Source organism: Roseococcus thiosulfatophilus, from assembly GCF_017311575.1.
Taxonomy (GTDB): Bacteria; Pseudomonadota; Alphaproteobacteria; order Acetobacterales; family Acetobacteraceae; genus Roseococcus; species Roseococcus thiosulfatophilus.
The window spans coordinates 1-56,207 of sequence record NZ_JAFFQY010000001.1 but is presented as its reverse complement, the minus strand read 5'-3'; the positions used below and the strand labels follow the sequence as shown (position 1 = coordinate 56,207).

Genomic DNA, 56,207 nt, shown 5'->3' with positions numbered 1-56,207 from the left:
GCCGCCGCCTCGGCCTGCGCCACGATGCGCGCCAGCGGCACCTCCGGGCAGAGGTCATAGGAAGGGATCGCCACCGCCACCCCCTGCGCCAGCAGCCCCGCCGCCATATGGCTGACCGCCCGCCCGTCCAGCGCCTGCCAGTAGCCGCCGTGGAAGAACAGCGCGACGGGCGGCCGCGCCACACCCGGCGGCAGGAAGAGGTCCATGACCTCCCGCGCGCCTGGTCCATAGGCGAGCGTCTCGGGCGGGTGGGCCAGGCGGAAGGCCTCAGCGGCCTGGATCCAGCGCGCGATGATGGCCCCGCTCTCGGGCACGCGGGCGCGGTTGTTGTATTCGATTTCGAAACCCATGACGCGGATGATAGGGGCAGGCGCGAGGCAGAGGCAAAGAGGAGACCATGCGCATCTACCTGGCCGGGCCGGAGGTGTTCCTGCCGGAGGCACGGGCCATCGGCGCGGCGAAGAAGGCGCTTTGCGCGCGGCATGGATGGGAGGGCGTCTTTCCCATGGACCCGCCCGCTCTCTCCCCGTCGGGCGAGATGGACTGGCGGCGCATCCATGCCGCGAATGAATTGCTGCTGCGGGGCTGCGACGCGTTGGTGGCCAATCTCACCCCCTTCCGCGGCGTCGGCGCCGATCCGGGCACGGTGTTCGAACTGGGCTTCCTGCGCGCCCTGGGCCGGCCCGTGCACGGCTACACCCATGACCCGCGCCCGCACCGTGCGCGCGTGGCCGGGGCCCGGCCGGCGCGGGGCGGTTGGGAGGACGCGCAGGGAATGCGCGTGGAGGACCACGGCCTGTCGGAGAATTTGATGCTGGAGGGCGCCATCCGCGCCGCCGGCGGCGTGATGCTGCGGGCCGAGGCCGCGCTGGACTGGCGTGACCTCTCGCTGTTCGAACGCTGCCTGGAGGCGATCCGCGACGCCTGAGGTTCAGGCCCAGCGCGGCTTGCGCTTCTCCCGGAAGGCGGCCAGCCCCTCGCGCCCCTCCTCCGAGGCGCGCTGCGTCCAGCTTTCATAGGCCAGCTGGTCCATGGTCCGCGCGTCCAGCAGCCAGCCATTGGCGCCCAGCATGCTGCGCTTGGTCATGGCGATGGCGGTGGGCGAGGAGAGCAGCATGGCGGAGATGATCTCCTCCAGCCGCGCCTCGATGGCGTCTGGGGCATGCACCTCATGCACCAGGCCGATCCGCATGGCCTCCTCCGGCCCGAAGCGCTCGCCCGTGATGGCGTAGCGGCGGGTGTGGCGCACGCCCATGGCATGGACCATGTGGGTGGAGATGGGGGTGGGCGCCACGCCTACACGCACCTCGCTGATGCCGAAGCTGGCTTCCGTGGTGGCCAGGGCCACGTCCACGCAGCAGGCGATGCCGGTGCCGCCGCCGAAGCAGGCGCCATGGATCACGGCGAAGGTGGGCTTCGGGAATTCATTCAGCACCTGCATGGCGCGGGTGGTGAGCATGGAGGCGGCGTGGGCGGCCTCGGGGGTGGCGCCCGCGGCCTCGGTCAGCCAGTTGATGTCGGCACCCGCCTGGAAATGCCGCCCGGCGCCACGGATGACCAGGCCCCGCACCGAGGCGTCATGTGCCATGGCCTCCATGCCGGAGATCAGCGCCTCCAGCATCTCGCCATTATAGGCGTTGTTCAGCTTGGGGCGGTTCAGGGTGGCGGTGACGATGCCGCGGGCGTCGCGTTGCGTCAGCAGGACGGGTTCGGTGCTCATGCGGCGAAGCTTCCGCCCGCGCACGTCCCCCGGCAAGGGGGCGCTTGGAGATGGGCGCCCGGGGCCTTAGCCTGCCCTGAAGCGGAGGGTTTCCCCATGACGGTCCAGGGCATCAGCACAAGGTCGGAGACGCCGGACGAGGCGCGGCGGCTGGCCATGCTTCACGCGGTGGAACGCAAGCTGCTCTGGCTCTCGGCCTGGATGATCCATCACGCCAACCATATCCGGCCCAACCGGGATGGGCTGAAGGTGGGCGGACACCAGGCCTCCTGCGCCTCGGCCGTGTCCATCCTGACCGCGCTTTACTTCGACATCCTGAAGCCCGCCGACCGCGTGGCGGTGAAGCCGCATGCCGGCCCGGTCTTCCACGCCATGAACCTGCTGCTGGGGCGGCAGAGCGCCGAGAAGCTGGCCACGCTCCGGCAATTCGGCGGCATCCAGCCCTATCCCTCGCGCATGAAGGATGGGGGCGAGGTGGATTTCTCCACCGGCAGTGTGGGGCTGGGCGTGGCGCTGACCAGCTTCGGCAGCCTCGTGCAGGACTATGTGCGGCTGAAGAAGCTGGTGCCCGAGGGCCTGCCCGCCGGCCGCCACGTCGCCATCGTGGGCGATGCGGAGCTGGACGAGGGCAATATCTATGAGGCCCTGCTGGAGGGCTGGAAGCACGACATCCGCAATGTCTGGTGGGTGGTGGACTACAACCGCCAGAGCCTGGACAGCGTGGTGCAGGACCGCCTCTTTGGCCGCATCGAGGGGCTGTTCCGCGACATGGGCTGGAACGTGGTCACGCTCAAATACGGGCGGCGCCTCTCGGCCGCCTTCGCGCGCCCGGGCGGCGAGGCGCTGCGCCATTGGATTGATGACTGCCCCAACAGCCTCTACGCCGCGCTGACCTTCCAGGGCGGGGCCGCCTGGCGCGCGGCGCTGATGGCGGAGCTGGGGCGCGAGGAGGGGGTGCGGGCCATCATCGACCCCCTCTCGGACGATGAGTTGGCGGCGCTCATGACCAACCTGGGCGGCCATGACATCGAGACGCTGATGGAGGCCTTCCGCGAGGCCGACGCGCTGGGCGACCAGCCCACCTGCTTCATCGCCTACACCATCAAGGGCATGGGCCTCCCCTTCGCCGGGCACAAGGACAATCATGCCGGGCTCATGACCAAGGAGCAGATGGAGGGGTTCCGGGCCGAGATGGGCATCCGCCCCGGCCATGAATGGGATGAGTTCGAGGGGCTGGAATTTTCCTCGGCCGAGATGCGGGCCTTCGTGGACAGCATCCCCTTCGCCCGGAAGCTGACGCCGGAGGGCCGGCGCCTGTCCTCCCCCACCATCCATGTGCCGGCCCGGCTGCCGGTGCCGCGTGTGCCGGCGGGGCGCAAGCTCTCCACCCAGGCGGCCTTCGGCGAGATCCTGGCCGGCATCGGGCGCGGGGAGGGGGAGTTCAAGGAACTGGCCTCCCGCATCGTCACCACCAGCCCGGATGTGACGGTCAGCACCAATCTCGGCCCCTGGGTGAACCGGCGCGGCATCTTCGACCGGCACCTGAAGAACGACGTGTTCCGCGATGCGAAGCTCGCTTCGGCACAGCGCTGGGGCATGTCGCCCGAGGGGCAGCATGTGGAACTCGGCATCGCCGAACAGAATCTCTTTCTCGTCCTGGCCGCGCTGGGGCTGGCCGATCGGCTCTATGGCGCGCGGCTGCTGCCCATCGGGACCGTCTACGACCCCTTCGTGAATCGCGGCCTCGATGCGCTGATCTATGGCTGTTACATGGATGCGCGCTTCCTGCTGGTGAGCACGCCCTCCGGCCTGACCCTGGCGCCCGAGGGCGGCCAGCACCAGAGCGTGAACACCCCCCTGATCGGCATGGCGCAGGACCGGCTGGCAGCCTATGAGCCCGCCTTCGCCGATGAGCTCGCCATCCTGATGCGCCACGCCTTCGCGCATATGCAGGCGGAGAACGGCTCCAGCGTCTGGCTGCGCCTGTCCACGCGGGGGCTGGAGCAGCCGGAGCGGACGCTGGACCCCGCGGCGGTCATCGCCGGCGGCTACTGGGTGACGCCGCCCGCGGAGGGCGCGCGCATCGCCATCGCCTATCAGGGGCCGCTGGCGCCCGAGGCCATGGCCGCCTTCGCCACCCTGCGCGAGGAAGAGCCCGGCGCCGGGCTTCTGGCCGTGACCAGCCCCGACCGGCTGCACCAGGGCTGGATCGAGGCGCGCAAGCGCGCGCGGCAGGGGCCTGGGGGCGCGCCTTCGCATATCGAGACGCTGCTGGCGCCGCTGGCGCGGGATGCCGGCATTGTCACTCTGCTGGACGGGCACCCCGCCGCGCTGGACTGGATGGGCGCGGTGCGCGGGCAGCGGGTGGCGGCCCTCGGCGTGGACCGCTTCGGACAGGCGGGGGACATTCCGGCGCTCTATGCCGAATATGGGCTGGACGAGGCGGCGATCCTGGATGCCTGCGCGGAGGTGCTGGTCGGTCAGTAGGGGATCAGGGCCGCGTCCTTGCGCTGGTAGAGCGGGTGCTTCGGGCTGCCATCGGCATTCCGCCCGAAGCACATCAACCGCACCCCCGCCCCCGCCAGCATCGCGGCCAGCGCCGGCCCCCGGCCTGCCAGCGCCTTGGGCGGCTGCCCCCAGGCCGCCACCACCAGCGGCGCCCCCCGGCTGAGGCGCAGGATGGTGGCGTCGTTCTCTGGCCCCACCGGGTCTTCGACTTCCAGCAGTCGCAGCTTGTCCGTGGCGCGATAGGCGAAGGCATTCAGCATGATGAGGCCGGACAGCCCCCAGAGGTGCCGCGCCCGCCACATGACGCCCGCCACCGTCGGGTCATCGGCCGTCTCATCGGCCACCGAGGGGTTCATCCCGATGACCACGCCAGGCCCCGGGCTGCCCAAGGGCGCGCCGTCCCAGCGCCGCTCCAGCCACCATCGCCAGCGCCGGCAGGGGGAGAATTCGGCCGCCGAGACCACATCCGCCGCCAGCCTGCGGCGCACCTTTCCGCCCGGGTCGTGCAAATCCATCCCCCCAGTATTGGCGGGATGCGGCCTTTCGGCTACACGCGCCCCTTCCTACCGGCAGCGCGGGTCCGCGGGCGTGGTGGAATTGGCAGACACGCTGGATTTAGGTTCCAGTGGCGCAAGCCGTGGGGGTTCAAGTCCCTCCGCCCGCACCACTGAGCCACCGGCAATCACTGGAACGGATTGCGCTGATGCAGGTGACCGAGGTCGCGAACGAGGGGCTCAAGCGGGCCTATACCGTGGTGGTGCCCGCCGCCGCCATCGCCGCGGAGAAGGACAAGCGCCTCGCGGAACTGGCCAAGGACATGAAGATTCCCGGGTTCCGCCCGGGCAAGGTTCCGCAGAAGATCGTCCAGGCCCGCTATGGCCAGGCCGTGATGGGCGAGGTGCTGGAAGCCTCGGTCCAGGACGCCACGGGCAAGGTGGTGGAGGAGCGCGGCCTGCGCCCCGCCGTCCAGCCCAAGATCGAGCTGGTGAAGTTCGATGACGGCGCGGACCTGGAATTCCGCCTCGATGTCGAGGTGATGCCCGAAATCCCCATGCCGGACTTCGCCTCCATCACCCTCACCCGCCTCAAGGCCGAGGTGGGCGAGGAGCAGATCGCGAAGACGCTGGAGACCATCCAGTCCCGCAACGCGACGCTGGAGGACGCCGAGCCCCGCGCGGCCGCCAAGGGCGACGTGCTGGTCTGCGACTTCGTGGGCCGCATGGACGGCACCGAGTTCGAGGGCGGCGCCGCCCAGGACATGCCGATCGAGGTGGCCGGCCAGGGCTTCATCCCCGGCTTCACCGAGCAGCTGGAAGGCATGGCCCCCGGCGAGGAGCGCGTCATCAAGGTGAGCTTCCCCGCCACCTATGGCGCGGCCAACCTGGCCGGCAAGGATGCCGAGTTCACCATCACGGCCAAGGCGCTCAAGACCAGCGTGAAGCCTGCCCTGGACGATGAGTTCGCGAAGAAGCTCGGCCTCGAGGACCTGGCCAAGCTGCGCGAGGCCATCACCGAGAGCCTGCAGCGCGAATATGACGGGCTGAGCCGCCTGGCCATCAAGCGCCGCCTGCTGGATGCGCTCGCCGAGCGCGCCAGCTTCACCGTGCCGGAAGCCATGGTGGAGGGCGAGTTCGCCGAAATCTGGCAGCGCGTGGAGGCCGACATGAAGGCCGGGCGCCTGGACGGCGAGGATGCCGGCAAGGACGAGGACACGCTGAAGGCCGAGTACCGCACCATCGCCGAGCGCCGCATCCGCCTGGGCCTGCTGCTGTCCGAGATCGGCCGCACCAACAACATCCAGGTGGGCCGCGAGGATCTGTCCAAGGCGATGATGGCCGAGGTGCAGCGCTACCCCGGCCAGGAAAAGCAGGTCATCGAGTATTTCCAGAAGAATCCCCAGGCGATGGAGCAGCTTCGCAGCCCGCTCTTCGAGGAGAAGGTGGTGGACTTCATGCTGGAGCTCGCCCAGGTGACAGAAGAGACGGTGACGCCCGAGGCCCTGGCCGAGGCGTCGCAGAAGGCCTGACCCGCAGGCGCGGGCGTGGCGGGGGCTTCCCCCGCCGGGCAGGATGCCCACATGCTGTCACGAACTTGGGGTGAGGGGCGGATTCGCCCCCGCCCCGGACCCCTGCGCCCATTCCGGGGCGGGGCGTCATGATGGGAAGCCGAGCCATGGACCGCGATCCGGTCGAGATCTACAACAATTCCCTCGTGCCCATGGTGGTGGAGCAGTCCTCCCGGGGCGAGCGGGCCTATGACATCTATTCGCGCCTGTTGAAGGAGCGGATCATCTTCCTGACCGGCGCCGTCTACGATCAGGTGTCCAGCCTGATCTGCGCCCAGCTGCTGTTCCTGGAGAGCGAGAACCCCAACAAGGACATCTCGTTCTACATCAACAGCCCCGGCGGCGTGGTGAGCGCCGGCCTCGCGATCTATGACACCATGCAGTACATCCGCAGCCCGGTCAGCACCGTGTGCATCGGCATGGCGGCCTCCATGGGCTCGCTGCTGCTGACGGCCGGCGCCAAGGGCAAGCGCTTCGCGCTGCCGAATGCGCGCGTGATGGTGCACCAGCCCTCGGGCGGCGCGCAGGGCCAGGCGACGGACATTGAAATTCAGGCGCGCGAGATCCTGGAACTCCGCAAGCGCCTGAACCAAATCTATGTCCGCCACACCGGCCAGCCGGTCGAGGCCATCGAGGCCAAGCTCGAGCGCGACAGCTACATGTCGGCCGAGGAAGCGATGAACTGGGGCCTGATCGACCAAGTGGTGACCGAGCGTCCCACCCCGGCCGAGGCCCCGAAGACCTGACGCCCTGCCGCAGCCGTAACAAATCGGCTGCATTGACCGGGCATTAGGTGTTTATGTGGTGCCCTGGCGGCAGCGCCAGGGCAGCGCTTCCCCCGGGAGGACCGGGGGTCTATTCTTTGCCGACGCGCCATCCAGCCCGCCGGGGCTGGACAGGGAGCGAGGAGTGGGCATGAGCAAATCGGGCGACAGCAAGAACACCCTTTACTGCTCCTTCTGCGGGAAGTCGCAGCATGAGGTCCGCAAGCTGATTGCGGGACCGACGGTGTTCATCTGCGATGAATGCGTCGAACTCTGCATGGACATCATCCGTGAGGAGCACAAGACGCATCTCGTCAAGACGCGGGATGGGGTGCCCACGCCGAAGGAAATCTGCAAGGTCCTCGATGACTACGTCATCGGGCAGGATCATGCGAAGAAGGTCCTCTCGGTCGCGGTGCACAATCATTACAAGCGGCTGGCGGCGGGCGCCAAGAACAACGACGTCGAGATCGCCAAAAGCAACATCATGCTGCTGGGCCCGACGGGCTCGGGCAAGACGCTGCTGGCGCAGACGCTCGCGCGCATCCTCGACGTGCCCTTCACCATGGCCGATGCCACCACGCTGACCGAGGCGGGCTATGTGGGCGAGGATGTGGAGAACATCATCCTCAAGCTGCTCCAGGCCGCCGACTACAATGTGGAACGCGCCCAGCGGGGCATCGTCTACATTGACGAGGTGGACAAGATCAGCCGCAAGTCGGACAACCCCTCCATCACCCGCGACGTGAGCGGGGAGGGCGTCCAGCAGGCGCTGCTCAAGATCATGGAGGGCACCGTCGCCTCCGTGCCGCCTCAAGGCGGCCGGAAGCATCCCCAGCAGGAGTTCCTGCAGGTGGACACGACGAACATCCTCTTTATCTGCGGCGGCGCCTTCGCCGGCATCGAGCGCATCATCGGCGCCCGCGGCAAGGGTTCGGGCATCGGCTTCGGCGCGGAAGTCCGCTCGCCCGAGGATCGCCGCACCGGCGCCGTCCTGCGCGAGGTGGAGCCCGAGGATCTGCTGAAGTTCGGCCTGATCCCGGAATTCATCGGCCGCCTGCCGGTGGTCGCGACCCTGGAGGACCTGGATGAGCGCGCGCTCATCGAAATCCTGACGCGGCCAAAGAACGCCCTGCTGAAGCAGTATCAGCGCCTGTTCGAGATGGAGGGCGCCAAGCTCACCTTCACCGAGGACGCGCTGAAGTCGGTGGCGCAGCGGGCGATCCAGCGCAAGACGGGCGCGCGGGGCCTGCGTTCGATCATGGAGAGCATCCTGCTCTCGACCATGTTCGAGCTGCCGGGCCTGACCGATGTCGAGGAGGTGGTGGTGAACCGGGAGGTGGCCGAAAGCCGCGCCCAGCCCCTCTTCATCTACGGCGAGAAGGCCGCGGAACAGAGTTCCGCCTGATGGCTGCGCGGCGGCCCCCCTGCCCCCCGGGCGGGGCCGCCTGTCATCCCGGCGTCTTGTCTGCCGTGGATCCCGACCCACATGCATTGTTTTCCCGTGGTGCCGGCGGGCGTGCCTGTCCAGGGCGCCTGACCCACCGACTGTCCCCCGTGAGGTCCAAATGACGGAAGTTCCCCCAGGCGAGCTGCACCCTGTCCTGCCGCTGCGCGACATCGTCGTCTTCCCCCACATGATCGTGCCCCTCTTCGTGGGCCGTGAGAAATCCGTCCGCGCGCTCGAAGCCGTGATGCGCGAGGACAAGCAGATCCTCCTCGTCGCGCAGAAGAACGCGCAGCAGGATGACCCTGGCGCGGAAGACCTGTTCCAGCTCGGCACCGTCTCCACGGTGCTGCAGCTGCTGAAGCTGCCCGACGGCACGGTGAAGGTGCTGGTGGAGGGGCTGAAGCGCGCCCGCATCCAGGGCTTCAAGGACAACGAGAGCCACTTCGAGGCCTATGTCCAGCCCGTGGAGGAGCCCGCTTCGGAGAAGCGCGAGGTGGAGGCGCTGATGCGCTCCGTCATCTCGCAGTTCGAGAGCTACATCAAGCTCAACAAGAAGATCGCGCCCGAGGTGCTGGTTTCGGTCAACCAGATCGACGACCCGGGCAAGCTCGCCGACACGGTGGCCAGCCACCTCTCCATCAAGATCGCCGAGAAGCAGGAGCTGCTGGAGATCGCCTCCGTGGCCCAGCGGCTGGAACGCGTCTTCGCCCACATGGAGGGCGAGATGAGCGTGCTGCAGGTGGAAAAGCGCATCCGCAACCGCGTGAAGCGGCAGATGGAGAAGACGCAGCGCGAGTACTACCTGAACGAGCAGCTCAAGGCGATCCAGAAGGAGCTGGGCGAGGGCGAGGAGGGCCGCGACGAGCTCGCGGAGCTGGAGGCCAAGATCAAGGCCACCAAGCTCAGCAAGGAAGCCTCGGACAAGGCGATGGCGGAGCTGAAGAAGCTGCGTTCCATGTCGCCCATGTCGGCCGAGGCGACGGTGGTGCGGAACTACCTCGACTGGATTCTCTCCATCCCCTGGAAGAAGCGCAGCCGCGTCCGCAACGACATCACCGCGGCCGAGAAGGTGCTCGACGCCGACCATTACGGCCTGGAGAAGGTGAAGGAGCGGATCATCGAGTATCTCGCGGTCCAGTCGCGCTCGAAGAAGATCCGCGGGCCCATCCTCTGCCTGGTGGGGCCGCCCGGCGTGGGCAAGACCTCGCTCGGCAAGTCCATCGCCAAGGCGACGGGGCGTGCCTTCGTGCGCATGTCGCTGGGCGGCGTGCGCGACGAGGCGGAGGTGCGTGGCCACCGGCGCACCTATATCGGCTCCATGCCCGGGAAGGTGATCCAGGGCATGAAGAAGGCCAAGACCTCCAACCCGCTCTTCCTGCTGGACGAGATCGACAAGCTCGGCGCCGATTGGCGCGGCGACCCGTCGAGCGCGCTGCTGGAGGTGCTGGACCCCGAGCAGAACTCGACCTTCGCGGACCACTACCTGGAGGTGGATTATGACCTCTCGGATGTGATGTTCGTGACCACCGCGAACTCGCTCCGCATGCCCCAGCCTTTGCTGGACCGCATGGAGATCATCCGCATCCCCGGCTACACCGAGGATGAGAAGCTCGAGATCTGCAAGCGGCACCTGATCAAGAAGGTCACCGAGGCCAACGGGCTGAAGCCGGGCGAATGGTCCGTGACCGACGACGCCCTGCGCGACCTGGTGCGCTACTACACGCGCGAGGCGGGCGTCCGCAGCCTGGAGCGCGAGGTGGGCGGCCTCGCCCGCAAGGCCGTGAAGGAGATCGTGGGCGGCAAGGCCAAGAAGGTCGCCATCACCCGCAAGAACCTCGAGAAATATGCCGGCGTGAAGAAGTTCCGCTATGGCGAGACCGAGAGCGAGGACATGGTGGGCGTGGTGACGGGCCTCGCCTGGACCGAGGTGGGCGGCGACATCCTCTCCATCGAGAGCGTGGTCGTGCCGGGCAAGGGCAACATCAAGCCCACCGGGCAGCTGGGCGACGTGATGAAGGAAAGCGTGAGTGCGGCGCTGTCCTATGTCCGCTCCCGCTCGGCGCAGTTCGGCCTCAAGCCCACGCTGTTCGAGAAGCGCGACATCCACGTCCACGTCCCGGAGGGTGCCACGCCCAAGGACGGCCCGAGTGCGGGCGTGGCCATGGCCACGTCCATCATCTCGGTGCTTACGGGCATTCCCGTGCGGCGCGATGTCGCCATGACCGGCGAAATCACGCTGCGCGGCCGGGTGCTGCCCATCGGCGGCCTGAAGGAGAAGCTGCTGGCAGCCCTGCGTTCGGGCATCACCACCGTGTTCATCCCGAAGGACAATGAGAAGGACCTGGTGGATATCCCGGAATCCGTCCGGAAGGCGCTGACCATCATCCCGGTCAGCCATGCCGACCAGGTCATCGGCAAGGCGCTCGTCCGCCCGCCGGAGGCGATCACCTGGGTGGAGCCGGAGGAGGCGCCGGTGGCGCCGCCGGCGGCCGAAAGTGGCGTACGTCCACATTAACGCCAGGACAGGGAGGGGGCTTTCCCCCTCCCGATCCGCGTCAGGACCGGCCGCGATGCCGCGGCGCAGCGGGGTTTCCCCCAGAAAACCGCGGCAATCCGCCAGGAATCCGGTGACGCCGTGATTGACGCGGCGGAAAACCGCCCCCTACTGTCCGTTTCGGTTCGCGGGCGGGGAATCGGTCCCGACGCCGACAGTTTCACGGAAAGGGGATCATCCCATGAACAAGCAGGACCTGGTGGCCGTTGTCGCGGACTCGGGTGAACTCTCCAAGGCCAAGGCTGGCGATGTGCTGGACGCGGTGTTCGAGGCCATCACGAAGGCGCTGAAGAAGAAGCAGGAAGTCCGCCTGGTGGGCTTCGGCACCTTCAGCACCAGCAAGCGCAAGGCGGGCAAGGGCCGTAACCCGCGCACGGGCGAGGAGATCAAGATTCCCGCCTCCACCACCGTGCGCTTCAAGGCCGGCAAGGGCCTCAAGGACGCGGTGAACTGATTGACGCGCCCCGGGCTTGCCCGGGGCGCCACCTCCCGGGCGGGCGCTTAGCTCAGAGGTAGAGCGCCTGCTTTACACGCAGGATGTCGGCGGTTCGACCCCGTCAGCGCCCACCACGAAACATCTGAAAATGCCGGCCCCTTGGTTGACAGGTGCCGGCTCGGGGCCTAAACGCCCCAGCACTGCGCGGGTGTAGCTCAGTCGGTTAGAGCGCCGGCCTGTCACGCCGGAGGTCGCGGGTTCGAGCCCCGTCACTCGCGCCAGTATGCCGCACAGCGGCCAGCCTGTTAGGGCTTCCTTTCCTTTCGCAGCTCGATCCTTCCAGCGGCTGGGGCACGTCCAGGCGCCTCCGTGAACTGGTCCTTGCATCCCGGTCATCCGCATGCGGGCCTATGGCGGAAATGGGCGCGCCTCTGTATGGTGCGCCGCGTCACGCCCCCGGGAACGGGGGTGGGACCAAGCGCGGCTCACGCGTCTCTTGAGGCAAAGTTTACAAAGGCAAGGCCGGACAATGACCCAGCCCCTGCTCGCGCAGTATTTCCCGATCCTGGTCTTCCTGGGAATCGCGGGCGGCATCGCGCTCGCCATGGTGGGCGGCAGCATCCTGCTGGCCCGGCAGAAGCCCGACGCCGAGAAGCTGTCGGCCTATGAGTGCGGCTTCGCCCCCTTCGACGACACGCGCCGGCGCTTCGACGTGCGATTCTACCTGGTCGCCATCCTCTTCATCATCTTCGACCTGGAGGTGGCCTTCCTCTTCCCCTGGGCGGTGACGCTGGGCGACATCGGCTGGCTGGGCTTCTTCTCCATGATGGGCTTCCTCTTCGTGCTGACGGTCGGCTTCATCTATGAATGGCGCAAGGGCGCGCTGGACTGGGAGTGAGCGCCATGAACGAGATCAGCTGGAACAAGGGCGCGACACCCCCTGGGGCCGAGCAGGACGCCGTGATCCGCGCCGTCACCGGCGAGATCGAGGAGAAGGGCTTCGTCGTCGCCAACCTCGACAAGGTGGTGAACTGGGCCCGCACGGGCAGCCTCTGGCCGATGACCTTCGGCCTCGCCTGCTGCGCCGTGCCGATGATCCACGCCTACATGGCGCGCTACGACCTCGACCGCTTCGGCATCATCCCCCGCGGGTCGCCCCGGCAGTCGGATGTGATGATCGTGGCCGGCACGCTGACCAACAAGATGGCCCCCGCGCTGCGCAAGGTCTACGACCAGATGAGCGAGCCGCGCTGGGTCATCTCCATGGGCAGCTGCGCCAATGGCGGCGGCTATTACCATTATTCCTACAGCGTGGTGCGCGGCTGCGACCGCATCGTGCCGGTGGACATCTACGTGCCTGGCTGCCCGCCGACCTCGGAGGCGCTAGTCTACGGCATCCTCCAGCTCCAGAAGAAGATCCGCAGGACGGGGACCATCCTCCGTGGTTGACGCGCTCGAAGAGGCCATCCGCGCCGCCCTGGCCGACCGGGTGCCCGTCACCTATGGCCGCGCCCGCTTCGGGCATGAGCTGGTGCTGCATGTGCACCGCGAGGCGCTGCTGCCGCTGCTGGTGGTGCTGCGCGACACGCCCGAGCTCGACTTCGCGCAGTGCATGGACATCTGCGGCGTGGACTGGCCGGAGCGGCCCGAGCGCTTCGACGTGGTCTACAACTTGCTGAGCCTGACGCGGAATGCGCGCGTCACCGTCATCACCACGACGGATGAGACGCTGCCCGTGCCCAGCGTGTCGCTGCTCTGGCCGAGCGCCACCTGGTTCGAGCGCGAGTGCTGGGACATGTATGGCGTCGTCTTCGCGGGCCTCGACGATCTGCGGCGCCTGCTGACCGACTACGGCTTCGAGGGCCACCCGCTGCGCAAGGACTTCCCGCTGACCGGCCATGTCGAGGTCCGCTACGACGCCGAGGCCGGGCGCGTGGTGCAGGAACCCGTGAAGCTGACCCAGGATTTCCGCAGCTTTGACTTCCTCAGCCCCTGGGAGGCGATGACCACCCTTCCGGGCGACGAGAAGGTGCATCTGAACCGCGTCCCCGGCCTGGCCGTGGACGGGACGAAGGGCGACCAGAAGTGAGCGTCACCACGAACAACGCGGCGACCACCACCGTCGAGGTGGACAGCCACACCATCAATTTCGGCCCCCAGCACCCGGCCGCCCATGGCGTGCTGCGCCTCATCCTCGAGATGAAGGGCGAGGTGGTGGAGCGCGCCGACCCGCATATCGGCCTGCTGCACCGCGGCACCGAGAAGCTGATCGAGCACAAGACCTACCTCCAGGCGCTGCCCTATTTCGACCGGCTGGACTACGTCAGTCCGATGGCGATGGAGCACGGCTTCGCGCTGGCCACCGAGCGCCTGCTGGGCATTGACGCGGACGTGCCGGAGCGCGCGCGCTATATCCGCGTGCTGTTCAGCGAGATCACGCGCATCCTGAACCATCTGCTGAACGTGACCACCTATGCGCTGGATTGCGGCGCCATCACGCCCTCCCTCTGGGGCTTCGAGCAGCGCGAGCACTTGCTCGAGATGTACGAGATGACCTCAGGCAGCCATTACCACGCCAACTACTTCCGGCCCGGCGGCGTGGCGAAGGATATCCCCGCGCAGCTGCCGGAGAAGATCCACAACTGGGCACGTGCCTTCCCCGCCTTCCTGGACGACCTCGAAGGCCTGCTGACCGAGAACCGCATCTTCAAGCAGCGCACCGTGGACATCGGCGTGATGTCGGCCGAGGACGCCATGGCCTGGGGCTTCTCCGGCCCCTGCCTGCGCGCCAGCGGCGTGGCCTGGGACCTCCGCAAGTCGCAGCCCTATGAGGTCTATGACCGCATGGAGTTCGACGTGCCCGTCGGCCGTCATGGCGATTGCTATGACCGCTACCTCGTGCGGATGCAGGAGATGCGGCAGTCGCTGCGGATCATTGACCAGTGCCTGGCGCAGATGAAGCCCGGCCCCATCAAGATCGCCGACAACAAGATCGTGCCGCCCACGCGCGGCGAGATGAAGCGCTCGATGGAGGCGCTCATCCATCACTTCAAGCTCTACACCGAAGGCTATCACGTGCCGCAGGGTTCGACCTATTCCGTGATCGAGGCGCCGAAGGGCGAATTCGGCGTCTATCTCGTGGCGGACGGCACCAACCGCCCCTACCGCTGCAAGATCCGTGCGCCCGGCTATGCCCACCTCCAGGCGATCGAGGCGCTGAGCAAGGGCCACATGCTGGCCGATGCGGTGGCCATCATCGGCAGTCTCGACATCGTCTTCGGGGAGATCGACCGATGAGCGCCCAGGGTCCCGGCGGCGGCTTCCACGCCACCCATGCGGTGGGCAAGGCCGAGGCGGCGCAGCCCACGGAATTCGCCTTCGACGCGGCCAGCGAGGCCGAGATCGAGAAGATCATCGCGCGCTACCCGGCCGGCAAGCAGGCCAGCGCTGTGATCCCGCTGCTCTACATCGTGCAGCGGCAGATGGGGCGCGTGACGGGCAGCGCCTGGGTGCCGCGGGTCGCGATGGACGTGATCGCCCAGCGCCTCTCCATGCCGCCGATGCGCGTCTATGAGGTCGCGACCTTCTACCTGATGTTCAACACCAAGCCGATCGGCCGCTATCACCTGCAGGTCTGCGGCACCACGCCCTGCATGCTGCGCGGCAGCGACGACGTGCTGGCCGCCTGCAAGAGCGCGGGCGGCCTCAAGGGCTATGGCGACACCAGCGCGGACGGGCTCTTCACGCTCACCGAGGTCGAGTGCCTCGGCGCCTGCGTGAACGCGCCCATCCTGCAGGTGGATGACGACTACTACGAGGACCTGGACTACGACAGCACGGTGCGGCTGATCGAGGCGCTGAAGCGCGGCGAACGCCCGCCGCATGGCAGCGCCATCGGCCGGCAGACGAGCGCGCCCGAAGGCGGCCCCATGGTTCTCACCGGTTCGGAGGATTGAGCCATGGCGCTCTCGGACAAGGACCGCATCTTCACCAACCTCTACGGCACGCAGCCCTGGAACCTGTCGGCCGCGCGCATGCGGGGCGATTGGGACGGCACGCGCGAGTATCTCGCGAAGGGCCGTGACTGGCTGATCGAGGAGGTCAAGAATTCCGGCCTGCGCGGCCGTGGTGGTGCGGGTTTCCCCACCGGCATGAAGTGGTCCTTCATGCCCAAGAAAAGCGATGGCCGCCCCAGCTATCTGGTGGTGAATGCCGATGAGTCCGAGCCCGGCACCTGCAAGGACCGCGACATCATCCGCCACGATCCGCACAAGCTGATCGAGGGTTGCCTCATCGCCGGCTTCGCCATGGGCGCGACGGCGGGCTACATCTACATCCGCGGCGAATACTACAATGAGAGCGTGGTGCTCGAAGCCGCCATCGCCGAGGCCTATGAGGCCGGGCTGGTCGGCAAGAACGCCTGCGGCAGCGGTTACGACTTTGACCTCTACGTTCATCGCGGCGCCGGCGCCTATATCTGCGGCGAAGAGACGGCGCTGATCGAGAGCCTGGAGGGCAAGAAGGGCATGCCGCGCCTGAAGCCGCCCTTCCCGGCCGCGGTGGGCCTCTATGGCCTGCCGACCACGGTGAACAATGTCGAGACCATCGCGGTCGTGCCGACCATCCTGCGCCGTGGCCCCGGTTGGTTCTCCTCCTTCGGGCGGGAGCGCAACGCGGGCACCAAGGTGTTCTGCATCTCGGGCCATGTGAACAAGCCCTGCAATGTGGAAGCCGAGATGAGCATCCCGCTGCGGGAGCTCATTGACCGCTACGCCGGCGGCGTGCGCGGCGGCTGGGACAATCTGCTGGCGGTGATCCCGGGCGGGTCCTCGGTGCCGCTGCTGCCCAAGCACATCTGCGACGACGTGCTGATGGATTTCGACGCGCTGCGCGAGCACAAGTCGGGCCTCGGCACCGCGGGCGTGATCGTGATGGACAAGTCCACCGACGTGGTCCGCGCCATCGCGCGCCTCGCCCATTTCTACAAGCATGAGAGCTGCGGCCAATGCACCCCCTGCCGCGAGGGCACGGGCTGGATGAAGCGCGTGATGGACCGGATGGTGCGCGGCGACGCCGAGATCGAGGAGATTGATATCCTCGAACAGGTCACGCGCCAGGTCGAAGGCCACACCATCTGCGCGCTGGGCGATGCCGCGGCCTGGCCCATCCAGGGCCTGATCCGGCATTTCCGCCCCGAGATGGAGCGGCGCATCCGCGAGCGTCACGCCACATCAACCCCCCTGGCGGCGGAGTAAGCACGATGGCCAAGGTCACCGTGGACGGCATCGAGGTCGAGGTCCCGAACGGCGCCTCCGTGCTCCAGGCCTGTGAGGCCGCGGGCAAGGAAGTGCCGCGCTTCTGCTATCATGAGCGGCTGTCGGTCGCCGGCAATTGCCGCATGTGCCTCGTCGAGGTCGAGAAGGCGCCCAAGCCCGTCGCCTCCTGCGCCTATCCGGTCATGGATGGGATGAAGGTGTTCACCGACACGCCCGTGGTCCGCAACGCGCGGCGCGGCGTGATGGAATTCCTGCTGATCAACCACCCTCTGGATTGCCCCATCTGCGACCAGGGCGGCGAGTGCGACCTGCAGGACCAGGCCATGGCCTATGGCCGCGACCTCTCGCGCTATGACGAGGGCAAGCGGGCGGTGAAGGACAAGTATGTCGGGCCGCTGATCAAGACGGTGATGAACCGCTGCATCCATTGCACGCGCTGCGTCCGCTTCGCCGCCGAGGTGGCCGGCGTGCCCGAGATGGGTGCGACGGGCCGCGGCGAGAGCATGGAGATCGGCACCTATGTCGAGAAGGCGCTGTCCAGCGAACTCTCCGGCAATTTGATCGACATCTGCCCCGTGGGCGCGCTGACCAGCCGGCCCTACGCCTTCGTCTCCCGCCCCTGGGAATTGCGGAAGACCGAGAGCGTGGACGTGCTGGACGCCGTGGGTGCGGCCATCCGCGTGGATGTGCGCGGCGGCGAGGTGCTGCGGATCATGCCGCGCGTGCATGACGACGTGAACGAGGAGTGGCTGGGCGATCGTGGTCGCTTCTCCTTCGACGGGCTGAAGCGCAACCGCCTGGACCGCCCCTGGGTGCGGCGCGACGGCAAGCTTCAGCCGGCCAGCTGGGCCGAGGCGCTGGGCGCCATCGCGCGTGCGCTGCCGGGCAAGCGGCTGGGTGCCATCGCGGGCGACACCATGGATGCCGAATCCATGTTCGCCCTGAAGGGGCTGATGGCCGCCCTTGGCAGCCAGAACCTGGATTGCCGCCAGGATGGCGCGAAGCTCGACGCCTCGCGGCCGGACTACTACCTGTTCAACACGGGCATCGCCGGCATCGAGCAGGCGGATGCCATCGTCATTATCGGCAGCAACCCGCGCGTCGAGGCGCCGGTGCTGAACGCGCGCATACGCAAGCGCTGGATGACGGGCGCGCTGCGCGTGGGCGTGGTGGGGCCGGTCGCGGACCTGACCTATCCCACGCAGGCGGTGGCGATGGGTGAGGCGGGCGCCTTCCTCGATGGCGCCAAGAATCCCATGGTCATTCTCGGCCGTGGCGCGCTGGCGCGCGAGGATGGGGCGGCGGTGCTGGCCGCCGCCTGGGACCTGGCCAAGCAGGCCGGCGGGCTGCGCGAGGATTGGCACGGCTTCAATCTTCTGCACCAGTTCGGCGGCCAGGTGGCGGCGCTCGACCTCGGCTTCCTGCCGGGTGAGGGCGGTCTGGACATGGCCGGCATGCTGGCGGGCGGCGTGGATGCGCTATGGCTGCTCGGCGCCGATGGCTTCGATGCGTCGCGCATCGCACCCGGCACCTTCGTCATCTACCAGGGCCATCACGGCGAGGCCGCCGCGGCGCGCGCCGACGTGATCCTGCCCGGTGCGACCTACACCGAGAAGGACGGCACCTACGTCAACACCGAGGGGCGCGTGCAGCGCGGTCGCATGGCCGTGACGCCGCCCGGCGAGGCGCGGGAGGATTGGAAGATCATCCGCGCCGCCTCGCAGATGCTGGGTGTGACGCTGCCCTATGATTCGCTGGAGGCGCTGCGGGCCGAGATGGCCGCGGCGCACCCCGTCTTCGCGCGTCTGGACCAGGGCCCGCTGCCCGGCTGCACCGATGATGCGGGGCCGGTGGCGACGGGCGCGCTCGGCATGGCGCCCTTCCAGCTTCCCATCCAGAACTACTGGCAGGTGGACCCCATCACGCGCGCGAGCCCGACCATGGCCGAGTGCGCGGCGACCTACCTGCAGCCCAAGCCGCTGCTGGCGGCGGAGTGAGGCGATGACCGAGTTCCTCAACACGCCGCTGGGCGTGCTCGCGCTGACGGTGGCGCAGGCGCTGGCCCTGCTGGTGCCGGTGCTGATCGGCGTGGCCTACCTGACCTGGGCGGAGCGCAAGGTGCTGGCCGCGATGCAGCTGCGCCGCGGGCCGAATGTGGTGGGGCCCTTCGGCCTGCTCCAGCCCTTCGCCGACGCCATCAAGATGCTGATGAAGGAGACGATCATCCCGTCGGGGGCCTCGCGGCTGCTCTTCCTGGCGGCGCCGATCCTGACCTTTGTGCTGGCCATGATCGCCTGGGCCGTGATCCCGGTGGCGGATGGCTGGGCCATCGCCGACATCAATGTGGGCATCCTCTACCTCTTCGCCATCAGCTCCCTCGGCGTCTATGGCGTCATCATCGCGGGCTGGGCGTCGAATTCGAAATACGCCTTCCTGGGCGCGCTGCGCTCCGCCGCGCAGATGGTGAGCTACGAGGTCTCGATTGGCTTCGTGATCGTGACCGTGCTGCTCTGCGTGGGGTCGCTGAACCTGACCGAGATCGTCCGCGCGCAGGCGACGGTGTGGTTCGTCATTCCTCTGTTCCCGATGTTCGTCATCTTCTTCATCAGCGCGCTGGCCGAGACCAACCGCGCGCCCTTCGACCTTCCGGAGGGCGAGAGCGAGCTGGTGGCGGGCTTCTTCGTCGAATACAGCTCGATGTCCTTCGCGCTGTTCTTCCTCGGCGAATACGCGAACATGATTTTGATGAGCGCGCTGGCCACCATCCTCTTCCTGGGGGGCTGGCTGCCGCCGCTGGACATCGCGCCCTTCAACTGGGTGCCTTCGCCCATCTGGTTCGCGCTGAAGGTGGCGGCCTGCCTCTTCGTCTTCATCTGGGCGCGCGCCACCTTCCCGCGCTACCGCTATGACCAGCTGATGCGGCTGGGCTGGAAGGTCTTCCTGCCGTTCAGCCTGCTCTGGCTGGTGCTGACGGCCGCGGTTCTCAAGCTGACGGGGTGGCTGCCGGCATGACCACATTGGATCGTTTCGCGCGCTCCTTCCTGCTCACCGAGATCGTGGGCGGCATGGCGTTGACGCTGCGCTACTTCTTCAGCCGCAAGGCGACGCTGAACTACCCCTATGAGAAGACGCCGCTGTCGCCGCGCTTCAAGGGGGAGCACGCCCTGCGCCGTTACCCGAATGGCGAGGAACGCTGCATCGCCTGCAAGCTGTGCGAGGCGGTGTGCCCGGCACTCGCCATCACCATCGAGGCCGAGCCGCGCGAGGATGGCAGCCGTCGTACCACGCGGTACGACATCGACATGACCAAGTGCATCTACTGCGGCATGTGCGAAGAGGCCTGCCCGGTGGATGCCATCGTCGAGGGGCCGAACATGGAGTTCGCGACCGAGACGCGCGAAGAACTGATGTATGACAAGGAGCGACTGCTGGCCAATGGCGACCGCTGGGAAAGCGAGCTCGCCAAGCGGCTGGAACTGGACGCCCCCTACCGCTGATGCAAGACGGCCGCGCCCAAGCGGCCCTGGGAAGGTTTGTTGAGATGGCCAGCTTGACGGAAGGACGGGTGCGATGATCGCAGGGCTCGCCTTCTATTTCTTCGCGTTCATCCTGATCGCGGCGGCGGTGATGGTCGTCACCGCGCGCAACCCCGTGCACTCCGTCATCTGGCTGATCGCGGCCTTCTTCAACGCGGCCGCGCTCTTCCTGATCGCGGGGGCCGAATTCCTCGCGATGATCCTGGTCATCGTCTATGTGGGCGCGGTCGCGGTGCTGTTCCTCTTCGTGGTGATGATGCTGGATGTGGACTTCGCCCAGCTCCGCGAGGGCGTGCAGCGCTATGCGCCGATCGGCGCGGTGGTGGGCGGCATCCTTTTCCTGGAGCTGTTGCTGGTGCTGTCGGTGTGGCGCTTCGCGCCCGATGCCGCCGCGCTGCGCATGGCGCCGATGCCGGAGGGGGTCACGAACACCGAGGCCATCGGACGCATCCTCTACACGGACCATATCTACCTATTCCAGATCTCGGGGCTGATCCTGCTGGTGGCCATGATCGGTGCCATCGTGCTGACCCTGCGCGACCGCCCCGGCACCAAGCGCCAGGATGTCGGCGCGCAGATCGCGCGCAGCAGCGCGGTGGCCATGGCGCGGCCTGAACTGGGCGAGGGCATCCGGCGCGAGGACATCCTGCGCCCGCTGCCGCCGCCGGCGAAGGAAGCGCCCAAGCCCGTCACGCATGAGGGGGGGCACCACTGATGCTCGACATCGGCCTTGCCCACTACCTGGTGGTCAGCGCGATCCTCTTCGTGCTGGGCGTCTTCGGCATCTTCATGAACCGCAAGAACGTCATCGTGATCCTGATGAGCGTGGAGCTGATCCTGCTCTCGGTGAACCTGAACCTGGTGGCCTTCTCGGCGCAGCTCGGCGACCTCACGGGCCAGGTCTTCGCCATGTTCATCCTGACCGTGGCGGCGGCCGAGGCGGCCATCGGGCTCGCCATCGTCGTCATCTACTTCCGCAACCGCGGCAGCATCGAGGTCGAGGACATCTCGACCCTGAAGGGCTAGAACGATGTTCGTTGGGGCGGTCTTCTTCCCGCTGCTGGGCGCCTGCGTCAGCGGCTTCCTGGGGCGCTGGCTCGGCGACCGGGTGGCCATGTGGTCCACGGTCTTCTTCATGGCGCTGGCGGCCATCTGCGGCCTGCTGGCCTTCTGGCAGGTGGCGCTCAGCGGCCAGCCTCAGACGGTCGTGCTCTTCACCTGGATGCAGGTGGGCGAACTCTCCTTCTCCTGGTCGCTGCGCTACGACACGTTGGCCGCGGTCATGGTCGGCATGGTCACGCTGATCTCGACGCTGATCCACCTGTACTCGGTGGGCTACATGTCGCATGACGCGACGCCGTCGCGCTTCTTCGCCTACCTGTCGCTCTTCACCTTCATGATGCTGATGCTGGTGACGGCCGACAACCTCGTGCAGCTCTTCTTCGGCTGGGAGGGGGTGGGTCTCGCGAGCTACCTGCTCATCGGCTACTGGTATGAGAAGGACAGCGCCAACGCCGCCGCGATGAAGGCCTTCATCGTGAACCGCGTGGGCGACCTCTTCTTCATGCTGGGCATGGCGCTGACCTTCTTCACCTTCGGCAGCCTGGAGTTCGACGCCATCTTCGGCGCGGTCCAGGATCATGTGAATGATGTGTTCCTGGGCATTCCCTCGCTCGAACTCATCGGCGTGCTCCTCTTCCTGGGTGCCTGCGGCAAGTCGGCGCAGCTTGGCCTGCACACCTGGCTGCCGGACGCGATGGAGGGCCCGACCCCCGTCTCCGCGCTGATCCATGCGGCCACGATGGTGACGGCGGGCGTCTTCCTCATCTGCCGCATGTCGCCCGTGATGGAATTCGCGCCGGTGGCGCTGGCCATCGTGACCGTGGTGGGCGCCTCCACCGCGCTCTTCGCGGCCACGATCGGCTGCGTGCAGAACGACATCAAGCGCATCATCGCCTACTCCACCTGCTCGCAGCTGGGCTACATGTTCTTCGCGGCGGGTGTCGGCCTCTACCAGGCGGCGATGTTCCACCTCTTCACCCACGCCTTCTTCAAGGCGCTTCTGTTCCTGGGCGCCGGCAGCGTGATCCACGCGATGTCGGACGAGCAGGACATCCGCAAGATGGGCGGCATCTGGAAGAAGATCCCCGTCACCTACGCGGTGATGTGGATCGGCTCGCTGGCCCTGGCCGGCATTCCCTTCTTCGCGGGCTACTACTCCAAGGACGCCATCCTGGAGGGCGCGGTCGCGGCCGGAACCGGCGTGGGCATGTATGCCTTCGTCTGCGGCGCGGTGGCGGCCTTCCTGACCGCCTTCTACTCCTGGCGCCTGCTGATCCTGACCTTCCACGGCAAGCCCCGCGCCGACCACCACACCATGGAGCACGTCCACGAAAGCCCGCTGGTGATGCTGGTGCCGCTGCTGCTGCTCTCGGTCGGCGCCATCACCACGGGCTTCGTCTTCGCTCCCTACTTCATCGGCGATGCGGCGACCGCTTTCTGGAACGGCGCCATCTACAACCTGCCGGCCAAGGACATGATGGAGGCGCTGCACCACGCGCCGCATTGGGTGCCGACGCTGGCGAAGACGGTGGCCATCAGCGGCATCCTCCTGGCCATCCTGATCTATGGCTTCCTGCCGCATATTCCCGGCCGGGTGGCTGCGGCGGCCCCCGGGCCTTACCGCTTCCTGCTGAACAAGTGGTATTTCGACGAGCTGTATGACCGCATCTTCGTCCAACCGGCGCGGCGCCTCGCGGTGCAGCTCTGGCAGGTAGGCGATGCGCGCATCATCGACGGCATGCCCAATGGCGCGGCCGCGCTGGCGGCGGGCGCCTCGCGCGGCACGGTGCGGCTGCAGACGGGCAAGGTCGCGAGCTACGCCTTCGCCATGATCATCGGCCTTGTGGTCTTCGTGACCCTCTTCCTGACGGGGCGCTGAGCCATGAACGCCGCGGGTTTCCCCATCCTTTCCCTGGTCACCTTCCTGCCGCTGCTGGGGGTGCTGGTCATCCTCAGCGTGCGGGGCGAGGAGGCGGTGGTCGCCTCCAACGCCCGCTGGACCGCGCTCTGGACCAGCCTCGTCACCTTCGCGCTGTCACTGGTGCTGTGGTTCCAGTTCGACCGCAACAGCCCGGACTTCCAGTTCGTGGAACGCCTCGACTGGCTGCCGGATTACGGCGTGTCCTACCTCATGGGCGTGGACGGCGTATCGGTGCTGTTCGTCCTGCTCTCCACCGCGCTGACGCCGCTCTGCATCCTCGCCTCCTGGGAGTCGGTGCAGAACCGCGTGCGGGAATACATGATCGCCTTCCTGGTCCTCGAGACCATGATGGTCGGCATGTTCTGCGCGCTGGACTTCATGCTGTTCTACATCTTCTTCGAGGCCGTGCTGATTCCGATGTTCCTCATCATCGGCGTCTGGGGCGGGGCGCGGCGGGTGTACGCGGCCTACAAGTTCTTCCTCTACACCTTCCTCGGCTCGGTGCTGATGCTGCTGGCCATCATCGCCATCTGGTACCAGTCGGGCACGACCAGCATCCCCGAGATCTACGAGTTCGACATTCCCTTCGCGATGCAGGTCTGGATCTTCCTGGCGTTCTTCGCCTCCTTCGCGGTGAAGGTGCCGATGTGGCCCGTCCACACCTGGCTGCCCGACGCGCACGTGGAGGCACCCACCGCGGGCTCCGTCATCCTGGCCGGCGTGCTGCTGAAGATGGGCGCCTATGGCTTCCTGCGCTTCAGCGTGCCGATGCTGCCCGATGCCTCGCAGTATTTCGCGCCGATGATCTATGTGCTGAGCGTGGTGGCGGTGGTCTACACCAGCCTCGTGGCCCTCGCGCAGCAGGACATGAAGAAGCTCATCGCCTACTCCTCGGTGGCCCACATGGGCATCGTGACGCTCGGCATCTTCACCTTCAACCAGCAGGGCATCGAGGGCGCGCTCTTCACCATGCTGGCGCATGGCGTGGTCTCGGGCGCGCTCTTCCTCTGCGTGGGCGTGCTCTATGACCGGGAGCACACGCGCGAGATCGCGCGCTATGGCGGGGTCGCCAAGATCATGCCGGCCTACGCGCTCGTCTTCATGCTCTTCACCATGGCCTCGGTGGCGCTGCCGGGCACGGCCGGCTTCCCGGGTGAGTTCCTGGTCATCGTGGGTGCCTGGGCAGTGAACCCCTGGGTCGCGCTGGGCGCCGCCACGGGAATGGTGCTGGGCGCCTGCTACATGCTGCGCCTCTACCGCGGCGTCGCCTTCGGACGAATCACGCGCGACGACCTCAAGCGCCTGCTGGACCTCAGCCCGCGCGAATACGCGGTGTTCTCACCGCTGATTGTGCTGACGCTCTGGATGGGCGTCTATCCGCAATCCTTCCTCTCCTTCTTCTCCGCGACGGTGGCGCAGTTGGTGGCCCAGCACCAGGCCGCCATTTCCGCCGCGTCGCGCTTCGCGGGGCTGTAAGCCATGAACTGGACCCTCGCCTTGCCGGAGCTCGTGCTGGCGCTCTCCGGCCTCGCCATCCTGGTGGCCGGCGTGCTGCCGCGGCGCGACATGACCTTCCCCTGCACCATGATGGTGCTGGGCGCCTTCCTGCTCTCCGGCGCCTTCGTCCTGACGCAGCCCGACGGCATGGGCTTCGGCGGGCAATACATCTCGGACGCCTTCGCGCGCTTCATGAAGGTGCTGGTGCTGGCGGGTGCGGCGCTCGCCCTGCTGCTGGCGCTGGACTGGAACCGCGCCGAAGGCCTGTCGCGCTTCGAGTACCCCGTGCTCGTGCTCTTCGCGACGCTGGGCATGATGGTCATGATCTCGGCCAATGACCTGATGAGCCTGTATCTGGGGCTCGAGCTGCTCTCGCTGCCGCTCTACGTCATGGCCGCCTTCCACCGCGACAATGCCCGCAGCTCCGAGGCGGGCCTGAAGTATTTCGTGCTTGGGGCGCTGTCATCGGGCCTGATGCTCTACGGCATGTCGCTGGTCTATGGCTTCGCCGGCACCACCAATTTCGCGCAGCTCGCCCAGGTGCTGGGCGGCACCGCGCCCATCTCGGCGGGCGTGGTGGTGGGCATCGTCTTCATCATCACGGGCCTCTGCTTCAAGGTCGCGGCGGTGCCCTTCCACATGTGGACGCCCGATGTCTATGAGGGCGCGCCCACCAGCGTCGTGGCCTATTTCGCGACGGCCACCAAGGTCGGCGCCATCGCGGCCATCGTGCGCGTGCTGGCGGGGCCCTTCGGCGGCGCCGTGGACCAGTGGCAGCAGGTGATCGTGCTGGCCTCGATCGCCTCCATGATCCTGGGCGCCTTCGCCGCCATCGGGCAGACCAACATCAAGCGCCTGATGGCCTATTCCTGGATCAGCCACACGGGCTTCGTGCTGATGGGCCTCGCCGTGGGCACCGAGGCGGGGCTGCGCGGCGTGCTGATCTACACCCCCATCTACCTGATGATGAGCCTGGGCGCCTTCAGCGTGCTGGTGGCCATGCGCCGCAACGGCCATGCGGTCGAGAACATCCAGGATCTCGCGGGGCTCGGCCGCACCGACCCCGCCATGGCGCTCGGCATGGCCATCTTCATGTTCGCCATGGCGGGCATTCCGCCGCTGTCGGGCTTCTTCGCCAAGCTCTACGTGCTGCTGCCGGCGGTGGAGGCGGGCTTCTGGCTGATGGCGGTGGTGGCCGTGCTCTCCTCCGTCGTCTCGGCCTACTACTACCTCCGCGTGGTGAAGGTGATGTATTTCGACGCCTCTACCGGCGCGCTGGACGCGCGCCCGTCCGGCGTGTCCTTCGTGCTCGCCGGCACGGGCCTCTTCACCATGTTCTTCTTCCTGATGCCCGCGCCGCTGCTGGCGGCCGCGCGCCAGGCGGTGGCGGCGCTGATCGGGTGAGCGGGCTGGCCTGGCGGCTCTCCATCGAGGAGAGCCTGCCCAGCACCCAGACCCTCGTCGCCCAGCGTGCCGAGGCGGGGGAACCCGCGGGCCTCGCCATCATGGCCCGCCGACAGACGGCAGGCCGCGGCCGCGCCAGCCGGACGTGGCACGACCAGCCCGGCAACCTCGCCATCTCCATCCTGGTGCGGCCTGAGGCCGAGGCGCGCGCCACCGGGCAGTTCGCCCTGCTGGCCGCCGTGGCCCTGCATCAAGCGGCCGCACCCCACGCGCCTGTCCGGCTGCGCTGGCCCAATGACCTTCTGCTGGGCGAGGCGAAGGTGGCGGGCATCCTCACCGAGGCGTCGCTCCGGCCGGGCGGCGCGCTCGCCCATGTCATCTTCGGCATCGGCGTGAACCTGGCCCATGCCCCGCCCGTCGAGGGCCGTGCCACCGCCTGCCTTGGCCCCATCCCGCCCGAGGGCTTCGCCTGGGCGTTGCTGGAGGCGCTGGACAAGTGGCTGGACCGCCAGGCGCGCGAGGGCTTCGCGCCCATCCGCGCCGCCTGGATGGCCGCCGGCCCCGCGCCGGGCACGCCCCTTTCGGTGCGGCAGGGCGACAGTTTCATCCGGGGGCGCTACGAAGGCCTCACTGAGGCGGGCGCGCTCCGCCTGCTCACGGAAGACGGCCCGCGCAGCTTCCATGCGGGCGAGTTGGGAGAGGTCTGAATGCTTCTGGCCGTGGATGCCGGCAACACGAATGTGGTCTTCGCCGTGCATGACGGGGTGGAATGGCGCGGGCGCTGGCGCATCGCGACCGACCCCAACCGCACCAGCGACGAATACGCCGTGTGGCTGCTGACCCTGATGCAGCACGCCGGGCTGCGCCCCGCGGACATCACGCGCTGTGTCATCGGCACGGTGGTGCCGGCCGCCCTCTACAACCTCCGCCGCCTCAGCCGCGACTGGTTCGGGGCGGAACCGCTGGTGGCGCGCTCCACCCTCGACTGGGGCTTCCATATTGATGTGGAGCGGCCGCAGGAGGTGGGCGCGGACCGTCTGCTGAACGCGTTGGCGGCGCATCACCACTACCAGGGCCCGCTGATCGTGATCGATTTCGGCACGGCCACCACCTTCGACGTGGTGGCGGGCGACGGCGCCTATCTGGGCGGCGTCATCGCGCCGGGCATCAACCTTTCCATCGAGGCGCTGCACCGCGCCGCGGCCCGCCTGCCGCGCATCGGCATCGGCCGGCCGCAATCGGCCATCGGCCGCGACACGGTGGCCGCCATGCAGTCGGGCATCTTCTGGGGCTATGTGGGGTTGATCGAGGGCATCGTGACGCGCATCCGCGCCGAGGCCGAACTGCCGGGCATGAAGGTGATCGCCACCGGCGGCCTCGCCCCCCTCCTGGCCGAAGGCACCACCATGATCACCCGCGTGGACCAGGACATCACCCTTGAGGGGCTTCGCCTGTTGGCAGGCCGCAATCCCGCCCCCATCTCACAAAAAGACATGATGTGACGAATTTCCCGGACATGGACGATCTTGCCTTCATCCCCCTCGGTGGCACCGGGGAAATCGGGATGAACCTCAATGTGTATCGCTGCGACGGCCAGTTGCTGGCCGTGGATTGCGGCATCGGTTTCGGCGGCCCGGACAACCCGGCCGTGGACATCATGGTGCCCGACCCGGCCTGGCTGGCCGAGCGGCGGGATGTGCTGCAGGCCCTGGTCATCACCCACGCGCATGAGGACCATGTGGGGGCGGTGGCGCATCTCTGGCCCTCGCTGCGCTGCCCGGTGGTGGCCGGCCCCTTCGTCTCGGCGGTGCTGCGGCGCAAGCTGGCCGAGGCCGGCCTGTCGCAGGAGGTGCAGATCATCACCATCCCGGCCCCCGGCCGGCGCAGCTTCGGGGCCTTCGACCTCGAATTCCTGCGCGTGGCGCATTCGGTGCCGGAGGCCAGCGCCGTCGCCATCCGCACGCGCCATGGCATGGTGGTTCATACCGGTGACTGGAAGCTCGACCCCTATCCGCTGATCGGCCCGCCCACGGACGAGGCCGGCTTCGCCCGCCTGGGCGAGGAGGGCGTGCTGGCCATGGTCTGCGACAGCACCAATGCGATGGTGGAGGGGCATTCGGGCAGCGAGGCCGATGTGCGGCGCAACTTCGCGGCCCTGATCCGCGGCATGACGGGGCGTGTGGCCGTCAGCTGCTTCTCGACCAACCTCGCCCGCATCGAGTCCATCGCTTTGGCCGGTATCGCCGCAGGGCGGGATGTGGCGCTGTTCGGGCGCAGCTTGCGCAACGCCGTGCAGGCGGCGCGCGAGTGCGGCTACCTGCAGGCCGTGCCCGACTTCCTCTCCGAGGAGGAGGCGGATGCGCTGCCCGACAACAACCTGCTGCTCATCTGCACCGGCAGCCAGGGGGAGGAGCGCAGCGCGCTGGCCAAGATCGCGGCCGACACGCATCCGAACATCTCGCTCGGGCAGGGCGACACGGTCATCTTTTCCTCGCGCATGATCCCGGGGAATGAGCGCGCCATCCTGCGTGTCCAGGACGAGCTGTCGCGCCGGGGCGTGCGGATCATGACGGCCGATGACCATGCGGTGCATGTCTCCGGCCACCCGGCGCGCGATGAGCTGAAGCGCCTCTACGCCCTGGTGAAGCCACGCTTCGCCATTCCTGTGCATGGCGAGTGGCGGCATCTGTCGGAACACGCCGCCCTGGCGCGGGATTGCGGGGCCGAGCCCATCCTGATCGAGGATGGCGACCTGGTGCGCCTCAGCGGCAACAAGCCGGAGGTCGCGGGCAGCGTGCCCGTGGGGCGGCTCGCCGTGGATGGCAATCGGCTGCTGCCCATGCAGGGCGGGCTGATCGGCGCGCGCAAGCGCATGCTGTTCAACGGGATCGTGATGGCAAGCCTGGCGGTGGACGGGGAGGGGCGCGTCATGGGCCGCCCCCGTGTGTCCGCCCCAGGCCTGTTCGATTCCGAGGGGCCGGAGCCGCAGCAACTCGCCGATGAGCTGGCCCGCGGCATCAACGACTTGCCGAAGGGCCTGCGGCGCGAGGACGAGCCGCTGGCCGAGGCGGCCCGCGGTGTGCTGCGCCGCGCGCTGGGCCGACGGCTGCGCAAACGTCCCAATGTCGAAGTCCACCTGCTGCGGGTCTAGGCCATGACGTTTTCCATGGGTTGGTTTATCAGCTTCGTCATCTTCGCCCTGGTGTGGTGGACGGTGCTGTTCTGCGTGCTGCCGGTGGGGGTGAAGCCCGATGTGCAGGGCGACATCGAGGCCGGCGGCTGGCGGGGCGCGCCCACCCAGCCGATGATCTGGCGCAAGCTGCTCTGGACCACCGCCATCTCGGTGGTGCTGTGGCTCGCGATCGTCTGGCTGGTGGACAGCAACATCATCAGCTTCCGCGATGAATGGCTGGCGATCCCGGACCGCTGACATCCGCACAAGAAAAAGGCGGCTGCTGGATTTTTGCCAGCTTGCCGCCTGCGTTTTGGGCAATCTCGTTGGGTTGCCCGTTTTTTCGCCGTCTGCTGGCCCGTTTTGCCGTTGAGCGACACCGGGCCTTTGCGGCATTTTCCACGTCAGAGAGAGGGCTTTCCTCTTTCTGCCGTGTGACTGGCGTTTCCTCCCTTAACTTGGGCCGCTCCCTGACGGGGGTGGCCCTTTCTTTTTTTTAACTGGTTGCGCCCCCGAACATCAAGACATTTTTGGGATTAATTCGATGTTGCGGCGCAGCATTCTTGCGCGCGGCGAGTCGGTGCCGCAACGAGTGCCCGGTGATTTGAGGCCGGCCCGAACTGCGCTACAGCAGGCGCGACCCGCCCGATGTGGCCTTTTCCCGGGAAACCAGACCTTGCGCCTCACCCGTGCCTTCCTGCCCACGCTCAAGGAGACGCCTGCCGAGGCGCAGATCGTCTCACACCGCCTGATGCTCCGCGCGGGGCTGATCCGGCAGACCTCCGCCGGCATCTACACCTGGCTGCCCGCTGGCCTGCGCGTCCTGAACCGCGTGGCCGACATCGTGCGCGAGGAACAGGACCGCGCCGGTGCGCAGGAGGTGCTGATGCCCACCATCCAGCCCGCCGAACTCTGGCAGCGTTCCGGCCGCTATGAGGATTACGGCAAGGAGATGCTGCGCATCCGCGACCGGCATGACCGCGAGATGCTCTACGGCCCCACCAATGAGGAAATGATCACGGACGTGTTCCGCGGCTACGCGACGTCCTACCGCGACCTGCCGCGCAACCTCTACCACATCCAGTGGAAGTTCCGGGACGAGGTGCGCCCCCGCTTCGGCGTGATGCGCGGCCGCGAATTCCTGATGAAGGACGCCTATTCCTTCGACATGACGAAGGAAGGCGCGCAGCACAGCTACCGCCAGATGCTCTACGCCTATCTGCGCACCTTCCAGCGGATGGGGCTGCGCGCCCTGCCCATGCGCGCCGACACCGGCCCCATCGGCGGCAATCTCAGCCACGAATTCATCATCCTGGCCGAGACGGGCGAGAGCACCGTCTTCTACGACTCGGCCCTGGAGGAGATCGACTGGGCCGCCAAGGCCTTCGACTTCGACAGCCAGGCTGACATGGGGGCCTGCTTCAACCTCGCCACCTCCGCCTATGCCGCCACCGAGGAAATGCAGGACGAGGCCGAATGGGCCAAGGTCCCCGCTGACCGCCAGCGCACCGGGCGCGGCATCGAGGTCGGCCACATCTTCTACTTCGGCACCAAATACTCCGCGCCCATGGGCCTGTCCGTGGCCGGCCCCAATGGCGAGGCAGTGGTGCCCGAGATGGGCAGCTACGGCATCGGCGTCTCGCGCCTGGTGGCCGCGCTGATCGAGGCCAACCACGATGAGGCCGGCATCAAGTGGCCCGACGCGGTGGCCCCATGGAAGCTCGCCATCCTGAACCTCAAGCCCGGCGATGCCGCCTGCGACGCGCTCTGCGAGAAGCTGCACGCCGCCTTCCCGAACGAGGCCATCTATGACGACCGGCCGGAGCGCGCGGGCGTGAAGTTCAACGACGCCGACCTGATGGGCTTCCCCTGGCAGGCCATCATCGGCCCCCGCGGCGCCGCGGCCGGCCGCGTCGAACTCAAGCGCCGCATGACGGGTGAGCGCCTCGAATGCAGTTTCGACGAGGCGCTGGCCAAGTTGGGCGCCTGATGTTCAACGCCTTCGAACGCAAGGTCGCCGCCCGCTACCTGCTCTCGCGGAAGAGCGACCGCTTCACCTCGGTGATCGCGACCTTCTCCTTCCTCGGCATCATGCTGGGGGTGGCCACGCTCATCATCGTGATGTCCGTTATGGGAGGGTTCCGGCAGGAATTGCTGGGACGCATCCTGGGCCTCAACGGCCATATGGGCGTCTATGCGGCCGAGCGTGGCAACCTCACGGAATATGACGCGGTGGCCGAGGCCATCCGCCGCGTGCCCGGCGTCACGGTGGCGACGCCCGTGGTCGAGGGCCAGCTCCTCGTCACCAGCGAGGCGGGGGGCGCCACGGGCGGCCTGGCCCGCGGCATCCGCCCGGAAGACCTGCGCGCGCGCCGCATCATCGCCGACAACATCCGCGCCGGCAGCCTCGCACAGTTCGAGGGCGATGACGCGGTGGCGATCGGAACGCGGCTGGCGCTCAGGCTCGGTGTGAATGTGGGCGACCGGGTCACGTTGGTCAGCCCGCAGGGGCGCACCACCGTCATCGGCACCGTGCCGCGGCTGCGCGCCTATCGCGTGGTGGCGCTGTTCGAAGTCGGCATGAACGAATACGACAGCGGCTACGTCTTCATGCCGATGCAGGCCGCGCAGGTCTATTTCCAGACGGGCGACGCCGCGACGCAGGTCGAGGTCTTCGTGGAGGACCCCACGCGCGTGCGCGCGGTGAACCAGGCCATCCGCGCGGCCCTGGACCGGCCGGTGCGCATCCTGGACTGGCAGGACGCCAATTCCAGCTTTTTCGCGGCGGTGCAGGTGGAGCGGAACGTGATGTTCCTGATCCTGACGCTCATCATCATCGTGGCGGCGTTCAACATCATTTCCTCGCTGATCATGCTGGTGAAGGACAAGGGGCGCGACATCGCGGTGCTGCGCACCATGGGGGCGACGCAGGGCGCCATCCTGCGGATCTTCCTGATGTGCGGCGCGCTGATCGGCGTGGTGGGAACCACGCTCGGCTTCATCCTGGGCGTGGTGTTCTGCCTCAACATCGAAAGCATCCGGCAATTCATCCAGGCGCTGTCGGGCGCCGAGCTGTTCAGCGCCGAGATCTACTTCCTGACCCAGCTTCCCGCCGTGCTGAACTGGCGCGAGGTGGCGCAGGTCGTGGCGCTGGCCCTGTCGCTCTCGCTGCTGGCGACCCTTTATCCCTCCTGGCGCGCCGCGCGCACCGATCCGGTGGAGATGCTGCGCAATGAGTGACCCCCTTCGCCTGGCCTCCGTCGCCCGGCGCTACCGCACCGAGGCGGGCTCGCTGGAAGTGCTGCGCGAGGCGGACCTCACCATCGCGCGTGGCGAGGTGGTGGCGCTGGTCGCCCCCTCGGGCACCGGCAAGTCCACGCTGCTGCACCTGGCCGGGCTGCTGGAACGCCCCGATGCCGGCGAGGTCTATATCGCGGGCCAGGCCGCCGGCACGTTGGATGACGGCGCCCGAACGGCCATCCGCCGCAACACCATCGGCTTCGTGTATCAGTTCCACCACCTGCTGGCCGAGTTCACGGCGGTGGAGAACGTCATGCTGCCGCAGATGACGGCCGGCGTGGCCGCGGGTCAGGCGCGGGCGCGGGCCGCGGAACTGCTGAACAGCTTCGGTCTCGCCTCCCGACTGGACCACCGGCCTGGCAAGCTGTCGGGCGGGGAGCAGCAGCGGGTGGCCATCGCGCGCGCGCTGGCCAACAGCCCCGCCTTGCTCTTGGCGGACGAGCCTACGGGCAACCTGGACGCGAGCACGGCCGGCATCGTTTTCGAACAGTTGCTGGCCGAGGCACGGGGCAGGGGCCTCGCCGCCCTCATCGCCACCCACAACCCGGAACTGGCCGCCCGGATGGACCGCGTGGTGACCTTGCGGGACGGGCGCATCATCCCGGGCTGAGGGGCGGTGGACAGCGGCGCCGCGCCGCCCCACCTTTGCGCCACAGCCAGGAAGGAAACACGACATGGCCGAATACCCCAATGTCCAGCTTCACATCGCCGGCCAGTGGCGCGGCGGTGAGGGCGGCAAGACGATCAACGTGCTCAACCCCGCCAGCGAGGAAGTGGTCGGCACCGTCGCCCACGCCAGCCAGCGCGACCTGGACGCGGCGCTCGAGGCCGCCGAGCGTGGCTTCGCCGCCTGGCGCAAGGTCAGCCCCTATGAGCGCAGCAAGGTCATGCGCAAGGCGGCCGACCTGCTCCGCAGCCGCGCCGACGCGATCGCCCGCCTGATGACGCTGGAGCAGGGCAAGCCCGTGGCCGAGGCCAAGATGGAGGTCATGGCCGCCGGCGACATCATCGACTGGTTCGCCGAGGAATCGCGCCGCACCTATGGCCAGGTGATCCCGGCGCGGGGCCAGGGCATCTACCAGCTCGCGATCAAGGAGCCGGTGGGCCCCGTCGCCGCCTTCACCCCTTGGAACTTCCCGATCAACCAGGTGGTGCGCAAGCTGTCCGCGGCGCTGGCGGCCGGCTGCTCCATCATCGTGAAGGCCCCGGAGGAGACGCCGGCCAGCCCCGCGGAACTCATCAAGTGCTTCCTGGAAGCCGGCGTGCCGGGCGATGTGATCGGCCTCGTCTACGGCGTGCCCAGCGAGATCAGCAGCTACCTCATCGCGCACCCCACCATCCGCAAGGTGACGTTCACGGGCAGCACGCCCGTGGGCAAGATGCTGAGCGCCATGGCCGGCCAGCATATGAAGCGCGTGACGATGGAACTCGGCGGCCATGCGCCGGCCATGGTCTTTGACGACGCGGATGTGGAGCACGCGGCCAAGACGCTGGCCATGGCCAAGTTCCGCAATGCGGGCCAGGTCTGCGTCAGCCCCACCCGCTTCCTGGTGCAGGAGAAGGTCTACGACCAGTTCGTGGCCAGCTTCATCAGCCACGCCAAGTCCGTGAAGGTGGGCGATGGCATGGCCGAGGGCACCACCATGGGCCCCATGGCCAATGAGCGCCGCGTGCCGCAGATGGAAACGCTGATCGCCGACGCGAAGGGCAAGGGGGCGGAGATCGCGACCGGCGGCAACCGCATCGGCAACAAGGGCTATTTCTTCGAGCCGACGGTGGTCACCGGCGTCACCACCGACATGCGCGCCATGAACGAGGAGCCCTTCGGCCCCGTCGCCCTCATGCGCCCCTTCAAGGACCTGGAGGAGGTGGTGGGTGAAGCCAACCGCCTGCCCTTCGGCCTGGCCAGCTACGCCTTCACCACCAGCGGCAAGACGGCGCAGGCCCTGGCGGCCGGCGTCGAGGTGGGCATGATGACCATCAACCACCTGGGCCTCGCGCTTCCCGAGGTCCCCTTCGGCGGCGTGCGCGACAGCGGCTACGGCACCGAGGGCGGTTCGGAGGCCATCGAGGCCTATCTGAACACGAAGTTCGTCAGCCAGTTCGGGCTTTGACGCTTCGCTTCCCCACGAAATCGCTTCGCGGTTTCGTGGGGGCCCCGTCCTGGCGCTGAGCCGGGGCGGGGGCACCGCGTTGCCGCGGCAAAGCCGCGGCGCCGCCCGAGGGGGCGTCACGCCCCCCGGCGCGCTACACTGGGCGCAGCCTCGGAGTCGCGCATGGGCTTTGTCCACCTCCACACCCACTCCGCCTATTCGCTGAGCGAAGGCGCCATCAAGGCCGAGACGCTGCCAGCGCTTGCGCTGGCCGCCAACATGCCGGCCGTGGCCCTGACCGACACGGCCAACCTCTTCGGCGCGCTGGAATTCGCGCAAGCCGCGGCCGGCAAGGGCATTCAGCCCATCATGGGCTGCCAGCTCTGGCTTTCGCGCGGGGAATCGCACAGCGACCCCAACCGCAATGGCGCGGATGTGGTGACGGCGCTCGCTATGGATGCGGAGGGCTGGGGCAATCTCCAGCGGCTGTCCTCGCTGGGCTGGCTGGGCACGGACATCTCGGGCAAGCCCGCGGTGACGCTCGGCCAGTTGCTGGCCCATGGCGCGGGCATCTTCCTGCTGACGGGGGGCGACCATGGCCCGCTCTCGCGCCTGCTGGCCGAGGGGCGGCGCCCCGTTGCCGAGCAGCTGCTGCATGCGCTGCGGGAGGGCTTCGACGGGCGCCTCGCGGTGGAGCTGATGCGCCACCACACCGACCGCCAAGCCGCCCTCGAACCCGGGCTGCTGCGCCTGGCCGATGAGGCGGCGCTGCCGATTGTGGCCACCAACGACGTCTATTTCGCCGAGGCGAAGATGCACGAGGCGCATGACGCGCTGCTCTGCATCGCCGAGGGCCGGCTCATCACCGAGGCGCAGCGCCGCCGCGTGACACCGCACCACTGGTTCAAGCCCGCGGACCAGATGCGCGCCCTGTTCCAGGACCTCCCCGAGGCCTGCGACAACACGCTCGCCATCGCGCGCATGTGCGCCGTGATGGCGGAGGTGAAGAAGCCCGAACTGCCCATCTGCCCCAAGGTCCAGCCCGGCCGCACCGAGGCCGAGACGGTGGCCGACATGGCCCGCACGGGCCTCGCGCGCCGCTTCCCCGAGGGCGTGCCGGCGGAACACGCCGAGCGGCTCGAGTACGAGCTGCGCGTCATCGAGCAGATGGGCTTCTCGGGCTACTTCCTCATTGTGGCGGACTTCATCCAATGGGCGAAGGCGCAGGGCATTCCAGTGGGGCCGGGGCGTGGTTCGGGCGCGGGCTCGGTCGCGGCCTGGGCGCTGTCCATCACCGACCTCGACCCGCTGCGTTTCGGGCTGCTGTTCGAGCGATTCCTGAACCCTGAGCGCGTCTCGATGCCGGACTTCGACATCGACTTCTGCCAGGACCGGCGCGACGAGGTGATCGACTATGTCCGCCGCGAATATGGCGAGGAGCGCGTCGCGCAGATCATCACCTTCGGCAAGCTCCAGGCCAAGGCGGCGGTGCGCGATGTGGGCCGCGTGCTGGGCATGCCCTATGGTCAGGTGGACCGTATCGCGAGCCTGATCCCCAACAACCCCGCCAACCCGGTCAGCCTGAAGGACGCCATTGCGGGCGAGCCGCGCCTCAAGGACATGCAGGCGAGTGACGAGGCGGTGGCTCGCCTGCTCGACATCGCGCTGCAAGTTGAGGGGCTCTACCGCAACGCCTCGACCCATGCGGCCGGCGTCGTCATCGGCCGCAAGCCGCTGATCGAGATCACCTCCATCTACCGCGACCCGCGTTCACCGCACCTCATCACCCAGTATTCGATGAAGCATGTCGAGAACGCCTCGCTGGTGAAGTTCGACTTCCTCGGCCTCAAGACGCTGACGGTGCTGCAACGCGCCGTGGCGCTGCTGAAGGCCCAGGGCGTGGAGGTGGACATTGACGCCCTGCCGCTGGATGACGCGCCCACCTACGCCATGCTGGCCCGCGGCGACGCGGCGGGCGTGTTCCAGTTCGAAGGCCAGGGGATGCGCGACTGCCTGCGCGCCATGCGCCCCGACCGCTTCGAGGATTTGATCGCCGCCGTCTCGCTCTACCGGCCGGGCCCGATGGAGAACATCCCCGCCTACTGCGCCCGCAAGCATGGCGAGAAATGGGAGGCGCCGCACCCCTCCATCCAGGACATCCTGGGCGAGACCTACGGCATCATGGTCTACCAGGAACAGGTGATGCAGATCGCCCAGGTCATGGCGGGCTACAGCCTGGGCGGTGCGGACCTGCTGCGCCGCGCCATGGGCAAGAAGAACAAGGAGGAGATGGCGAAGCAGCGCGACATCTTCTGCGAGGGCGCCGCGAAGAACGGCGTCTCCGCCGCCAAGGCGGGCGAGGTCTTCGACCTCATGGAGAAGTTCGCCAATTACGGCTTCAACAAATCCCACGCGGCAGCCTATGCGCTGGTCGCCTATCAGACCGCCTGGCTGAAGGCGAACCACCCCGTCGCCTTCCTCGCCGCCTCCATGACACTGGACATGGACAAGACCGACAAGCTGGCCTCGCACATGCAGGAGGCCGCGCGGCTCGGCATCAAGGTGCTGCCGCCGGACATCAACCGCTCCGCCGCCGAATTCACCATCGAGGCGCAGGAGGGCAAGCCCGCCATCCGCTTCGCGCTGGCCGCGATCAAGCGCGTGGGGCTGGCCGCCATGCGGGACCTCGTCGCGGCGCGGGCGCAGGGCGGGGATTTCACCAGCCTGGCCGACTTCGCCGCCCGCGTGGACCCAAGGCTGCTGAACAAGATGCAGCTGGAAAACCTGGCCAAGGCCGGCGCCTTCGACAGCCTGGAGGGCAACCGCGCGCGCCTGGTGGCCGGCGCCGAGACGGTGCTGCGCCGCGCCCAGGCCAGCGCGGAGGACCGCGCCAGCAACCAGATCGGCCTCTTCGCCGAGGTGGAGCAGGGCCCGCCCATGCTGCGCCTGCCGGACATGCCGGACTGGCCCACCCTGGACAAGCTGGGCTTCGAGGCGGAGGCGGTGGGCTTCCACCTCTCCGCCCACCCGCTCGACACCTACAAGATGGCGCTGCGCCGGCTGGGCTGCACGCCCTCGGCCCTGATTGCGGAGAAGGCGCGGGGGGGCTCCACGCGCCTCAAGCTCGCGGGCACCGTCACCGCGCGGAAGGAGCGCAACACCAAGACCGGCAGCCGCATGGCCTGGGTCAGCCTTTCCGATCAGACAGGTGGCTTCGAGGTCACCTTCTTCAGCGAAATCCTGAACCGCGCGCGCGAATTGCTGGAGGATGGAAAGGCCGTGCTCGTCACGGCCGAGGTGCGGCTGGAGGGGGAGGCGCTGCGCCTCACCGCCCAGGATATCGAGGCGCTGGACAAGGCGGCGGCCGGGGTGGGGCAGGGGATGCGCATCATCCTCGAAGCCGCCAGCGCCCTGCCGGATATCCGTGCCCTGCTGGAGCGCGACGGGCGCGGGCGTGGGCGCGTGAGCCTCGTGCCGCAACTTGGGCCCGGCCAGGATGTCGAGATCACGCTGCCGGGCGGCTGGAATGTCTCGCCGCGGATGATGCAGGCGCTGAAGGTGTTGCCCGGCGTGGCCAATGTGGAGGAGGTGTAGCTACTCCTTCGCCCGCGCATCCTTCGCCAGCAGCTTGGCCTGGGACTGCATGCGGTCCAGCAGCCCCAGCCCCAGCGCCCCGGCCACGAAGGTGACATGGATGCCGATGGCCCAGCCCAGCTCCCGGTCCGAGAGCGAAGCGATGTCCATGAATTTCTGCAGCAAATGGATGGAGCTGATGGCGACGATCGCGATGCCCACCTTCAGCTTGAGGTTGCCCGGGTCGAGGTTGGACACCCATTCGATCTTGGAGGCGCCCTTCGCGTCCGTCAGCCGCGAGACCAGGCTGTCATAGGAGGAGATGGCCACCATGGCGACCAGCGAGGCGACCAGCGCGCTGTCCACCAGATAGAGCAGCCCCAGCAGCATCTGCGAATCGGAGGTGGTGGTCAGCGTATCCGCCGCGAATTTCCACACCTTCACCAGGAAGCGCACCGCATAGGCCGCCAGCGCCACCGCGAGGCCGAGATAGAAGACCACCAGGATGTACCGGCTGGCCAGCACCGCCCGGTCGGATAGGTTCTGCATGGGACGCATCGCCGCGTTCAGGGAAGAAGGAACCATAGAATGATTCAGCGTCTGGCCGAAGAGGGGCGCCTGTCGGGTGCCGTGGTCCATGGCGGGCTGGTTTACCTGGCGGGACAGGTGGCCGATGACGCCACCCTCGATGCCGAAGGCCAGACGGCCGACATCCTGCGCCAGATTGATGCGCTGCTGGCCGAAGCCGGCACCAGCAAGAAGAACCTGCTGAGCGTGCAGATCATCCTGGCCGATATCCGCGACGCGCCGGCGATGAACCGCGCCTGGGACGCCTGGCTCGACCCCGCCGCGAAGCCCGCCCGCATGACGATCCAGGCCCCGCTGGTGGACCCGGCGTGGCGGGTGGAGATCACGGGCATTGCGGCGATCTCCGCCTGAACACGGGCTTCACCGGCAACGCAAAGGGCGTGGCGACGTTTCCCCTGGCGTAGATTCCGCCACCCCTTCACCCGCATTTCGCCGCATTGCCGGTCAAGATTTGCCAGCACAAGCAAAGTGAAGAACGCAAGTGACACCCGGCACCCCTGATTTTTGGCACCGCAAGCGCGTCCTCGTGACCGGAGGCGCGGGCTTCCTCGGCTCCAACCTCTGCCATGCCCTGGCGGGGCTTGGCGCGCGGGTCACGGCGCTCGACGCCATGTTGCCGGATGGCGGCGCCAACCCCGCCAATCTGGAAGGGGCCGGCGTGATGCTGGTGCGCGGGGATCTGCGCGACACGGAACTCGCCACGCTCTGCCAGGGCACGGAGGTGTTGTTCAACCTGGCCGCCCAGACCAGCCATATGGGCGGTCAGCGCGACCCGGTGGCCGACATCGCCATCAACGCCGTCGCCCAGGTGCGCCTGGTGCAGGCCATGCGCGAGGCGGCGCCGGAGGCCGCGGTGGTCCATGCCTCCACGCGGCAGTTCTACGGCCGCCCCATCAGCCTGCCGGTGGATGAACTGCACCCGGTGAACCCGCCCGACGCCAATGGCGTCTCCAAATGGGCGGGCGAGCAATATTGGCTGCTGGAAAGCCGCGTGCTGGGCCGCCCCGTGGTCTCGCTGCGCCTCACCAACTGCTATGGCCCGCGGCTGCGCATCGCCGATGCGCGGCAGACCTTCCTGGGCATCTGGATGCGCCGGGTGCTGGAGGGAGAAGCCTTCGAGGTCTGGGGCGGCGCCCAGCTGCGCGACCTCGCCTATGTGGATGACGTGACCCGCGCCTTCCTCATGGCCGCCGAGCACGCCGGCAAGAGCGATGTGACGGGGCGTGCCTTCAACCTCGGCGGCGCGCCGCCCATTTCCCTGCTGGACCTGGCGGAACTGCTCATCAAGGCGAATGGCGGCGAGGGAAGCTACGTCACCCGCGAGTTCCCAGCCGACCGCGCGCCGATCGACATCGGCAGCTACCACGCCGACGACCGGGCCTTCCGCGCCGCCACCGGCTGGGCGCCGCGCATTTCCCTGGATGATGGCCTCAAGCGCAGCCTCGAATGGTATCGTGCGCGCATGGCCGACTACGCCTTCTGAAGGACGACCCACCCATGAACGCCCCCCCTGCCATGCTGCCCTTCGCCGATCCGGGTGCGGGCTACCGGGCCCTGCAGCCCGAGATTGATGCCGCCGTGGCCCGCGCCCTCGCTTCGGGCTGGTACATCCTGGGCGCCGAGGGCGAGGCCTTCGAGCGGGAATTCGCCGAGTGGCTGGGCCTGCCGCGCGCCGTGGGCTGCGCCAATGGCACGGATGCGCTGATGCTCATCCTGCGCGGCATGGGTATCGGCCCGGGCTGCACCGTCGCCACCGTCAGCCACACCGCCGTCGCCACCGTGGCCGCGATCGAGATGGCCGGCGCCACGCCGTTGCTGCTCGACATTGACCCAGAGACCTACACCATGGACGCCGACGAGCTGGCGGCTGTGCTGGAGGAGCCACCCCCCGGCCTGCCGCCCATCCGGGCCGCCATCCCCGTGCACATCTATGGCCAGGCCTGTGACCTCGGGCCCATGCTGGAGGCCTGCCGTGCGGCCGATGTGCGCCTCATCGAGGATTGCGCCCAGGCCCATGGCGCGGCCTGGCAGGGCCAGCGCCTCGGCACGCTGGGCGATGCGGCGGCGTTCAGCCTCTACCCCACCAAGAATCTCGGCGCGCTGGGCGATGGCGGCATCCTTGCCACCGCCGATGCCGAGCTGGCCGACCGCATCGCGGCCATCCGGCAATATGGCTGGAAGCGCCGCTACATCAGCGACATGCAGGGTGTGAATTCGCGCCTGGACGAAATCCAGGCCGCCATCCTGCGCGTGAAGCTGCAGCACCTGGACGCGCAAAATGCGCGCCGCCAGCAGATCGCGGCCGCCTATGACGCGGCGCTGGCGGGCACGGGCCTCACCGCGCCCGTGCGTCGTCCGGGCTGCGAGCATGTCTTCCACCTCTATGTGCTGCGCCACCCCGAGCGCGACGCCATCATGGCCGCACTGAAGGCCCAGGGCATCGGCACAGGCATCCATTATCCCGTGCCGGTGCATGAGCAGCCGGCCTATGAGGGCCGCGTGGCGCTGGGCCCCGCCGATTGCGACGAAACCTCCCGCGCGGCGCGCGAGGTGTTCAGCCTGCCCATGTATCCCGAGTTGACGGATGAACAGGTGGAGCGCGTCTGCACGGCCCTGCGCGCCCTCTGACCGCGCCCACCATCACTCGGGCCAGGGCAGGTCCAGCCAGGACAGGTGGCCTCCCTTGCCCGCCCCCGTGTCCATGAACACGGCCTGCCCGCCGGAGCGGCCGCGCATCTGCAGCGGACGACCATCGCGCGAGCGCTGGTCATGCCCGCAATAGACGGTGATGCCGGGCGGGATGGAATCGAGCCAATGCAGCACGCGCTCCGGAAACCCGTCCGCCGCCATGCGTCCCGTCACCTGGCCATAAAGCGCGCGCGCCAGCGCCCCTTCGGGTTTGCTCTCCCCCGCCGCAGCGGGGGAGGCGCCCAGCAGCATCGCCGGATGATAGGCGGCATGGACGAAGATCCAGGGGCCAAGACGCAGCCAGGCCGGCGCATGGCCGATCTGGCCGATGGCGCGACGCGCGAGGTCCTCGCCATCCTCGGCGGCGCGCAGCTGGTCCAGCGTGCGCGGCACGGCCTCGGCGGGGCTGTGGACGCGGGCGCCAAGAAGCGCCCGCCGCAGCTTGTGGTCGTGGTTGCCCAGCAGAAAGACGCCTTCGCCCGCGTCCCGCATGCGGAAGGCCATCCGCAGCGCGCCGGGCGCATCCGTGCCGTAATCCGTCAGGTCACCCAGCTGGATGACGAAGCGCCCCGCGACGCGCGCCCCCTCCAGCGCGGCGCGGAAGGCCGGCGCGTCGCCGTGCACATCGCCCACCACGCGCAGCCCGATGAAGCCCCTCTCCCGCAATCCGCCCAGGTCAGGTGTCACGCCGGTGCGGCCTCGGCCCGCAAGGCCGCATAGGCGTCGAGCGCCCGCGCGCGACCGGCCGCGTGTTCGACGATGGGGCGCGGATAGTCCACGCCCAGTCGCACCCCCGCCCCGCGCAGGACGAGGTCCGGCGCCTCCCAGGGCTTGTGCAGATACTTGTCCGGCAGCTTCGCCAATTCGGGCACCCATTGCCGGACATAGGCGCCATCGGCGTCGAATTTTTCGCCTTGCAGCGTCGGGTTGAACACGCGGAAGTAGGGCGAGGCATCGGCCCCACAGCCCGCCACCCACTGCCAGGAGGCGCTGTTGGAGGCGAGGTCGCCATCGAGCAGCGTGTCCCAGAACCAGGCCTCCCCCTCCTGCCAGGGCTGGAGCAGGTGCTTCACCAGCAGGGAGCCGGCGATCATCCGCACGCGGTTGTGCATCCATCCCATGCGCCAGAGCTGGCGCATGCCCGCATCCACGATGGGATAGCCGGTGCGGCCGCGCTGCCAGGCGCGCAGCAGCTTCGCGTCGGGCTGCCAGGGGAATTGGGCGAAGCTGGCCTGGAGCGGTGCCTCGGGCAGTTCCGGACGGTGCCAGAGCAGATGGTAGGAGAATTCCCGCCAGAGGATCTCCTTGAGGAAGGTGGCCTCGCCGCGCGCCCCCGTCTCCCGCGCCGCGTGCCAGACCTGCCGCGGCGAGATCTCGCCGAAGCGCAGATGGGGCGAGAGCCCCGAGGTTCCCTTCACCCCGGGGATGTTCCGCGCACCGTCATAGCCTTCCAGCGCGCGCGCGGCGAAACGCTGCAGACGCGCCCGCGCGCCCTCCTCGCCCGGGGTCCAGTGCTGGGGGAATTCGCGCCACCAATCGCGCTCGGGCATCAGGCGCAGCGCCTCCAGCGCCACCCCTTCGGGTGCATCGGCCACGCCGTGCAGCTTGCGGGGCGCGGACAGGGGCGGAGGCGGCTCGCCCAGCGCGAAGATGGCGCGGGAGAAGGGGGTATAGACCGAGTAGGGCTTTCCCTGGCCGGTGCGGATCCGGTGCGGCTCGTGCAGCAGGGTGGAGGTGTGCAGCACCAGCCGCCCTTCCTTGGTCTGCAGCGCCTTGGCCACCGCCTCGTCGCGCCGCCGCGCCCAGGGTTCGTAGAGCCGCCCGGAATGGACCTCCGTCGCGCCGATGGCGGCGGCGAGTCGCGGCACCAGCGTCGCCGCCTGTCCCACTGCCAGGTGAAGCGTCACGCCACGCGCCGCCAGCGCGTCGCGCAGCGCCGCCAGGCTATGGTGCAGCCACCAGCGCTGCGCACCTCCATGGGCCCATGCACCGGCCGCGTCGTCGTCGAGGATGTAGCAGGCCAGCACCGGCCTATCCTGGACCGCATGGAGGGCGGGGTTGTCGTCAAGGCGGAGGTCCTGGCGGAACCAGATCAGGGCGGGCGTCATGTCGTTGCACATGTGGGGCCGATCCGGCGGGGCCGGAACCCCGCAACCGGCACAAAGCTTGGGCGTTCGCTTCCCACGGGTCCGAACCGGACCCACACATGTGCAGAAGGAAACCCCCCATGCTTCACCGACGCCTGATGCTTGCCGCCCTGCCGACCCTGGTCGCCGGCGGCGCCTTCGCCCAGACCGTGGGCACCACCACCGCGCCCGGGCCTCTCGCCACCCCCTCCATCCACGGCGGCCAGGTGACGAACGTGGTGGACACGCTCGCGGCCGCGGGCGGGTTCAACCAGTTCCTGGGCCTCCTGCAGCGCGCGGGCGTGACGGAGCAGCTGCGCGGCGCCGGCCCCTTCATCCTGATGGCGCCCAACGACATGGCCATGAACCGCGCGCCCCAGGGGTTCATCGCCCAGCTGGCCCCCCCGCAGCCGACCGGGCAGCAGTCCGCGGGTGATCCGGCGCGCCTGCTGGCCTTCGCCAACAGCCATATCGTGCAGAGCGACCTGCGCCTCTCGGCCATCATGGGCCGCAACACGGAACTGCGCACCCGCAACGGCAACGTCATCGTGATCGAGGCGCAGCCGGGCACGCCCGTGCGCGTGCTGGACACGATGCAGGGCGGCCAGGGTGCCGGCGGCATCAGCATCGAGGGCCGTCAGCGCAACATCGAGGTCGCGGAAATTCGCGCGAGCAATGGCGTGGTCTGGCCGATCAGCCTGCCGATCCTGGTCTGATCAGCCGCCGCCTGACGTGATCAGGCCGGCACGACACCGCGCTGGGGCATGAGGGGCAGGCTGTGAAGCCGCTCCTGCCCCAGCAGGAAGGCCCGCGCCCCGCGCGGGAAGAGGGGCGCGAAAGCCGCGTCCCTCGCCTCCAGCCCGCCCGTGTAGGCGCCCAGGGCCGGCAGGACGAGGCGCCGCCCATCGCCCAGGAAACACGGCCGGGTCACATGCCCCGCCCGCGTCGGCACGCTGGCCTTGGGGTGGTAATGCCCGCTCAGCTCCCCCACGCCATGGCGCGCCAGGGCGGGGCTTGCGATGTGGCGGAACACCAGCGGCCCCTCCAGCAACTCCTCGACGGCGACGCCAGGCAATCCCGATGGCGGAGTCGGGTCATGGTTGCCCAGCACCCACACCAACTCCCGCCCTGACATGAGACGCCCCAGCAACGCGGCATCCTCCGTGCAGAGGCGCGTGGCGCCATGCGCATCATGGAAGCTGTCGCCCAGCAGGATGACGCGCTTCGGGGCATGCCGCCGCAGGGCGCGCTGCAACGCCTCCAGCGTGGCCCGCGTGTCATAAGGCGGCACCAGGCGGCCACGTCCGGCGAAATGGCTGCCCTTTTCGAGGTGCAGATCCGCCGCGATCAGCGTGGCGCGTGCCGGCCAGAGCGCCACGCCCAGCGGGCAGAGCATGATGCGCTCACCCGCCATGTGCAGGGGGGCGAGGCTCATCGCGCCACCTTGCCCCGCGGCGCGCTGCGGATGAAGCGGCTGCGGCGCGGCGGCGGGGGGCGCTCCTCAGGGGCTTCCGGCAGTTGGCCTTCGAAGGTCTCGGCCCCATCCGTGGCTTCGGCCACCAGGGCGGCGGCCTCGGCCAGTAGCGCGTCCTCCGCACCGCCCGCCACCCATTCGCGGCCGATCTCGATCAGCGCGGGCACCGCCAGCGGCGAGACACGGTCCAGCCGCATGTGCTGCACCCGACCTTTGGCGCGGGACAGCAGGTTGCCCAGGCGATGGACATCCGTCAGGCCGAATGCGGCCTCGGCGCGGGTGGCGCGCAGGAGGATGTGGTCCGGCTCATGCCGCCGCAGCACGTCGTAGATCAGGTCGGAATTCATGCTCATCTGTCGCCGGCTTTTCTCGACGCCGGGCAACTGCTTGTCCAGCAGCCCGGCGATGGTCGCGATGTTGCGGAAGGTGCGGCGCAGCATGCTGCTCTCCGCGATCCATTCCTCCAGCTCCTCGCCCAGCAAATCCTCGACGAAGAGGGCGGACGGATCGGCCGGTTCGAAAGCTGACCATATGGCCATGACATAATCGGTCGCGACATAGCCCAGCGGCCCCCAGCCCAGCCGCTCCATCCGCTTCGTGGCCAGCATGCCCAAGGTCTGGTGCGCGAGCCGCCCCTCGAAGCAATAGGCCACCAGGAACCATTTGCCGCCACGGGGGAAGGTCTCGACCAGCAGCCCGTCGGCGCGGGGCAGGGCGCTCTTGAACTGCTGCAGGCGCAGCCATTCGCGCACGCTTTCGGGCAGCAGGTCCCATGCGCCGGGCCGGGCCAGGATGGCGCGCACCCGTGTTGCGAGATGCGTCGAAAGCGGCATGCGGCTGCCCGCATAGGCCGGCACGCGCGGATCGCCCTCGCCACCGCGCGTTACCTCGGCGGTCACACCCGCGATGCGCTCGAAGCGCAGCACCTGGCCCGCGAAGAGGAAGGCATTGCCCGGCGCCAGGGTCGAGAGGAACCACTCCTCCACCTCGCCCAGAACGGGGCCCCCGCGCAGCTTCACCCTCATCAGCGGCGCTTCGACGATGGTGCCAAGGTTCAGGCGCAACTGCCGCGCCACCAGCGGGCCGCGCACATGCACCATGCCCTCCGCGTCGCGGAAGAGGCGGCGGAAGCGGTCATAGCTGCGCAGGGTATAGCCGCCATCCTCGACGAAACGCAGCACATCGTCGAAATCCCGGCGCGACAGCTCCGCATAGGGTGCGGCGCGCGTCACCTCGGCGTAGAGCGCGTCCGGGTGGAAGGGCGCGTGGCAGGCCATGGCCAGCACATGCTGCGCCAGCACATCGAGGCCGCCGGGGCGGGGGGGCTCGCCGTCCAGTTCCTCGGCCGCCACGGATTCGAGGGCGGCCGCGCATTCGATCACCTCGAAGCGGTTGGCGGGCACCAGCCAGGCCGAGGAGGCCTCGTCCATCCGGTGGTTGGCGCGGCCCACGCGCTGCAGCAGCCGCGCGACACCCTTCGGCGCGCCCACCTGGATCACCTGGTCCACATCGCCCCAGTCAATGCCGAGGTCGAGCGAGGAGGTGGCGACCACGGCGCGCAGCTTCCCCTCGGCCATGGCGGCCTCGACGCGACGGCGCTGCTCCACCGTCAATGACCCGTGGTGGAGTGCGATCGGCAGCGCCTCCTCGTTCAGCTTCCAAAGCGCCGCGAAGATCAGTTCCGCCTGGGCGCGGGTGTTGACGAAGACGATGGTGACGCGCGCGGCCGTGATGCGCTCCATGATCTCGGGTGCGGAAGCGAGGCCCATATGCCCGCCCCACGGCAGGCGGCCGGCCGGAAGCTGCACCCCCACGCGGGGCGCGGCCCCTGGGGCGGCGCGCACCAGCGCCACATCCCCTGGCCGCGCGGTGGGGGAGAGCCAGGCGCGCAGCGCCTCCGGGTGGTTCACCGTGGCGGACAGCCCCACCCGCCGGGCCGCAGGCGCCAGCACCGCGAGCCGCGCGAGCCCCAGCGCCAGCTGGTCGCCCCGCTTGGTGCCGGCCAACGCATGCGCCTCGTCCACCACCACCGCCCGCAGCCCGGCGAAGAGGGTGGCGGCTTCGGGCAGGGAGAGCAGCAGGACCAGGCTCTCCGGCGTGGTCAGCAGGATGTGCGGCGGCGCCTCGCGTTGGCGGGCGCGGCGGTTCGCCGGGGTGTCGCCGGTGCGCGTCTCGACGCGGATGGGAAGGCCCATCTCCTCGATGGGCGACATCAGGTTGCGCGCGATGTCCACCGCCAGGGCCTTCAAGGGCGAGACATAGAGGCTGTGCAGCCCCTCGCGCGGGGTGGCGTGCAGTTCGATCAAGGAGGGCAGGAACCCCGCCAGAGTCTTGCCCCCGCCCGTGGGGGCGATCAGCAGGGCCGAGCGGCCCGCCTCGGCCGCGGCCACCATGTCCAGCTGGTGCGCGCGCGGACGCCAGCCCCGTGCGGCGAACCAGTGCTGGAATGCGTCGGGCAGGTCCACCATCCGGGCCTTCGCATGCCATCTGCGGCATCCAGCGGAAAGGGGGCTGGCGGGCTTCAGGGTCGAAGGCGCAGCCGGCCCAGTGAGAATTGCGTCATCGGGCCGAATTCCCGATGGCCATCATACCAGGCCAGCAGCCGCGCCAGGAATTGCGGCGCATGCCGGGCGCTGACCTTGAACTCGCCCCAGTTCGGGTCGAACAGGTGCAGCAATGCCCGGTCCTGCGAGGCGGTATTGGCCGTGTAGGAGGCCATGGCATGCCCCTTTGCCGGCGCGCCGCCGTGCAGGCAGATGAAATGATAGCTGTGGCTGGAGGTGAGGCTGGCCAGGATGCCTGCCGCCTGCCGATCGAAGCTTCTGCCTCCCGCGCGGAATTCCCCCAGCGGCAGCGGCCCCCAGGTCAGGCCGGAGGCGTTCAGGACCCGCAGGCGGTAATTCTCCCATGGCGTGGCGGGCGGAAGGGTGAATCGGGCGCCCATGCAGGCTTCGCGATGGGTGGTCAGGGCGGCGCGCATGCTGCTGTCACTCGCCAAATAGGCGGCGCGGCCGGCCGGACCCTCGCCGCGATGCCACATGTGCCGCTTCACCCAAAGGGCGGAGAGCGGAAAGCACACCCCCCCCGGGCCGGAGGCGCAGCCGAAGAGCAGCGCCTCGGGCGAGACGGCGGGATCGCGCTGGGCCAGATGCACGCCCTGGCGAAATGAGGCGGCCAGATCATCCTCCAAGCGCGGCATAGAGTTCTCCTGAATGCAGGCAGCATGGACACGGACGAAAACCGGAGCAAATGATTCGGATAATGCCCCCCCACCCTGAAACCTGGCTGCGCGTGACCGAGGCGGGGCTCTACTGCGAGCCAGGTGGATTTTTCGTGGATCCGACCCGTCCGGTGGACCGCGCCATCATCACCCATGGCCACAGCGACCATGCCCGTCCCGGCCATGCCCATGTCCTGGCCACGCCCGAGACGCTGGCCATCATGCGCGAACGCATGGGCGAGGATCGGGCCGGCACCACGCAGCAGGCGTTGGGCTATGGCGAGGCATTGACGGTCAACGGCGTGCGGGTCTGGCTGCGCCCGGCCGGGCATGTGCTGGGCAGCGCGCAGGTCTGCCTGGAATGGCAGGGCAGCCGCGCCGTGGTCAGTGGAGACTACAAGCGCCGCCACGACCCCACCTGCCCCCCTTTCGAGCCCGAGCGCTGCGACGTCTTCGTCACTGAGGCGACCTTCGCCCTGCCGGTCTTCCGCCACCCGCCGGCGGCGCAGGAGATTGGCCGGCTGCTGGCGAGCCTCGCCCTCTTTCCCGAGCGGACCCATGTCATCGGCTGCTACGCGCTGGGCAAGGCGCAGCGGCTGATCGCGCTGCTGCGCCAGGCGGGCTGGGACAGGCCCATCCCGATCCATGGCGCGCTGCAGCGGCTCTGCACCCTCTACGAGACCCTGGGCGTGAAGCTCGGCCCCCTCGTGCCGGCGACGGTCGCGGCCAAGGACAAGCTGGCAGGCACCATCGTGCTGGCGCCCCCCTCGGCCATCGCCGACCGCTGGGCGCGGCGGTTGAACGAGCCGGTGCCCTGCCTCGCCAGCGGCTGGATGCGGGTGCGGCAGCGCGCGAAGCAGGGTGGCGTGGAACTTCCCATGGTGATTTCCGACCATGCCGACTGGCCGGAGTTGCTCGCCACCTGCGCGGAGGTGGAGGCGAGCGAGGTCTGGATTACCCATGGGCGCGAGGAGGCGCTGATCCATGCGCTCGGCCAGCAGGGCATCCGCGGCCGCGCGCTGCACCTGGTGGGCCGCGGTGAGGAGGATGCGGAATGAGCGTCCCTGCCTTCGCCGAACTGCTGGAACGCCTGCTCTTCACGCCCGGCCGGAACGGCAAGGTCGCATTGATCCGCCAATGGTTCGCGACCCAGCCCGACCCCGACCGGGGCATCGGCCTTGCCGCCCTGGCGGGCGAGCTGAACTTCCGCACGGCCAAGCCCGCGCTGCTGCGCGAACTCATCGCCACCCGCACCGACCCGGTGCTTTTCGCCATGAGCTACGACTATGTGGGCGACCTGGCGGAGACCATCGCCCTGCTCTGGCCCGAGGATGCGCGCAGCAACGCGCCGCCGCCGGGCCTGGCCGAGGTGGTCCGCACCCTGGATGGGGCCGGGCGGGGCGAGGTGCCCGCCATCATCGCCGCCTGGCTCCACGCGCTGGATTCGGGTGCCCGGCTCGCCCTCATCAAGCTGGTCACGGGCGGGCTGCGGGTCGGGGCCTCCGCGCGGCTCGCCAAGGTGGCGCTGGCCGAGTGGGCGGGGCAGGAGGTGGGCGAGATCGAGGAGGTCTGGCACGGCGTCCGACCGCCCTACCTGCCGCTCTTCGCATGGCTGGAGGGAAGGGGGCCGCGCCCGGACCCCGCCGGCCAGCCCATCTTCCGCCCGCTGATGCTGGCCCATCCGCTGGAGGCCAAGGATTTCGAGGCGCTGCATGCCCCGGACTGGCGGGCGGAGTGGAAGTGGGACGGCATCCGCGTGCAGCTCACGGCCGGGCCCGGCGGGCGGCGGCTGTGGTCGCGCTCGGGCGAGGACATCTCGGGCAGCTTTCCCGAGATCATCGCCGCCATGGATTTCCACGCGGTGGCCGATGGCGAACTCCTGGTGGTGCGGGATGGCGAGGTGGCGCCCTTCGCCGACCTGCAGCAGCGCCTGAACCGCAAGACCGTCACGGCGAAGATGCTGAAGGAATTTCCCGCCGCGGTGCGCCTCTACGACCTGCTCTTCGAGGGCGAGGAGGATCTGCGCCCCTTGCCCTTCGACGCCCGCCGCGCCCGGCTGGAAGCGTGGCACGAGCGCGCGCGGCCGCCCCTTTCCAGCCTCTCGCCGCTCATCGGCTTCGGCAGCATGGAGGAACTGGCCGCCATCCGGGACGGCGCGCGGGCCGCCGCGATTGAGGGGCTGATGCTGAAGCGCGGCGACAGCCCCTACACGCCCGGCCGCGTGAAGGGGCCGTGGTGGAAGTGGAAGCGCGACCCGCTGACGCTCGATTGCGTGCTGATGTACGCCCAGCGCGGCCATGGGAAACGGTCGAGCTTCTATTCGGACTTCACCTTCGGCGTGTGGCGCGGCGAGGAGCTGGTCCCCGTCGGCAAGGCCTATTCCGGCTACACGGATGAGGAGCTGGTCTGGCTCGACAAATGGATCCGCGACCACACCACCGCCCGCTTCGGCCCGGTGCGGGAGGTGGAGCGGCATCTCGTGCTGGAGGTGGCCTTCGACGCCGCGCAGCGCAGCACGCGGCACAAATCGGGCTATGCGCTGCGCTTCCCACGCATCGCCCGCATCCGCCGCGACAAGCCCGCGGCTGAGGCGGACCGTGTGGAGGCGGTGGAGGCGCTGGTGGTGGGCAGCCTGGCCTGACGGCCGCGTATCGTGAGCGGGGCGCAAAAATCGTGGTCCAAGCAACCGGATCGCGCAGTAGGCTCGTCCGTCCTCAACCTGACGGAGATCGTCGTGATGCGCCCCGCCCTTGCCCTGCTTGCCGCCATGCTCCTGGCGGCCCCTGCCGCCCTCGCGCAATCCGGCGCCGAGGTCATCGCCACCCCCAACTCACCCGCCGCCATCGGCCCTTACAGCCAGGCGATCCGGGTGGGGAACACCCTCTACCTGGCCGGGCAGATCGCGCTCGATCCCGCCACCAACCAGATGATCGCCGACCGCTCGATCGAGGCGGAGACGCGGCGCGTGCTCGACAACCTCAAGGCGGTGGTCGAGGCGGCGGGCTTCCAGATGAGCGACATCGTCTCCACCACCGTCTTCATGGCGGATTTGAACGAGTTCGGTCGCATGAACGCGGTCTACGCCACCTATTTCCCGACCAACCCGCCGGCGCGGGCCACGGTGCAGGCGGCGCGGCTGCCGCGTGACGTCCGGATCGAGATCGCGGCCATCGCCGCGCGCTGAACGGGCAGGGGGTGGCTGGTTGACCCCCGGCCCCCCCGGTGCTGCGCTCCATCGCCAGGGAGGAAAGCACCATGTCCATCGTGACCAATCACTGCCGCCAGCGCCTGGCGTCCGGCGGCCTCGCCCTCGGCTTCGGGGTGCATCACCTGCGCGGCAGCGCCACCGGGATGATCGCCGCCGCCACCGGCTTCGACTGGCTGTTCATCGACATGGAACACGGCGCGCTGAGCGTGGCCGATGCCGCGCAGATTTCCATGGCGGCGCTCAGCCAGGGCGTCACGCCCATCGTGCGCGTGTGCAAGGATGCGATCTTCGAGGGCACGCGCTCACTCGACAACGGCGCCATGGGCGTGGTCGTGCCGCATGTGGACAATGCGGAGGAGGCGGCCGCCATCGTCCAGGCCTATCGCTTTCCGCCCACCGGCGCGCGCAGCTGGGGCGGCCCGCCCTTCGCCTATGGCCTGGGTGCGGTGAACCCCGCCACGGCCCAGCCCGAGCTGAACGAGAGCATCCTGATCGCCTGCATGATCGAGACGCCGGAGGCGGTGGAGAACGCCGAATCCATCGCCGCCGTTCCGGGGGTGGATGTGCTGATGTTCGGCACCAGCGACCTGACCGCCACCATGGGCATTCCGGGCCAGATCGCTCACCCTGACGTCCGCGCGGCCTATGCGAAGGTGGGCGAAGCCTGCAAGCGACACGGCAAGGTGATGGGCATGGGCGGCGTCTATGACGAGGCCACGGCGCGCGACTACATCGGCCTCGGCGCCCGCTTCATCCTGAGCGGCAATGACCATTCCTTCCTCATGGCCGCGGCCTCCGCTCGGGCGAAGTTCCTGCGCGGCCTCGGCTGAGGCGGCGCGCGGGCCTTGCGCCGGATCAAGGCCCGCGCCTCGTGGTTTGGGCAGGATAGCGTTCGCAATTGCGAATGATTTGCGTTTCTCTTGCGACTGGCTCGCAGTTGCGATAGATGCAGACCGAACGCCTTCACCGAGGATGTCCATGCACCGCCGACTGCTCCTGACCGTCACCCCCGCGCTTCTCGCCGCCCCCTCGCTGGTGCGCGCGCAGGACCGGGTGCTGAGCCTCTATTCCTCGCGCCACTACGACACGGATCGCGAGCTGTATGACGGCTTCACCCGCGAGAGCGGCGTGCGCGTCCGCCTCATCGAGGCGAATGCCGACCAGCTGCTGGAGCGGATCCGCTCCGAAGGCGCCAATTCCCCGGCCGATGTCCTCATCACCGTGGACCTCGGCCGCCTCGGACGCGCGCAGGAACTGGGCGTGCTGGCGCCGGTGCAGTCCGAGGTGCTGAATTCGCGCATCCCGGCCTCGCTGCGGGACCCCGAGGGGCATTGGTTCGGCTTCTCCACCCGCGCGCGTGTGGTGATGTATGACCGCGCCCGTGGCCTGCCCGAGGGGCTGGCGCGCTACGAGGACCTGGCCCAGCCCGAATACCGGAGCATGGTCTCGGTTCGCAGCTCCAGCAACATCTACAACATCGGCTGGACGGCGAGCATGATCGCGGCCAATGGCGTGGAGGCGACCGAGGCCTGGGCGCGCGGCATCGCGGCCAACCTCTCCCGCCCGCCCCAGGGCGGCGACACCGACCAGATCCGCGCCGTGGCGGCCGGGCAGGGGAGGGTGGCGATCTCGAACACCTACTACCTTGGCAACCTCTCGCGCTCGCAGCGCGCCGAGGACCGGGCGATCGTCGAGCGGATGGCGGTGCTCTTCCCCAACCAGGGCGACCGCGGCACCCATGTGAACATCTCGGGCGCGGGCGTGGTCCGCACCGCCCCCAATGCCGAGGCGGCCAAGGCCTTCCTCGAATATCTGAGCGGCCCCGCGGCGCAGTCCATCTTCGCGGATGGCAACAACGAATACCCGGTGGTGGCCGATGTGCAGCCCAACGCCTTCCTGCGGTCCTTGGGCGACTTCAAGCGCGATACGCTGAACGTGGCCCGCGCGGCGTCCCTCTCGCCCGAGGCGCTGCGCGTGATGCAGCGCGCCGGCTGGCGCTGAGGCCATGATCATCTGCCTCTGCAACGCCATGAGCGATGGCGATGTGCGGGCGGCCGCGGCGGCCGGCGCCGCCCGGCCCAAGGATGTCTATGCCTGCTGCGGTGGGCGCGCCCAGTGCGGATGCTGCACCGCGACGGTGCTGCAGATCCTGCGCGAGGCCCCGCCGGCCGCGAATGCCGCTTGATCCTGCTTGGCGCCGGGTCATATACCCGGCGCCAACATCAGGAGCGGCAGGCGATGCCCAAGGGCGACCCGAAGGTCATTGAACACCTCAATATCCAGCTCACCAATGAGCTGACCGCCATCAACCAGTACTTTCTGCACTCCCGCATGCTGGATGATTGGGGCGTCACGAAGCTCGCCAAGCATGAGTATGCCGAGAGCATTGAGGAGATGCGCCACGCGGATGATCTCATCAAGCGCATCCTCTACCTGAACGGCCTGCCCAATGTGCAGCGGCTGAACCCCATCCTAATCGGCCAGAATGTGCGCGAGGTGCTGGAATGCGACCTCAAGCTCGAGCAGAAGGCGCTGGCCGACCTGAAGGAAGGCATCGCTCATTGCGAGGATGTGCGGGATTATGTCAGCCGCGACCTGCTGAAGGCCATCCTCGCCAATGAGGAGGAGCACGAGGATTTCCTCGAGACCCAGTTCGACATGATCGAGCAGATGGGCCTGCAGAACTACATCCAGCTCAACAGCGCCGCCGCCCCCGAGCAGCACGAGGGCGACTGACCCTCACAGCGGCGCGGTGAGACACACGCCGCCGCGCCGAAACACGCAGCCCATCACCGAGAGCTCCGCCACGGCGCGATAGGCGCTCAGCGGCGGGGCCAGACGGTGCAGCAAGGCGAGCGCCACGGCCCGCCGCCCCGATTGCACCACGCCCAGCGCCATCAGCAGCGTGGCTTCTCCCCGCGACACGACCGGACAGAGCGCCCATTGCATGTGCAGCCCGGGCAGGGCGCGCAGGGCCGCGTCCAAGGGCAGCGCCGCCGCCTCCATTCCACCTGCCGCCAAGACCAGTGCCGCCTCGCCCATCGGGCCGGCCGGGCCGCTGCCGGCCCAGGCGCGCGCGGCATCCAGCACCAGGCGCTCCGGTTCCGGCAGGGTGTCGGTCTCCTGGCCGATGAGGGGCCAGGCGGGCAATCCGCGTGTCGCCATGTGGTGCTCTCCGTTGGTCCCTCCTTCTAATGCAATTGCGAGTGAGTCGCAAATAACTTTGCCAGGGTGCGCCAGGAGCCCTGGCGCGAAGCGGGTGGAAACCCGCTTGCGGTAAGGCTTCCACAAGGGAACACTCCTTCCACAGCCTTGGAGGAACGCTTTATGAATCGTCGTCACCTATTGGCCGCCACGGCCGCCGGCCTTGCCACCCCTCTCGTGTTGCGGGCTCAGAGCCTGGGTGCCGGCTTTCCCGACCGCCCCATTCGGCTGATCGTGCCCTGGCCTCCGGGCGGGTCCACCGACACCATCGCCCGCCTCTACCAGTCGCGCCTGGCGGAACTGCTGGGCAAGCCCGTCATCATTGACAACAGGGGCGGGGCCTCGGGTGCCACGGGGGCCATCGAGGCGTCCCGCGCGCCGGGGGACGGGAGCACCTGGCTCTTCGTCTATGACACCCAGGCGACCAACGAGACGGTGATGCGCCTGCCCTTCCGCACGGCCGAGGCCTTCGTGCCCTGCTGCCATGTGGCGTCGGGGCCGCTCGCCATGGTGGCGCACAACAGCACGCCCTTCCGCAGTTTCGAGGAGGTCGTGGCGGCCGCGCGCGCCCAGCCGGACACGCTGAACTACGCGACCTCGGGCGTGGGCGGACTCGCGCATGTCTCCACCACGCTGTTGCAGCAGCAGGGCAATTTCCGGATCGTGCATGTGCCCTACCGGGGCGGTGGCCCTGCCGTGCAGGACGCTGTGGCCGGGCACGTGCCGCTCTTCATGACCAATGTGGTCATCGTCAGCCAGCATATCCGGGCGGGAACCCTGCGGCCCCTGGGCGTGACCACGCGCGGCGAGACGCGCCACGTGCCGGGCACGCGCAGCTTCGCGCAGCAGGGCTTCGCGGACTTCGAGGCGCCAACCTGGTGGGCCATGCTCGGCCGTGCGGGCACACCGCCGGCGCTGGTGAACCAGATGAACGAGGCGCTGGTGCGGGCACTGAACGAACCTTCCATCAAGGATCGCATCGAAGCGCAGGGCTGCGACGTTGTGGCTTCGAACCCGGAGGAATGCGGCCGCTTCATCAACGCGGAGATCGCGAAATGGGGCCGCGTGATCACGGACAACAACATCCGCGCGGACAGCTGACGGCGCCGCCGCCCCAGTGTCACGAATCCGCAACCCGGGTTCGTGCATGGGGGCCATGCGCGCCGGATTGCGGAAGGGGATTTACAGGCCGGGCTGTCCCCCATAGATAGGGGGGGCCGGAGCGATCCGGTCCCTCCGGTTCCTCGGACGGATTGAGTTGACAAGCCCGCCGGTTTCGGTAAGCTTGAGGGCTCACTCGGTCGGAGCCGGGTCCTAGCCAAACGGTTGGGAAAGGTGCTTTCAATCGCATTGCGGTTGAAGACATCT

52 protein-coding genes and 3 tRNA genes (1 of these 55 running past the window's edge) are annotated in these 56,207 nt (G+C 68.6%); 45 read left to right on the top strand and 10 right to left on the bottom strand.

Going from position 1 to position 56,207, the window contains the following annotated elements; all coding sequences use genetic code 11:
* Positions 1-350: the beginning of an alpha/beta hydrolase gene (locus JTN19_RS00275; protein WP_206928770.1), read on the bottom strand. It extends 448 nt beyond the left edge of the window; only the first 350 of its 798 coding nucleotides appear in the window; it begins with the start codon at positions 348-350; its stop codon lies off the left edge, out of view.
* Positions 351-397: 47 nt separating this feature from the next.
* Here JTN19_RS00275 and JTN19_RS00270 point away from each other — a divergent pair, with 47 nt between their 5' ends.
* Positions 398-928, top strand: a complete 531-nt coding sequence (locus JTN19_RS00270) for a nucleoside 2-deoxyribosyltransferase (protein ID WP_206928760.1) — start codon at positions 398-400, stop codon at positions 926-928.
* Between the two features lie 3 nt (positions 929-931).
* On the opposite strand, the gene JTN19_RS00265 is transcribed toward JTN19_RS00270, so the two are convergent.
* Positions 932-1,720, bottom strand: coding sequence for an enoyl-CoA hydratase-related protein (locus JTN19_RS00265; protein WP_206928758.1), 789 nt, complete (start codon positions 1,718-1,720; stop codon positions 932-934).
* A 96-nt stretch (positions 1,721-1,816) separates the two neighbouring features.
* On the opposite strand from JTN19_RS00265, the gene JTN19_RS00260 reads away from it, so the two are divergent.
* A complete protein-coding gene (locus JTN19_RS00260; RefSeq protein WP_408901838.1) occupies positions 1,817-4,207 on the top strand; it encodes a 1-deoxy-D-xylulose-5-phosphate synthase N-terminal domain-containing protein in 2,391 nt (796 codons plus the stop codon).
* Here the strand turns inward: JTN19_RS00260 and JTN19_RS00255 are convergent.
* Positions 4,201-4,743, bottom strand: coding sequence for a DUF1643 domain-containing protein (locus JTN19_RS00255; protein ID WP_206928749.1), 543 nt, complete (start codon positions 4,741-4,743; stop codon positions 4,201-4,203). The genes JTN19_RS00260 and JTN19_RS00255 overlap by 7 nt on opposite strands.
* 67 nt (positions 4,744-4,810) lie before the next feature.
* Here JTN19_RS00255 and JTN19_RS00250 point away from each other — a divergent pair.
* The 31 genes from JTN19_RS00250 (at position 4,811) to dnaE (ending at position 38,352) form a co-directional block, all read left to right on the top strand.
* A tRNA-Leu gene (locus tag JTN19_RS00250) sits at positions 4,811-4,895 on the top strand.
* Between the two features lie 36 nt (positions 4,896-4,931).
* Positions 4,932-6,254, top strand: a complete 1,323-nt coding sequence (gene tig, locus JTN19_RS00245; RefSeq protein ID WP_206928747.1) for a trigger factor — start codon at positions 4,932-4,934, stop codon at positions 6,252-6,254.
* A 146-nt stretch (positions 6,255-6,400) separates the two neighbouring features.
* Complete coding sequence (clpP, locus tag JTN19_RS00240; protein WP_206928745.1) at positions 6,401-7,039, top strand: ATP-dependent Clp endopeptidase proteolytic subunit ClpP; 639 nt, start codon at positions 6,401-6,403, stop codon at positions 7,037-7,039.
* Between the two features lie 169 nt (positions 7,040-7,208).
* Positions 7,209-8,465, top strand: a complete 1,257-nt coding sequence (gene clpX, locus JTN19_RS00235; protein WP_206928743.1) for an ATP-dependent Clp protease ATP-binding subunit ClpX — start codon at positions 7,209-7,211, stop codon at positions 8,463-8,465.
* A gap of 160 nt (positions 8,466-8,625) precedes the next feature.
* The gene (lon, locus tag JTN19_RS00230; RefSeq protein ID WP_206928741.1) at positions 8,626-11,022 is read left to right on the top strand and encodes an endopeptidase La; all 2,397 of its coding nucleotides are present in this window, start codon (positions 8,626-8,628) and stop codon (positions 11,020-11,022) included.
* Positions 11,023-11,242: 220 nt separating this feature from the next.
* Complete coding sequence (locus JTN19_RS00225) at positions 11,243-11,515, top strand: HU family DNA-binding protein (RefSeq protein WP_184385946.1); 273 nt, start codon at positions 11,243-11,245, stop codon at positions 11,513-11,515.
* A 41-nt stretch (positions 11,516-11,556) separates the two neighbouring features.
* A tRNA-Val gene (locus JTN19_RS00220) sits at positions 11,557-11,631 on the top strand.
* Between the two features lie 70 nt (positions 11,632-11,701).
* Positions 11,702-11,778 (top strand) — tRNA-Asp (locus tag JTN19_RS00215).
* Positions 11,779-12,026: 248 nt separating this feature from the next.
* Complete coding sequence (locus JTN19_RS00210; RefSeq protein ID WP_206928732.1) at positions 12,027-12,395, top strand: NADH-quinone oxidoreductase subunit A; 369 nt, start codon at positions 12,027-12,029, stop codon at positions 12,393-12,395.
* Between the two features lie 5 nt (positions 12,396-12,400).
* Positions 12,401-12,946: a NuoB/complex I 20 kDa subunit family protein gene (locus JTN19_RS00205; RefSeq protein WP_191085493.1), complete on the top strand. Its 546-nt coding sequence runs from the start codon at positions 12,401-12,403 to the stop codon at positions 12,944-12,946.
* Entirely contained in the window at positions 12,939-13,586 is a 648-nt protein-coding gene (locus tag JTN19_RS00200) for an NADH-quinone oxidoreductase subunit C (RefSeq protein WP_206928730.1), read from the top strand. Before JTN19_RS00205 ends, JTN19_RS00200 begins: the two co-directional genes overlap by 8 nt.
* A complete protein-coding gene (locus tag JTN19_RS00195; RefSeq protein WP_206928728.1) occupies positions 13,583-14,794 on the top strand; it encodes an NADH-quinone oxidoreductase subunit D in 1,212 nt (403 codons plus the stop codon). Before JTN19_RS00200 ends, JTN19_RS00195 begins: the two co-directional genes overlap by 4 nt.
* Positions 14,791-15,453 (top strand): complex I 24 kDa subunit family protein, encoded by a 663-nt coding sequence (locus JTN19_RS00190; protein WP_191085490.1) that lies wholly within the window; start codon positions 14,791-14,793, stop codon positions 15,451-15,453. Before JTN19_RS00195 ends, JTN19_RS00190 begins: the two co-directional genes overlap by 4 nt.
* 3 nt (positions 15,454-15,456) lie before the next feature.
* Positions 15,457-16,752 carry an NADH-quinone oxidoreductase subunit NuoF gene (gene nuoF / locus JTN19_RS00185; RefSeq protein ID WP_206928727.1) on the top strand — a complete coding sequence of 432 codons (1,296 nt, stop codon included), beginning with the start codon at positions 15,457-15,459 and terminating at the stop codon, positions 16,750-16,752.
* Positions 16,753-16,757: 5 nt separating this feature from the next.
* Positions 16,758-18,770: an NADH-quinone oxidoreductase subunit NuoG gene (gene nuoG / locus JTN19_RS00180; RefSeq protein ID WP_206928725.1), complete on the top strand. Its 2,013-nt coding sequence runs from the start codon at positions 16,758-16,760 to the stop codon at positions 18,768-18,770.
* A gap of 4 nt (positions 18,771-18,774) precedes the next feature.
* Positions 18,775-19,785: an NADH-quinone oxidoreductase subunit NuoH gene (gene nuoH / locus JTN19_RS00175; RefSeq protein WP_206928723.1), complete on the top strand. Its 1,011-nt coding sequence runs from the start codon at positions 18,775-18,777 to the stop codon at positions 19,783-19,785.
* Entirely contained in the window at positions 19,782-20,270 is a 489-nt protein-coding gene (nuoI, locus tag JTN19_RS00170) for an NADH-quinone oxidoreductase subunit NuoI (RefSeq protein WP_184385969.1), read from the top strand. The genes nuoH and nuoI overlap by 4 nt, the downstream gene beginning before the upstream one ends.
* A 73-nt stretch (positions 20,271-20,343) precedes the next feature.
* Entirely contained in the window at positions 20,344-21,024 is a 681-nt protein-coding gene (locus tag JTN19_RS00165; protein ID WP_206928721.1) for an NADH-quinone oxidoreductase subunit J, read from the top strand.
* Positions 21,024-21,335, top strand: a complete 312-nt coding sequence (nuoK, locus tag JTN19_RS00160; protein WP_206928719.1) for an NADH-quinone oxidoreductase subunit NuoK — start codon at positions 21,024-21,026, stop codon at positions 21,333-21,335. Before JTN19_RS00165 ends, nuoK begins: the two co-directional genes overlap by 1 nt.
* 4 nt (positions 21,336-21,339) lie before the next feature.
* Positions 21,340-23,250 carry an NADH-quinone oxidoreductase subunit L gene (gene nuoL, locus JTN19_RS00155; protein ID WP_206928717.1) on the top strand — a complete coding sequence of 637 codons (1,911 nt, stop codon included), beginning with the start codon at positions 21,340-21,342 and terminating at the stop codon, positions 23,248-23,250.
* Between the two features lie 3 nt (positions 23,251-23,253).
* On the top strand, positions 23,254-24,768 hold the full coding sequence (locus tag JTN19_RS00150; RefSeq protein ID WP_206928707.1) for an NADH-quinone oxidoreductase subunit M: 1,515 nt from the start codon (positions 23,254-23,256) through the stop codon (positions 24,766-24,768).
* Between the two features lie 3 nt (positions 24,769-24,771).
* Positions 24,772-26,193 carry an NADH-quinone oxidoreductase subunit NuoN gene (nuoN, locus tag JTN19_RS00145; RefSeq protein ID WP_206928705.1) on the top strand — a complete coding sequence of 474 codons (1,422 nt, stop codon included), beginning with the start codon at positions 24,772-24,774 and terminating at the stop codon, positions 26,191-26,193.
* Positions 26,190-26,900, top strand: coding sequence for a biotin--[acetyl-CoA-carboxylase] ligase (locus JTN19_RS00140; protein ID WP_340643245.1), 711 nt, complete (start codon positions 26,190-26,192; stop codon positions 26,898-26,900). The genes nuoN and JTN19_RS00140 overlap by 4 nt, the downstream gene beginning before the upstream one ends.
* Positions 26,901-27,695 carry a type III pantothenate kinase gene (locus JTN19_RS00135; RefSeq protein ID WP_206928703.1) on the top strand — a complete coding sequence of 265 codons (795 nt, stop codon included), beginning with the start codon at positions 26,901-26,903 and terminating at the stop codon, positions 27,693-27,695.
* A 14-nt stretch (positions 27,696-27,709) separates the two neighbouring features.
* Positions 27,710-29,344: a ribonuclease J gene (locus JTN19_RS00130; RefSeq protein ID WP_206928701.1), complete on the top strand. Its 1,635-nt coding sequence runs from the start codon at positions 27,710-27,712 to the stop codon at positions 29,342-29,344.
* Positions 29,345-29,359: 15 nt separating this feature from the next.
* Positions 29,360-29,623, top strand: a complete 264-nt coding sequence (locus JTN19_RS00125) for a DUF1467 family protein (RefSeq protein WP_206928699.1) — start codon at positions 29,360-29,362, stop codon at positions 29,621-29,623.
* Between the two features lie 418 nt (positions 29,624-30,041).
* On the top strand, positions 30,042-31,355 hold the full coding sequence (proS, locus tag JTN19_RS00120; RefSeq protein ID WP_206928691.1) for a proline--tRNA ligase: 1,314 nt from the start codon (positions 30,042-30,044) through the stop codon (positions 31,353-31,355).
* Entirely contained in the window at positions 31,355-32,605 is a 1,251-nt protein-coding gene (locus tag JTN19_RS00115) for a lipoprotein-releasing ABC transporter permease subunit (protein WP_206928689.1), read from the top strand. Before proS ends, JTN19_RS00115 begins: the two co-directional genes overlap by 1 nt.
* On the top strand, positions 32,598-33,275 hold the full coding sequence (locus JTN19_RS00110) for an ABC transporter ATP-binding protein (RefSeq protein WP_206928679.1): 678 nt from the start codon (positions 32,598-32,600) through the stop codon (positions 33,273-33,275). Before JTN19_RS00115 ends, JTN19_RS00110 begins: the two co-directional genes overlap by 8 nt.
* Positions 33,276-33,339: 64 nt before the next feature.
* A complete protein-coding gene (locus JTN19_RS00105; RefSeq protein ID WP_206928677.1) occupies positions 33,340-34,779 on the top strand; it encodes an NAD-dependent succinate-semialdehyde dehydrogenase in 1,440 nt (479 codons plus the stop codon).
* Between the two features lie 162 nt (positions 34,780-34,941).
* Positions 34,942-38,352: a DNA polymerase III subunit alpha gene (dnaE, locus tag JTN19_RS00100; RefSeq protein ID WP_206928675.1), complete on the top strand. Its 3,411-nt coding sequence runs from the start codon at positions 34,942-34,944 to the stop codon at positions 38,350-38,352.
* Here the strand turns inward: dnaE and JTN19_RS00095 are convergent, their stop codons facing one another.
* A complete protein-coding gene (locus tag JTN19_RS00095; protein WP_206928672.1) occupies positions 38,353-38,880 on the bottom strand; it encodes a YqhA family protein in 528 nt (175 codons plus the stop codon).
* A gap of 39 nt (positions 38,881-38,919) precedes the next feature.
* Here JTN19_RS00095 and JTN19_RS00090 point away from each other — a divergent pair, with 39 nt between their 5' ends.
* From JTN19_RS00090 to JTN19_RS00080, 3 genes are all read left to right on the top strand, one after another.
* The gene (locus JTN19_RS00090; protein WP_206928670.1) at positions 38,920-39,270 is read left to right on the top strand and encodes a RidA family protein; all 351 of its coding nucleotides are present in this window, start codon (positions 38,920-38,922) and stop codon (positions 39,268-39,270) included.
* Between the two features lie 175 nt (positions 39,271-39,445).
* The gene (locus JTN19_RS00085; protein ID WP_340643244.1) at positions 39,446-40,402 is read left to right on the top strand and encodes an NAD-dependent epimerase/dehydratase family protein; all 957 of its coding nucleotides are present in this window, start codon (positions 39,446-39,448) and stop codon (positions 40,400-40,402) included.
* 14 nt (positions 40,403-40,416) lie between these two features.
* Complete coding sequence (locus JTN19_RS00080; protein ID WP_206928666.1) at positions 40,417-41,547, top strand: DegT/DnrJ/EryC1/StrS family aminotransferase; 1,131 nt, start codon at positions 40,417-40,419, stop codon at positions 41,545-41,547.
* 12 nt (positions 41,548-41,559) lie between these two features.
* Here the strand turns inward: JTN19_RS00080 and JTN19_RS00075 are convergent, their stop codons facing one another.
* Together JTN19_RS00075 and JTN19_RS00070 are read right to left on the bottom strand one after the other, a co-directional pair.
* On the bottom strand, positions 41,560-42,294 hold the full coding sequence (locus tag JTN19_RS00075) for a metallophosphoesterase (protein WP_206928664.1): 735 nt from the start codon (positions 42,292-42,294) through the stop codon (positions 41,560-41,562).
* Positions 42,291-43,715 (bottom strand): cryptochrome/photolyase family protein, encoded by a 1,425-nt coding sequence (locus tag JTN19_RS00070; RefSeq protein ID WP_206928662.1) that lies wholly within the window; start codon positions 43,713-43,715, stop codon positions 42,291-42,293. Before JTN19_RS00070 ends, JTN19_RS00075 begins: the two co-directional genes overlap by 4 nt.
* A gap of 119 nt (positions 43,716-43,834) precedes the next feature.
* On the opposite strand from JTN19_RS00070, the gene JTN19_RS00065 reads away from it, so the two are divergent.
* On the top strand, positions 43,835-44,449 hold the full coding sequence (locus tag JTN19_RS00065) for a fasciclin domain-containing protein (RefSeq protein ID WP_206928660.1): 615 nt from the start codon (positions 43,835-43,837) through the stop codon (positions 44,447-44,449).
* 20 nt (positions 44,450-44,469) lie between these two features.
* Here the strand turns inward: JTN19_RS00065 and pdeM are convergent, their stop codons facing one another.
* Genes pdeM through JTN19_RS00050 form a run of 3 tightly spaced genes read right to left on the bottom strand, consistent with a single transcriptional unit; the run spans position 44,470 to position 48,406 of the window.
* Positions 44,470-45,168 (bottom strand): ligase-associated DNA damage response endonuclease PdeM, encoded by a 699-nt coding sequence (pdeM, locus tag JTN19_RS00060; RefSeq protein ID WP_206928653.1) that lies wholly within the window; start codon positions 45,166-45,168, stop codon positions 44,470-44,472.
* Positions 45,165-47,675, bottom strand: coding sequence for a ligase-associated DNA damage response DEXH box helicase (locus JTN19_RS00055; protein WP_206928644.1), 2,511 nt, complete (start codon positions 47,673-47,675; stop codon positions 45,165-45,167). The genes pdeM and JTN19_RS00055 overlap by 4 nt, the downstream gene beginning before the upstream one ends.
* A gap of 53 nt (positions 47,676-47,728) precedes the next feature.
* Positions 47,729-48,406, bottom strand: coding sequence for a YopT-type cysteine protease domain-containing protein (locus JTN19_RS00050; RefSeq protein WP_206928636.1), 678 nt, complete (start codon positions 48,404-48,406; stop codon positions 47,729-47,731).
* Between the two features lie 62 nt (positions 48,407-48,468).
* On the opposite strand from JTN19_RS00050, the gene JTN19_RS00045 reads away from it, so the two are divergent.
* The 7 genes from JTN19_RS00045 to bfr all read left to right on the top strand — a co-directional run bounded on the left by JTN19_RS00045 (position 48,469) and on the right by bfr (position 54,371).
* Positions 48,469-49,485, top strand: coding sequence for a ligase-associated DNA damage response exonuclease (locus JTN19_RS00045; RefSeq protein WP_206928634.1), 1,017 nt, complete (start codon positions 48,469-48,471; stop codon positions 49,483-49,485).
* A complete protein-coding gene (locus JTN19_RS00040) occupies positions 49,482-51,068 on the top strand; it encodes a cisplatin damage response ATP-dependent DNA ligase (RefSeq protein ID WP_206928632.1) in 1,587 nt (528 codons plus the stop codon). Before JTN19_RS00045 ends, JTN19_RS00040 begins: the two co-directional genes overlap by 4 nt.
* Positions 51,069-51,164: 96 nt before the next feature.
* Positions 51,165-51,611: a RidA family protein gene (locus JTN19_RS00035; RefSeq protein ID WP_408901837.1), complete on the top strand. Its 447-nt coding sequence runs from the start codon at positions 51,165-51,167 to the stop codon at positions 51,609-51,611.
* A 71-nt stretch (positions 51,612-51,682) separates the two neighbouring features.
* A complete protein-coding gene (locus JTN19_RS00030; RefSeq protein ID WP_242530727.1) occupies positions 51,683-52,465 on the top strand; it encodes an HpcH/HpaI aldolase family protein in 783 nt (260 codons plus the stop codon).
* Positions 52,466-52,613: 148 nt separating this feature from the next.
* Positions 52,614-53,636, top strand: a complete 1,023-nt coding sequence (locus tag JTN19_RS00025; RefSeq protein WP_206928630.1) for an extracellular solute-binding protein — start codon at positions 52,614-52,616, stop codon at positions 53,634-53,636.
* Positions 53,637-53,640: 4 nt separating this feature from the next.
* Positions 53,641-53,820, top strand: a complete 180-nt coding sequence (locus JTN19_RS00020; RefSeq protein ID WP_206928628.1) for a (2Fe-2S)-binding protein — start codon at positions 53,641-53,643, stop codon at positions 53,818-53,820.
* Between the two features lie 53 nt (positions 53,821-53,873).
* Entirely contained in the window at positions 53,874-54,371 is a 498-nt protein-coding gene (gene bfr / locus JTN19_RS00015) for a bacterioferritin (RefSeq protein ID WP_191085461.1), read from the top strand.
* 3 nt (positions 54,372-54,374) lie between these two features.
* Here bfr and JTN19_RS00010 read toward each other — a convergent pair whose 3' ends face one another.
* On the bottom strand, positions 54,375-54,800 hold the full coding sequence (locus tag JTN19_RS00010) for a hypothetical protein (RefSeq protein WP_206928618.1): 426 nt from the start codon (positions 54,798-54,800) through the stop codon (positions 54,375-54,377).
* Between the two features lie 162 nt (positions 54,801-54,962).
* Between JTN19_RS00010 and JTN19_RS00005 the strand changes: the two genes are divergently transcribed.
* Entirely contained in the window at positions 54,963-55,940 is a 978-nt protein-coding gene (locus JTN19_RS00005) for a tripartite tricarboxylate transporter substrate binding protein (RefSeq protein ID WP_242530726.1), read from the top strand.
* The last annotated feature ends 267 nt before the right edge of the window (positions 55,941-56,207 follow it).

Coding starts and splice junctions, on each gene's coding strand:
- JTN19_RS00270 (WP_206928760.1), top strand. CDS start 398: ATGCGCATCTACCTGGCCGGGCCGGAGGTGTTCCTGCCGGAGGCACGG.
- JTN19_RS00265 (WP_206928758.1), bottom strand. CDS start 1,720: ATGAGCACCGAACCCGTCCTGCTGACGCAACGCGACGCCCGCGGCATC.
- JTN19_RS00260 (WP_408901838.1), top strand. CDS start 1,817: ATGACGGTCCAGGGCATCAGCACAAGGTCGGAGACGCCGGACGAGGCG.
- JTN19_RS00255 (WP_206928749.1), bottom strand. CDS start 4,743: ATGGATTTGCACGACCCGGGCGGAAAGGTGCGCCGCAGGCTGGCGGCG.
- tig (WP_206928747.1), top strand. CDS start 4,932: ATGCAGGTGACCGAGGTCGCGAACGAGGGGCTCAAGCGGGCCTATACC.
- clpP (WP_206928745.1), top strand. CDS start 6,401: ATGGACCGCGATCCGGTCGAGATCTACAACAATTCCCTCGTGCCCATG.
- clpX (WP_206928743.1), top strand. CDS start 7,209: ATGAGCAAATCGGGCGACAGCAAGAACACCCTTTACTGCTCCTTCTGC.
- lon (WP_206928741.1), top strand. CDS start 8,626: ATGACGGAAGTTCCCCCAGGCGAGCTGCACCCTGTCCTGCCGCTGCGC.
- JTN19_RS00225 (WP_184385946.1), top strand. CDS start 11,243: ATGAACAAGCAGGACCTGGTGGCCGTTGTCGCGGACTCGGGTGAACTC.
- JTN19_RS00210 (WP_206928732.1), top strand. CDS start 12,027: ATGACCCAGCCCCTGCTCGCGCAGTATTTCCCGATCCTGGTCTTCCTG.
- JTN19_RS00205 (WP_191085493.1), top strand. CDS start 12,401: ATGAACGAGATCAGCTGGAACAAGGGCGCGACACCCCCTGGGGCCGAG.
- JTN19_RS00190 (WP_191085490.1), top strand. CDS start 14,791: ATGAGCGCCCAGGGTCCCGGCGGCGGCTTCCACGCCACCCATGCGGTG.
- nuoF (WP_206928727.1), top strand. CDS start 15,457: ATGGCGCTCTCGGACAAGGACCGCATCTTCACCAACCTCTACGGCACG.
- nuoG (WP_206928725.1), top strand. CDS start 16,758: ATGGCCAAGGTCACCGTGGACGGCATCGAGGTCGAGGTCCCGAACGGC.
- nuoH (WP_206928723.1), top strand. CDS start 18,775: ATGACCGAGTTCCTCAACACGCCGCTGGGCGTGCTCGCGCTGACGGTG.
- nuoI (WP_184385969.1), top strand. CDS start 19,782: ATGACCACATTGGATCGTTTCGCGCGCTCCTTCCTGCTCACCGAGATC.
- JTN19_RS00165 (WP_206928721.1), top strand. CDS start 20,344: ATGATCGCAGGGCTCGCCTTCTATTTCTTCGCGTTCATCCTGATCGCG.
- nuoK (WP_206928719.1), top strand. CDS start 21,024: ATGCTCGACATCGGCCTTGCCCACTACCTGGTGGTCAGCGCGATCCTC.
- nuoL (WP_206928717.1), top strand. CDS start 21,340: ATGTTCGTTGGGGCGGTCTTCTTCCCGCTGCTGGGCGCCTGCGTCAGC.
- JTN19_RS00150 (WP_206928707.1), top strand. CDS start 23,254: ATGAACGCCGCGGGTTTCCCCATCCTTTCCCTGGTCACCTTCCTGCCG.
- nuoN (WP_206928705.1), top strand. CDS start 24,772: ATGAACTGGACCCTCGCCTTGCCGGAGCTCGTGCTGGCGCTCTCCGGC.
- JTN19_RS00135 (WP_206928703.1), top strand. CDS start 26,901: ATGCTTCTGGCCGTGGATGCCGGCAACACGAATGTGGTCTTCGCCGTG.
- JTN19_RS00130 (WP_206928701.1), top strand. CDS start 27,710: ATGGACGATCTTGCCTTCATCCCCCTCGGTGGCACCGGGGAAATCGGG.
- JTN19_RS00125 (WP_206928699.1), top strand. CDS start 29,360: ATGGGTTGGTTTATCAGCTTCGTCATCTTCGCCCTGGTGTGGTGGACG.
- JTN19_RS00115 (WP_206928689.1), top strand. CDS start 31,355: ATGTTCAACGCCTTCGAACGCAAGGTCGCCGCCCGCTACCTGCTCTCG.
- JTN19_RS00110 (WP_206928679.1), top strand. CDS start 32,598: ATGAGTGACCCCCTTCGCCTGGCCTCCGTCGCCCGGCGCTACCGCACC.
- JTN19_RS00105 (WP_206928677.1), top strand. CDS start 33,340: ATGGCCGAATACCCCAATGTCCAGCTTCACATCGCCGGCCAGTGGCGC.
- dnaE (WP_206928675.1), top strand. CDS start 34,942: ATGGGCTTTGTCCACCTCCACACCCACTCCGCCTATTCGCTGAGCGAA.
- JTN19_RS00095 (WP_206928672.1), bottom strand. CDS start 38,880: ATGCAGAACCTATCCGACCGGGCGGTGCTGGCCAGCCGGTACATCCTG.
- JTN19_RS00090 (WP_206928670.1), top strand. CDS start 38,920: ATGATTCAGCGTCTGGCCGAAGAGGGGCGCCTGTCGGGTGCCGTGGTC.
- JTN19_RS00080 (WP_206928666.1), top strand. CDS start 40,417: ATGAACGCCCCCCCTGCCATGCTGCCCTTCGCCGATCCGGGTGCGGGC.
- JTN19_RS00070 (WP_206928662.1), bottom strand. CDS start 43,715: ATGACGCCCGCCCTGATCTGGTTCCGCCAGGACCTCCGCCTTGACGAC.
- JTN19_RS00065 (WP_206928660.1), top strand. CDS start 43,835: ATGCTTCACCGACGCCTGATGCTTGCCGCCCTGCCGACCCTGGTCGCC.
- pdeM (WP_206928653.1), bottom strand. CDS start 45,168: ATGAGCCTCGCCCCCCTGCACATGGCGGGTGAGCGCATCATGCTCTGC.
- JTN19_RS00055 (WP_206928644.1), bottom strand. CDS start 47,675: ATGGTGGACCTGCCCGACGCATTCCAGCACTGGTTCGCCGCACGGGGC.
- JTN19_RS00050 (WP_206928636.1), bottom strand. CDS start 48,406: ATGCCGCGCTTGGAGGATGATCTGGCCGCCTCATTTCGCCAGGGCGTG.
- JTN19_RS00045 (WP_206928634.1), top strand. CDS start 48,469: ATGCCCCCCCACCCTGAAACCTGGCTGCGCGTGACCGAGGCGGGGCTC.
- JTN19_RS00040 (WP_206928632.1), top strand. CDS start 49,482: ATGAGCGTCCCTGCCTTCGCCGAACTGCTGGAACGCCTGCTCTTCACG.
- JTN19_RS00035 (WP_408901837.1), top strand. CDS start 51,165: ATGCGCCCCGCCCTTGCCCTGCTTGCCGCCATGCTCCTGGCGGCCCCT.
- JTN19_RS00030 (WP_242530727.1), top strand. CDS start 51,683: ATGTCCATCGTGACCAATCACTGCCGCCAGCGCCTGGCGTCCGGCGGC.
- JTN19_RS00025 (WP_206928630.1), top strand. CDS start 52,614: ATGCACCGCCGACTGCTCCTGACCGTCACCCCCGCGCTTCTCGCCGCC.
- JTN19_RS00020 (WP_206928628.1), top strand. CDS start 53,641: ATGATCATCTGCCTCTGCAACGCCATGAGCGATGGCGATGTGCGGGCG.
- bfr (WP_191085461.1), top strand. CDS start 53,874: ATGCCCAAGGGCGACCCGAAGGTCATTGAACACCTCAATATCCAGCTC.
- JTN19_RS00010 (WP_206928618.1), bottom strand. CDS start 54,800: ATGGCGACACGCGGATTGCCCGCCTGGCCCCTCATCGGCCAGGAGACC.
- JTN19_RS00005 (WP_242530726.1), top strand. CDS start 54,963: ATGAATCGTCGTCACCTATTGGCCGCCACGGCCGCCGGCCTTGCCACC.